The sequence below is a fragment of the Flavivirga algicola genome (assembly GCF_012910715.1).
Lineage (GTDB): Bacteria > Bacteroidota > Bacteroidia > Flavobacteriales > Flavobacteriaceae > Flavivirga > Flavivirga algicola.
The window spans coordinates 1-57,671 of the sequence record NZ_JABBHF010000006.1; the positions used below are offsets into that span (position 1 = coordinate 1).

The window sequence follows — 57,671 nt, forward strand, 5'->3', positions numbered from 1 at the left end:
GACATTCACAAACGTAGTTGGAAGGTTCATTGTGCCACAGATTTATTTACGGGCAAAACTTTTGCCATGCCCCCCAAACCAGAATTATTAAAAGATTATGTGGATAGGCATTATTGGGGTTTAGAGGTATCTACAGCCTACGAAGCAGGCTGCTGTGGCTATTATTCGCATCGTGTTTTTGTGGGTTATGGCTGGCGATCATTAGTAGTCAACCCCGCAGATATCCATAGAAAAGGAAAAGAGAAGTATACTAAAACAGATAAAATAGATGCGCAATTAATAGCAAGGGAATTAAAGGATAACAGACTAGAGAGCATCCATATTCCCGATATAGAACGTGAACAATTACGTAGTTTATTTAGACGCCGCAATGATTTGGTTAAAGACTACCGTCGTATAAAAAGTCATATCAAGATGCAATTACTTTATTTTGGGATATCTATCCCAGAGCGATTTGATAACGATCATTGGAGTCATAAGTTTAGAAATCGGTTGGATGGTATTGTATTTGAATACCCTACAGCAAGAGAAACCTTGTCCAGTAGGCTGCGTTCTTTTAGGTTTATCGACCAAGAGCTACGGGATATCTCTACAAAGATACGTGCCTATTGCAGAAAACATTACAAGAAAGATTATTACTTATTGCGTAGTGTTCCAGGGATAGGCGGTATAGTTGCCTGTGGTATTATAAGTGAGTTAGGAGATCTACGACGTTTTAGATCTATAAAACATTTAGCGGGTTATGTAGGTATAGCACCAGGGATTCATCAAAGTGGGGATAACCAACGGCACACAGGCATAACCATGCGGGCACACCGCTTAATGCGGAGTTATTTTATAGAAGCTTCCTGGCAGGCCATACGGACCGATCCAGTGATGCAGGTCTATTATAGAAAGAACGTGAAAACAATTATAATAGAAGTAGCCAGAAAGCTATTAAGTAGAACATTAGCAGTAATAAAAACAGAAACACCTTATACTATAGGTGTTGTAGAATAATATAAAACAGATAACAAAGCTCAAAAAAGAAGCATAACTTGTATCGCAAAACAACGAGGGTAAACCTTAAATAGAGGTATCACATATTTATAGCAAGTGAACAGGTTTATTATAGCTTAAAATCATAAAGATGCTGGTGACGACCAAGATTTAGAGTTGATCACATATAGGATGCGGAGCAGGTTATATGGTATTGAAATATTGATAGTCCTATCGGAATTATTAACATTACAACACCTCAAAATCAACATAATGAGATAATTAAAAAAATAAATATTAACTTAGGAGAATTGGACTAGTACTTTTCATAGGATACGTTGTTGTAATTAGTTTTTTATTTTAAGTTCAATAACATCATTCATTGAATCCCAGTTTTGATCTTCTCTTCCTCCTAATAAATAGATTTTATCTTTATAACCAAAAGCACCATAATTATAATGTCTTCCAGTTACTAGGTTATTTAAAGATTCTAAATATTCATTAGTTTTTGGATTATATTCATATATCTTTTTTATCGCTTTAGAAACTTTTCCTGAGTTTTCTTGACCAGAAATAAAATATAATTTATTATTCAAAACGAGTCCTTCTTGAGCTCCTTTTACGTATGGTTTAAATTTATCCAAACTAATCCACATATTTTTTTCAGGATTGTATTTATACATTACTCTAGGGTAATTATCCCAAACATAAAATTCATCCTTATATTTTAAGGAATTTGGTGATTGAATACTTCTAGGCATGGTGGCTCCTTCAGTCCATTCTTTAGTTTGTGTATTATATATTTGTACATTATTTAATGACATAATTTTGGGATGTAGCTGAGGACAATAACCTCCCATAACATAAATACTTTGTTTATGAGTTTCGACAGTAGTCCAGTATAACCCAATTGGCAAATTAAATGATTCTTCCCATTCATTCTTAGTTATATTATATACTTGTATTAAATCTCTATTTTTTTCAGACGAACCAATTAGGTATATTTTATCATTAACTAAGACTGAAGTTGTAGTTGGTTGTGATTTAGGTATAACATTTACTTTACTCCAAGAGTTACTTTTAATATCATAAACACATACATCTCCGTGGTTGTTATCTTCATTTCCATATCTGTTTCTATGATTATCTAGAAAAGCATATATTTTTCCGTTATAAAGTTCTGCTCCAAAATCATATTCAGAAAAAGGCATATTTTCTTTTCGAGTCAAGTCAAATGTTAAATTCTTACTTTCAGGAATAAATTTAATCTAAAGAATTCCTCGCAGCTTGCTGCGGGGTAAAGAGGAAAAGTTTGAAAAACGGATGGTTTTTCAAAACACTTTGAAAAAGTGTATATTGGATTTATGAGTGATCATATCTACAAGCGGCATAATAAAAGTTTATTGTTATACCATTTGGTCTGTCCAATAAAATATCGACGATCAATTTTAACAGAAGCTGTAAGTAAAAGTGTTGTAAAAACATGTTCGGAGATAGAATTTAGATATGATATATATTTTGTAGAGATAGGATTAGATGAGAATCATGTACATTTTTTAGTTCAGAGCGTACCTATGTATTCTCCAAAGCAAATAATTCAAACTTTAAAAAGCATTATAGCCCGAGAAGTTTTTCGACTTCATCCAAATGTCAGAGATGAATTATGGGGAGGTCAATTTTGGTCAGATGGCTATTATATTAATACTGTTGGTCAATATGCTAATGAAGAAGTTATAATAGCTTACCTAAAAAATCAGGGGAAACAAAAAGAGTATAAACAGATTCATTCAAATCAATTACGGTTGTTTGAATAATTCTGATGCCTCGTCAGCTTGCTGCGGGGTAGTTCATTACTTCTATTAAATTCAATTTTATTTGAGTTTACTATTCCTTTTTTCGATTTACATGCTGTAATCACGAATAATAGAAAAAGACTTAAAAATAATATTGTTTTGTTTTTCATAATTAATTACAACGTTCGATGTATGATGTGTTGCGTTAAAATCCGCAAGGATTTTCAGATTGAGAAACGAAGATAGCAAACTTGCGAGGATTTTCCGAGAGGAAAATCAGAAGCAATGAATTATAGCCATTGTGTCTATTGCACAAAATCATGCTAAAGATAGATAAAATTCGTATTTTGTTATATGCAAGGCAAGAAAGATTACCAAGAAAAATTGTTTGCTCAATTTCAGTTAAGCGAGCGTATCCCCAAGGCGAATTTTTACAGGCAATTAAAGGCTGTTTTGGATCTAGAATTTCTATATCCATTAACCAAGGTCTATTATGGTTCAAGTGGTCAAAAGAGTATCGACCCCGTTGTGTTCTTTAAACTGTGCTTGGTAGGTTATCTGGAAAATATCATCAGTGATCGGCAACTCATCCAGCATAGTAGTATGCGCTTGGATATCCTGTATTTTCTGGGCTATGATATCGACGAGGAACTTTACCCAACGTTTTTTTAATTGTTTTCTATTAGTTTATATAAATCAGATTCTTTTTCAATATCAGATATTGATTTATTAAAATCCTTTTTTAGATATTCATTAACCAATTTGTTATAGCATTCCTTTTCAGATTGGATTGTACAACCCATTCCGAAAGTTTCAATGTTATATTGTTCTTTTAGTGTTTTCTCTAATCCTACATTATAACCAATTCCGAACTGAAAATATTTGATTTCTCCATTTTTTAAATCAGTCGCAAATCGTTTTTCCATTTCTTCACAAGTTTCTATTTCAGAGTACTCGTAATATATTTTGTTAATCCTTACACTCTCATAAATCCGCGGAAATATGTATAAGTTTAATGCCAAACTTATTCCAAATACTCCAAACATAATTTTGGTCAGTAGATTTTTCAGTTTTTTATTAAAAAAATAAAGTACTAAGCATAAAATTCCAATTCCGAAGAATCTCTTGGCATATTTTAATTCAGTAGAATCAAAACTTGTCTCAGTCAATTCGTTGTTGTGGTTGTAATACAGCAATGCGAAGCCTGAAATTACTAAAATCGAAAGTATGTATTTTGTTTTAGGCTTCAATTTTTTCAAATGTTGGGTAACGGCTACGTATAAGAATAGTTGCGTGGTTTGGTACCTAATTTAGCAAAAGTTGGCGAACCAGAGGAAAATCCGCAGGATTTTCCGAGTTGGAACAGACCGAGCAATTATTTTTATACAATGTTAGCGGTAGTTTTCATTCGTTCATTTTGATTTTATGTTCAGTATATTTCAAAGATTCGATGTCCGAAATATTAAATCCTTGTTCAGAAATATAGTCCACATTTTCTTTCATTGAAACTTGAATTTCTTTTTTAATTGTCAGGTTTCCATATTTTTCATAAGATTCTGGTAAATAGATGGAAAATGACTCTCCGTTTCTAAAAGTTCCGATTTGTGTATCGCCATATTCGTTTTCGGGGTCTAAAAAGAACAAGTAATCTTCTTGTGAATCAGTTTTATTTTTAGAAAATCCGATAGAAAGTTCGGGAATCGCTCTATTTTCCTCATATCCGCTTAACCAACCAACAAGATTGTGATAAACATAAAAGCTAATCGATTTGTCAACTATTATAATTTTCCAATTTCCATATTCAGCAATTCCGAAATTGTATATTTTGTATTCTTCATTTCCTGAAAGCTCACCATATTCTTTAATTCCTTTGAGAATATAACTTTCAGTTGTACTTTTTGTAAGTATAAATCTGTTGTAATCTTCGCTCTTTATTTTCTTTAATGTTCCGAGAGTTGGCTCTTCTTTTTCAGAAGTGTTGTCCTTAGCTTCAAAATTATTTGTATTTTGACTGATTACATTATTTCCCTTTTTTCCTCCAAATTGATTGAAAAGAATAAAAATAATTACAAGTGCGATTACGCCTATTATTATGTACTTCATTCGTTTTTTCAAATTACCGCTAACGATTTGTGTAAGAATAATGCGTTTTGAGAGAGGCTGATTTTTCAAAGGAAAATAGGACGCACTCAAAACAGCACTGTTCATTGATTCTGTAATAAACTTACGCATTATTTTTACACGTTGTTAGCTGTAGTTATTTTTTGTGAATTTCCTCTCCGTTTTCATTGATACAGAATTCTTTGGGATTTTTTTTAGCATATTCTTCAATTTTAAGCATAGTAGATTCATTTAGGTCTAAATACTTAGCGTCAAAAGCTGTTAAAGCACCTAAGGATACAATTTTTTTATATTCTTCAGGAATCTTAACCTCGTTAATAGATGATTTGTCATTTTTCACATAATAATTCTCTGCTTTTTTTAATAGAGACACTAATTCATCATCACCAATATATTCTAATCCGGTAATTATAGTAGGTATATACTTCCCATATCCATTAGAAAAAAATTGTTTAAATCCACCATTCGTAACTTGTCCATCTAAATACCACCAATAATAAATAGCCTTTTGTCCAAAAGACAAATTTTGACCCTTTGTGAGTTCATTTGATGGGTTTTCAATATATAGAGACAAAGGTTCTAAAATATACCATCCAAAATCAGTTCCTGTTTTTTCAAAAAAAGTTTTTTCATTTAATTTAGGTCTAAAGTGTTTACTCTCTTTAAATATCCAATATGGATTTTCCATTTGTTTTATTTCTTTAGATTTTTCTTTTGATTCAATTTTAGACTTCTTATTGTTACAAGAAGTTAGTGAAAAAAAAATAAGAAGAGTTAATAGTATTAATTTTGAATTCATATTATATTGATTTACGTTTTTTGTTTTCTGACTTAAGCTAGGTCGTTTTATTGATATTCAGTTTTTAAAATTTATCCATAATCTCTTTTTTTTCTTATCTTTTGACTTTAATATGTTTGCTAACAGGTTTTAAGAACTATGTGGGGTTACAGCTAACGGTTCGTGTAATAATAGTTGCGTGATTAAGCAACTAACTTAACAAAAATGGAGCGAATCAGAGGAAAATCCGCAGGATTTTCCGAGTAGGCAAGAACCAAGCAATTATTTTTACACTTTGTTAGGTGCAGTTTTTTCTATTTTTTTTCTTTTTAAATTCAGGTTATAGGTGAAATTTAAGAGTCCTTCATTGATTGGTCGAAATTTTTTGTTAGTCAGAATAATATGTGGGTTTATGGTTAGCCTGCCTTTTTCTCCACCAATCCCAATGAAAGGAACAAATCTTAAAGTCCAATTGTCAAAGTCCGTATATGTTACTAATTCAGTTCCAATTGCTATTCCCATTAGATTCATAACTCCACCTATTTTGGGTCCAATAATGAACTTTTCTGTGTTTAGTCCGATTTCAGTTCCTATTCCATATTGAAATCCGCCTCCGTGCAGTCCTCCATAGCTTGCTTTGTTAATTCCGATATCAAGAAGATGAAAGTCTCTTTCATTATGGTCTCCAAAACTATAGTTATATCCAATTCCTAGATTTAGAGATTCATAATATCCATAATCTCTTTCCTTTCGGTTTTGTCCAAATCCGAAATTTATTAAACTGATTAAAAATAAGATGGTTATTCTAGTGTTCAATTTCAAGTTCTGCTTTTCAAATTGCACCTAACGGTTTGTATAAGATGTCGTTGCCATCCCGCAGGGTGGCTATGCATTTTATACCTTGTTGTATGCCGTTTTTATTTTATTCATTTCGTTTTTAGTGTTGGGGAGAAAGCTCTTTGCAACCGCAGGTACGAGGATTGAAATGTGCTTGAACTTGCGTTGGCTTTTATAAATACTTATCCAAAACAGCTTGTTTTCTTTCGGCTATATTTTCAATAACTTTTTGCGCTTTCTCGATTATTTTTTCTTGTTTAATAATTTCTTTTTCCAATTCCGTTTGTGTTTTAATATCTGGCACTTTTATTGAAATTCCCTTTATTCTGTCAGTTGAAGCTCTATGACTTCTTGAAAATCGTTTTTCTTTTCCAGCTTCATTTAATGCCCAAGTCAAATATCTTGGATTTACTTCTTTAGTTTTTATTCTGATTACACCACAATGGTCAGTTGGATAGAATTTATAATTAGCAGGAATGTAGTTAACCATCCAATCTCCATCAATTCCCCAAAGGACAGAAGGTTCTGAAAAGTCCTTTATAAATAGTTTATCAATTAGTCCAAAAGGCTCAAATACATTTGCACTAAATATTGGAATATTCGCTCCAGGTGTATCGACTTCTTTCTTTAAAACTCTTCTACCGATAAAAGCATCAAAATCTGACGAGCTACTTAACTTGAATGTTTTGTCAGCAATTGACGAAGCCCTTTTGAAACTTGATTCAATGGTATCTTTAGCATTTTGAATACTGAGAATTGCTTTATCTTTTTCAGTATCAATTTTTTTGCATTCAGAAACGATTTTACTCTGAATATTACTTGTTGGAATTGGTATTTTCAAACTTTTAACTCTATCTGTGTTTAAGTTTTTTACAACACCACCAATTGCTTTACCAACAAGTATGTTCTGAATTTCATTACTCGTTAGTATTTCGTACAAATAGTCTTTATCTAATTTTGATGAAATTTCTGATAGAATTAACCAACCATCGTGTACGCAACCATCTATTTTTAAAATATATGGACGACCAGCACTCATTGAATTTGAAAGGATAAATGTTCCTTCTTTTATGAATCGAGACTTTAAAGCACCTTCTTTAGTTATTTTTTGTTCTGTTGATGTAACATATTTATCTTCTGGTGAAATATCTCCAATTTTTATCCAGTTAATTCCATCAGCGGATTCAGTCAAATAATCATTGATAGGTCGAGGTGAAGCACCTCTTTGAATGTCCATTAGATTTTCCATCTTAACCAGTTCCCATTTAGAATTGATTTTCAGCTCAACACTTGGATTAAGAGATATTTGCCTTGAAAAATCAGTACGTGTAAAGTTGAGCATATTGACCAAAGGGCTTATGCTTACAAAATTTTCAAGTTCAGATTTAACAGCAACAGGTGCATTGTTAAAAGCATTATTAATGATTGAATTAATTTTGTTTTCACTATTTCTGTCATCTTCGTGATATAAAGGTGTTAAGTGTTTTCCGTTATTATCTTTATATAACTTAATGCCTTCACTACCTTTTGCCGAACTCCATTCGTAACCTAAAAAGTTTTTATTTGCTTTGTTGTCACTTGGTGCTTTAACAATTACTACGTCAGTTGTATTTTGACTTGCAATAACATAGTAGTACAGTTTTTCCTTTTCAATATTAGTTAAGTATTTAAAAAACATTTCATCAAGTTCCTTTTGTTTATCTCCTTTGGATAATTTTTTGAAACTTGATTGTTTCTTTTTGTTTTTTGTTGATGTGAGTTTATTAAAAGCATCAAGGTATTCTACAAACATTTCTACTTTTAATAAATTACTATTTGGTTTACCTTGTAATAACGTTTTGTAGTCTTCAAAATCGATGTCAATATGTTGACAGTAACTTTCTATAAAATGTTGGTCGTCAAACACTTTTTGCTTTTTTGTGTCACCACTAAACCAATCATTTACTCTGTTTTGATAATGAACTGCCTGTTCAGGTTCGTTTCCTTTTCTTCTTAAAAATAGAGTAACTGTATTCGTTCCAGTTTTACCGAAAGTTCCAGAACCAAATTCAGAAATTGAAATAATATCAAAATATTTTAATAGAATACTTCTAGTTTCAATATAAGTACTGTCTCCATTTGATAAAATGGAAGAAGGAACGATTATAGCACCAACACCATTTGGACCTAACATTTGTTTTGCTCTTTCTATAAAAAAGCACTCAATTGAATTATTTGTTGGTATTTGTTTGCTTGAAAGTGTATTTAAAAGTTCATAACTTTCTTTACTATCTTGGTCTAAAGTACCAAGAAAACCTTTTACACTATAAGGTGGATTTGCAACTAATATTTGATAGTCGTTTGCTTTAAACTTGTCTAATTTTGCTAAAGCATCTGCATAAGTAATATCAATGTTGTCTTGACCATACATAAAAGCAGAAACTTTGGCGACTTTAGATAATCGATATTCTTTTTCTATTCCGTGTATTGCTTTGTGATATTCTTCTAAACTAACCTCTTTATTTTTTTCAATAAAAGGTCTCATTTGTGAAGCCAACTCATTTAAAAAGTGTCCTGAACCACAAGCATAATCAATTGCTTTAGGTATTTGTTGACTTTCATTTATCATTTGCTCTAAAGGAAGCGATTGAATAATAAATCTTGTTATTGGCATTGGTGTAAAAAACTGTCCTTCGGATTGTTTTACACCACCATCCAAAAAGTTTTCAAACATATCTCCCAAAAATTGATTTTTAGAAGAACTTGTAATTTTCGTGTCTTGAAAAAGACGCACAATATCAATTAAAACTTCTGCATTTTCATAAAACAATCGTTCATTGTGAACGTCAATAAATGCGAAGTCGTTGTTGGTAAAGAATTTTAATTGTCTGAAATAGCTTTTAATTGTTTCTCTTGTAGCATCTGGGTCATTTTTAAATGCCCAAAATGCCTTGTCTATTTGTTGATTGTCTATATAGGTAACATCTTCTTTAAGGAAGATATTCATTCCAGTTTGATACAATTTTTGTAAACGGTCTTGAAGTTCAAAAGGTGTATCGTAAGCAATTCCTTTCCAGTAAAATTGTAAGTCGTTTGGATTGTTTTTTTCATCAACAATTTTGCATAAAAACAGATTAACTAATTTATCAAAAGCATTTTCTCGACCAGAAACATTGTACTTTCTTAAAATTGTTGCAAAAGCGTGATGTTTACTTTGTTTTGTTGTGCTATCGATTAAACTTAAGTCGTCAATTGTATATTTTTTCTTTCCAATATTATAGGCTTGAATATCTTTTTCAAAAAGTCCTTTTGTCGTATAATCTTTTTGATAAGTATTTTTCCAAACTCTATGTAAATCTTCTCGAACTTTAGCGTCTTTAAAACTTTCTAGTTTTAGGTTGTCTTCTAAATATTGTTCGTTGTCTTGAAGTGTAATTAATCGATAATTTGGCTGTACTTTACCATCAATAAAATCGGAAGCGTAAAGACAAAGAAAAGAAGCATCTCTTTCTTGTTGTGCATATCCAAAAAGTTGACTTCCGTTTTCTAAAGTTTCGTTCCAATGCTTTGCGAATTCAGTTCCTGCATTTTTACATTCGATAATCAGTAAAGATTTTCCTTTGTTATCTTTTACTAAAATATCTGCTTTTCCACCACTTGCTCCGTGTCCAACTTTCCATTTAGGTTCCAATTCCAAATGTGCTGGATTATAGCCTTGTTCAAGTAGTCTGTTTACGCATTCGAGTACTACAAAATTTTCTTTTGAAGAAAAATTACAAGTTGTTTTGTCGTTTATTTTAAATCCTTTTTTTTCAGGGTAATAAATAGCTTTTCTCTTAAAATCTACTTTAAGGAAACAATCATAGGATTCAAATTTTTTAGTGAACAAATCTCCTTTTGATGAAAAACCAAGGTTTTCTAAAACTTCTTTTAAATTCTTTGTTGTTATCATTAGTTTTCCAACTTTAAATCGCTAAATACCTCTTTAAACATTTCTCCAGGATCAATGTCAATTGCTAAGGCAATTAAATACAATTCATCTGCTCGAAGTTTTGTCGATTCATTTGAAGTCAACTGTGAAAGCCGTGCTTGACTGATTCCAGTCCGTCTGGAAACCATAGCTCTATTCACAGATTTTTTTGTTAAGTATAGCCCTAAAGAAGTCATAAATCTTTCGAATTTGTTGAGATAAATTTAACTCTTGAAAAGAAAATTATAGAATTTCTAAAGTTTTATTTTGAATTTTGATAGACTTTAAATAGATTTGTTTAGAAATTCTAAAGAATACTTTTCAATACTTATAGATTATGAGCAAAAGATATACCAAAGCCGATTTAGAGGAGATTGTTTACAAGCAATTAGAAAATCTAAATGCAATGCACGATTTATTAGGAATTATGAAATTCCAAAATGATTTGATTCACAATATAAATCAAACGTTAAGAGAAGAAATTGGTCAATTCAAAAAACAACAGGTGATGTATCCGACTAGAAGAAAGACAAAATCGTAATGGTCAGAAGTGGTGGAAAGATTAAGCTCTTTTGGTTTTCAGCTTTGGATTGTGTGGTGGCAAAAACCAAATGTGCTTAATGTGCGGTTGGCTTTTCCGTAATGGCATACAACAATAATATAAAGGATATATGTCCTTTATATCCCATATATGTTTATTTACAAATCTAGGGGATTTCTGGTTAACTTAAAATTATTTATTTTGGTTCAAGTAAATGTTTTGGTTATTGATTTAGTAAGAAGAATAAACCCTTTTTCTAATTGACTTTAGTAGAAATAATCACCATTTTATTGTTATCAATATTTGTGGTAAAGAACAAATAAAAATCTCCGCCTTCCTTAATATTCAACTTTTTTCGAATTTGTTGGACCGTTTCAGGAAAATTTCTAATCGTAATATTTGCTTTAGAGATCCCAATTTTTTTTAATGCCTTTTTATTATAAGGGATTATATTTTCAATTTTAAAAGACCTGCCAGGGAAGTCGATTAACGCATCGTTGGTATATAAATGAGTGTGTTTGTGAAGCTTGTAAACGTTAAGTTTATTGCTGATGGCATGAAACGCACCCGCTTTTAAAATGGCACTATTAGGTTCGTATAAATAAGTTAGTGGTTGGTGGTATTTTGATTTTAAAGCTTTTTCTTTAGCTAATGTAAAATGAAAATATGTTTTTGTATCCTTTTTAATATTTACTGTTACAATACTGATGTCGCCTTCAAAGCCATTTTGTAAGCTCCAAAGCAATTCTTTTACTTCGTTATTTACAGCGACGACATGAATGGTTTTAACAAACTTCAGTTCATTTATACCGATTGATAAATCGAGTAAGGGCGATGTTTTAATCAGAATATTTTTTGAGTGTTTAAATAGCAAATCAAGATGTTCTGGAACGTTAGGAAGACAATCATTTAAAAAGAAGACTTTTCCTTTGCTATTATGTCTTCTGGAAGGGTCTATATAAATCCAATCATATGTTTTTTGTGAAGCGTTTAAATAATCGATACCGTCTATGTTTTTAACGAGTATATTATCTGTACCTAGTTGTTTGTAATTATGAGCGACAATATTTGATAGGTTATTATTTATTTCACAATGTGTAACAGCTTTAAATACTTTCGAAAAAAAATAGCAGTCTACCCCAAAACCACCAGTTAGATCTATGATGGATGCGCCGTTTATTAAATTGGCTTTGTGTTTGGCTGTTATTTCTGAAGAGGTCTGTTCGATATTTAACTTATTGGGGTAATAAATGTCTTTGGAATGGAACCAGGTGGGCAGTTTTTTTTCACAACGCTTTTTTGCTTCGATTTGTTCAATAATGGTTTTAGCTTCCACAGAAGGAAACAGGATGCCTTTTAACAGCAAAGTGGCCACATCAGAATTTAAATGGGCGTTTATAAACTTTTGTATTTCGGTATTTAAAATAGCGGTATTCAAACAGTGAAGTTATAGATCTTTAGTAAGTTTCTTTACAATCTTGTTTTCAGATAAAAACTCCTTTAAAATAACTTTTATTGCTGTATAGGCTGGAACAGCAATAATTAAGCCGATAACACCAAACAATATACCAGTAATTAAAATCACTAAAAATATTTCTAATGGATGTGATTTAACACTTTTTGAAAATATGATGGGCTGGCTACCAAAATTATCAACCAACTGTCCGATCATAAATACAATAAATACCCAAAATGTTTTGGGTAAAATAACGTCACTAAAACTCTCGCCAAGATTACTTGTCATGGTTAATGTTATCATTAATAACGCTCCAACTAGTGGTCCTACATAGGGAATAAGATTTAATAAAGCACATAGAAATGCAATGACGATGGCATTTTCAACACCTATAATAAGGAGACCGATTGTGTAGATGATGAATAAAATTAATATTTGAAAAATGAGTCCTACAAAATATCTGGAAAGTAGATCTTTAATTTTGTTTGATGATTTTTTCCAACGAGACTCTTTGTTGTCTGGTATGAAGGTTAAAAGACCATTTTCGAATAAGCGACTATCCTTTAAAAAGAAAAAAGAAATAAAAAGTACAGAAAACAAACCAATACTAAAGCTGCCCAAACCACTAACTACCGAATTTAAAAAATTGGGAATCAATGAATAGTCTATTTTTGATAATAGGTCAGATTCTTTAATAGATTGTTCTAAATCTATCTGATGTAGATCAAAATAATTAATAATTTCTGCATACAAATTTTCAATATTGATCTGCAATTCGTCAATATTTAATAAAGACAAATTCTGTCCTTGTTTTATAACCAGTGGAATAAATAAACCTACCAAACCTAAAAACAGCCCTAAAAGAAATACCATTGTGACTATAACGGCAATGGTATTTTTAAACTTTAAACGATGTTCTAAAAAGAGAACAATAGGCCGTCCTATTAACGAAATAACGGCAGCAATAGCCACATAACCAATAACAGATTGTATTTGGTATAAAAAGTAAAGCACTAAAGCTATACCTAAAATAATAGCTATGGCTTTTAAAATACCATTAGAAATTGTGTTGGAATTCATAAAAATAGATTCATTTAGTAAATATAATATTATTTGTCATTGTAAGGAATGAAGTGACATGACAATCTTCTTATTAAATGGTAGTTGGAGGGGTAGTTAATTAATTAAAGAAGCTGCTTCGTTAGTTCATAAAGCGCAATATTGGTTGCCTGAACCACGTTCATGCTACTGTTTTGACCAAACATGTCTATATGAATACTAACGTCAGACAAATCTAAAATAGCCTCAGAAACCCCAAAATTTTCATCGCCAATAACCAAAGCGATTGGTTTTTTATCTGAAAATTTAAAGTTATGAATGGGCTGGCTGGCATCTGTGATTTCTAATGAAATAATTTGATAACCATTTGTTTTAAGGGTTTTAACTGTCTCTGAAGCTGATGATACAATTTCATAATCAACAGATTTTTCGGTTGCTCTCGACGTTTTTGTCATTTTACGACCAAGCGGAATATGTTCCCCACAAAGAACAAGTTTTTCAACTCCAAAAGCATCAGAAACTCTAAACAAACTACCTATATTTGGTGCATTCGTGACATTGTCGCACACTAAAGTAATAGGGAAGGAGCGTTTAGAAAAGTTTGTATTATAGTGGGTGAGTTGCATTTTTAGTATTCAGTATTTGGTGTTTGATTGGCCGTATTCGGTGTCCAATTAAAGTGTTCGTGGGAAATTTTAAATCAGTCTTTGTGTAACGGGATAAAATCAATTTTCAAAAGCATATTTATCAGTATTTGCCTCATTTTGAGAGTCTCTATCTACTCTTGTTAGGATCTATATAAAAAATGAATTCAATAACAACCGATAGAAGGTTCTTCATAGTGTTTTAGCACGAGGTTAATTATTTTACCATAGACCTATTAAATAAGCTTGTTTTTTTATTTTGATCCATCCAGATTCCTATAGGAATAGTTGCGCTTAATGTACTAATAAATCCAAAATCCCATAGTAAGACGGTAACTACAATTGCAATTAAAACACCTCCAATAAGAACAAGCTTGTTAGGTTCAGCATGTAATCTGTTAATATGTCTTTTGGTATGATTTCCACAATGTTTACAACGTTCATTGATTTCATTTTTGCCATATTCCTTCAAAAAGGCATACCTGTCTGAAGCAGATGTTTTTAAGTAATTCTCTTTCTTACAAGAACTGCAATAGTAACTTAATTTCATATTAACTTAGTTTTCAAAAGCATATTTAACAATATTAGCGCCCATTTTAAGTGCCTTTTCTCTAACATCTGCAGGGTCGTTGTGTACTTCGGTGTCTTCCCAGCCATCTCCCAAATCACTTTCGTAAGTGAATAATAATACAAGCCGGTCGTCTTGAAAAATTCCAAAAGCTTGAGGGCGTTTACCATCATGCTCATGAATTTTGGGTAGACCCTTCGGAAACTTGTAAACCGTATTGAATATTTTATGGTTGGCAGCGAGTTCAATTAAATCTTTATCAGGAAATACTTTTTTAAGCTCTTTGGTTATAAAAGGTTTCATGCCATAATTGTCGTCTATATGCAGAAACCCACCAGATATTAAATAGTTTCTTAAATTTTCTGCATCTGCTTCACTAAAAAATACATTGCCATGCCCTGTCATGTGCAATAAGGGAAACTGAAAAATATCAGCACTACCTACCTCTACAGTTTGTGGTTTGGATGTTATTTTGGTATTTATATTTTGATTACAAAAAGCAATTAAATTTGGTAATGCAGTCGGATTACCATACCAATCCCCCCCACCTTTATATTTTAAAATTGCCAGCTCTTGAGCCGTGCCATTTGCAGTTAAAAAAAATACACCAAATACAAGCGCTTTTGTAAGATTTTCGATTTTCATCCAACTAAGTATCATAGATTCAAAAATAAAAAGAATTGCTATGCAAAAGATACTTTTAACTATAATTATATCATCACTTGTATTTAAATCAGAAAAAACAGAACCATTTAAACCTCTCGTTGTTTTAGAATTGTTTACGTCTCAAGGTTGTTCGAGTTGCCCACCAGCTGATGATTTATTAGATGAAGTTAAAAAGAAATATTCTGATAAAGAAGTGATTGCTTTATCGTATCATGTAGATTATTGGAATTATATCGGTTGGAAAGATCCTTTTAGCAAGAAAACATTTAGTAATAAACAGCGCGCTTATGGGCATAAGTTTAATACAGGTTCTATTTACACGCCGCAAATAGTAGTAAACGGCAAAGAACATTTTGTTGGTTCTAGCAAAAACATAATGACTGTAAAACTTAATAGCTATTTAAATAAAACACCCGTAAATAAAGTTAGCCTTAGTCATATAAAGAAAGCGAACGACAGGTTTTCTTTCGATTATAAAGTAGCAGGTACTATTGATAAAAAAACGCTGCGAGTGGCTTTGGTTATTAGTGAGAGAATCACTTCCATTAAACGTGGTGAAAACCGAAACAGAACACTTAAAAACACCAATATTGTTGTTGAAGAAGTGTATCTAAATCTAGATTCTGCGAATGGAAAAACAAGTATTGTTATTCCAGATTTGGTCAAACAAAGTGATAAATTATCTATTGTGGCGTTGGTACAAACTGAAAATTTAGATATTACAGGAGGCAGTCAGATAAAACTATAATTCATTTATAAAAGCTACCGAATGACAAGCAACAATAGCGGCTGTTTCTGTACGTAATCGGGTATCCCCTAAAGTAACGGGGATAAAATTATTTTGAAGGGCCAGTTCGATTTCTTTAGTAGAAAAATCACCTTCGGGTCCTATTAAAATAGTAATATCTTGTTGTGGTTTTAGTGCTTGTTTTAAAGATTTTCTGTCCGTTTCCTCACAATGCGCAATAAATAAGTCGCCATTAAAATCCTGATCCAAGAAAGTTTTAAAGGGAATGGCATCGTTTAATTTAGGCAAATAACAATTTAAAGACTGTTTCATAGCCGATTGTAAAATACGCTCAAAACGTTCAGGTTTAATGACCTTACGTTCACTGTGATCGCAAATAATAGGCGTGATGCAATCGATACCAATCTCGGTAGCTTTTTCCAAAAACCATTCGTAACGATCGTTCATTTTTGTTGGAGCTACAGCTAAATGTACATGATAATCTTTTTTTGGTTGTAGTGATTTAGATACGATAGTAGCCACACACTTATTAACATTTGGGATGGTGATTTCAGCAATAAATAACGAGCCAAGTCCGTTCGTGATATGCAAAGTATCTCCGATATTTTTACGCAATACCTTTACAATATGCTTACTTTCATCTTTAGGAAAAGTAAATTGTACTGTACTTTCTGTTATATCGGGATTGTAAAATAATTGCATATAGCGAAGATAAAAATGATTTCTTATTCTAAAACTGATTACTGAACACTGCAAACTATATCTTTAACCTAGCAGAAGCCGTAATATTCTGTTCAGCAAAATCACCTTCCAAATATTTTAAATACCCCACAATAGCTATCATGGCCGCATTATCGGTAGTAAATTCAAATTTTGGGACGTAAGTCGTCCAACCAAATTTTTGTTCACCGTCTTTTAAGGCTTGTCGTATCCCAGAATTAGCAGAAACACCACCTCCAATGGCAATTTGTTTGATACCTGTTTGTTTGGTTGCTAGTTTTAATTTATCGATTAAAATACCAATAATCGTGTATTGTATAGACGCACAGATATTATTAAGGTTTTCTTCAATAAAGTTAGGATTCGCTTTTACCTCGCGTTGAACAAAATAAAGAATAGCTGTCTTAAGCCCAGAAAAGCTAAAGTTTAAACCAGCTACTTTAGGTTTGGTAAATTGATATGCCTTAGGGTTGCCTTTTTGCGCACGTTTATCAATTTCTGGCCCAGCAGGATATCCTAAACCTAATATTTTTCCACTTTTATCATAAGCTTCCCCCACAGCATCGTCGATGGTTTCACCAATAACGGTCATATCAAAATGACTTTTCACTTCAACAATTTGAGTATGCCCACCAGAAATAGTCATTGCAATAAATGGAAACGATGGTTTATTAAAACCTTCTTCATCTATAAAATGTGCTAAAATATGCGCTTGCATGTGGTTAACATCTATTAAAGGAATGTTTAATCCATAAGCAAAAGATTTAGCAAAGGAAGTCCCTACGAGTAAAGAGCCCATTAAACCAGGACCACGCGTAAATGCCACAGCATGTAATTGCTCCTTGGTTATCCCTGCTTTTTTTAGAGCTTGATGTACAACAGGGACAATGTTTTGCTGGTGCGCCCTAGAAGCTAATTCTGGCACCACACCACCGTATTCTTCATGTATTTTTTGGCTTGCTATAACATTGCTTAAAATTTTGCCGTTGTGTATTACAGAGGCAGCAGTATCATCGCAAGAGGACTCAATTCCCAGAATGTAAATATTTTGTGAAGACATTAGTAAATATTAGGCACAATAATTGTTAATTTTGAAACAGAATAAAAATCTAATCAGTAATTTTTATTCGTAAGTACAAAAATAGGGTATTCTTAATTCAAATTATAATTTAAAATAGTATCAAAAAGATCTTAAAAATAGTATCAAAGGTAGTCGGCATTCTTTTGCTGCTTTTCATCATCTTGGTGCTGGTACTTTCTATACCCTTTGTTCAAACGAGTTTAGGGAATTATGCTACAAAAAAGATAAATGAAGATTTTGGAACTAATATAAATATTGATAAAATTGGTTTGCAGTTTAATGGCGATGTAGAACTTAAAAACATCTACATTGAAGATTATAAAAAAAACGCCCTTATAATCATAGCAGAATTAAATACCTCTATTTTAAATTTTAGAAATTTATCTAATGGTAAATTAGAATTTGGAGATATTGATATTATAGACATGTTTTTTAATATAAAAACATATGAAGGTGCTAAAGATACTAATCTGGATGTTTTTGTTGCTAAGTTGGAAGGGGATAACCCAAAGAAAGGGGATGGTAGCTTTTTATTATCGTCTAGTGATGTGTCTATTTATAATAGCGTTTTTGAATTATCGGATGAAAATAAAGAAAGCGCAAATATCCTTCACTTCAATAATTTAAATATAAATGCCACTAATTTTTTAATTAAGGGAAGTGATGTAAGTGCTAGGATTAATACCTTGTCCTTTGTTGACGATCGAGAACTGGTTATGCAGAACCTTATGACAGATTTTGCATATACACTTACAGATATGACGTTTGCTAATCTTCAAATAGAAACTCCAGGTTCTACTTTAAAAGGGGGTCTTAAATTTTCTTATGATAGAAAAGATTTACAATTCTTTACAGACAAAGTTTTGGTATCTGCAAATTTTAAGGATTCAACTGTACAGTTGGATGAACTCAATACATTTTATAACGAGTTTGGCGCTAATCAGTCTGCGAAATTCAGTGTTAACTTATCGGGCACTTTAAACGATTTACAAACCAAGAACTTAAAATTAAATACGAGTAGAAATACAAGGGTTTACGGCGACATCCATTTTAAAAACTTGTTTAATAAAAAAGCAGACAATTTTTCTATGAATGGGTATTTTAGAAACCTATCGTCAACCTATAAAGATTTAAAAAGCTTACTACCTAATGTTTTGGGAGAGGCTATACCGACCTCATTCGATAGGTTGGGTATGTTCATCATTGTTGGTAATTCACAAGTCACCTCCTCAAAAGTTATTGCAGATATTGAAATAGTTACAGAACTGGGGTTTATCGATTCTAATTTAGAAATAGCAAAAATTAATGATATTGATAATGCTTCATACAAAGGGAACATCATTTTTGAACAATTTGATTTTGGAACATTCCTTAATGACCCAGCAGTTGGTAATGCCTCTTTAAATTTTGATGTAAACGGTAAAGGCTTTGTTGCAGAAAATATTAATACACAGGTAAGGGGAGATGTTTTTGAAGTTGACTATAATGATTATAATTATAAGGGAGTTAAGGTTGCCGGGAATGTTAGAAATAAAATTTTTGATGGTAACCTGACTGTTAATGATAAAAACTTAAAATTGAATTTTGCAGGACTTGTGGATTTTTCTGAAACTGTTAAGAAATACGATTTTGAGGCCAATGTTGATTACGCGAATTTAAAGGTGTTAAACTTCGTGAAGAAAGATAGCCTTTCCATCTTTAGAAGCCGTGTTAAAATGAATATGAACGCTAGTAATTATGATGATGCTTATGGTAAAATTTCTTTTAGGAGGACCTCTTATAAAAATCAAAACGACAGTTATTATTTTAATAAACTAGACGTGCTATCTCGATTTGAAGGCGATACCCGATTTATCGAATTTAATTCTCCTGATATTATTGAAGGTGAGCTACAAGGGCGTTTTGTATTTAAAGATTTAAGGAAGTTATTCGAAAACTCATTGGGACATATCTATACCAATTATGTTCCACATGAGGTAGCGACAAATCAAAGCATAGATTTTAATTTTAAAATTTATAATAAGATTATTGAGGTCGTTTACCCAGAAGTTGAACTTGGTAAAAATACGTTCATCCGAGGGCGTGTAGAAAGTGATGAAAAAAACTTTAAGCTCACATTTAAGTCACCAAAAATTAGATTGTTGGATAATTTTGCCAGTCATATTGATTTGCAAGTAGATAACAGCAATCCGCTTTTCAATACATACATAGAAATAGATAGTTTAAGTACAGAATACTACAATGTTTCTAAATTCAATTTAATTAACGTAACAGTTAATGACACGTTGTTTATGCGTTCTGAGTTTAAAGGAGGAAAGCGTAATAATGACAGCTATAATTTAAGTTTTTACCATACTATAAATGAAGATAATGAATCGGTTATAGGCTTTAAAAAATCTGATGTGACCATTAAAAATAATAAGTGGTTTATTAATGAAGATAAGAATAGGTTTAATAAAGTGTCGTTCAATAAAGACTTCACCAAGTTTGATATCGATAGGTTTAAAATTAATCATAACAATGAAGAAATTAAACTTTCAGGCTTTTTACGGGATTCAACCGAAAAAGATTTAAAACTAAACTTTAAAAATGTTGATTTAGCAAAAATAACACCAGATATAGATAGCTTGGCATTAGCAGGTAACGTAAATGGTAAACTGGATATCCTTCAAAAGAACGGGAATTATTTACCAAACTCTTCAATTATAATCGACGATTTTAAGGTTAATGATTTTTTATTAGGCTCATTTGATGCTGCCATAACTGGAAATAAAACGCTTACCAACTATAAAATGGATGTCATCATTAAAAATGATGTTTCAAAATCGTTTAGCGCCATAGGAGACATTAATGTTAAAGGTGAGCGGGCAACCATAGATGCTAATTTAAACTTTAATGATTTTAATTTAGTGCCTTTAAATCCGTTGTTAGAAGATGTTCTGACGAATATACGTGGACAAGCTTCGGGAGATGTACATGTAGTGGGTAAACTTAATCATCCAGATATCAATGGGGATTTAACTTTAGATCATGCAGGTCTAGGTATTCCATATCTTAATGTTGATTACGATTTTAATAATAAGGCTTCCGTTACTCTAAAAGATCAGCGTTTTATTTTTAACAAAATACAGCTAAAAGATACCAAGTACCGCTCTAAAGGAGAACTCAATGGTTCGTTAAGCCATGTGAATTTTTCAAATTGGAGTCTGGATTTAGACTTAAAAACCCCTCGGTTATTAGTCTTGGATACTAAAGAAACAGAAGATGCTTTATATTATGGTACTGGTTTTATAGGGGGGAGAGCTAGTATTTCTGGACCAACAGAGCAATTAGTTATCGATGTTATAGGAGCTACCAAGCGCGGTACTGTATTTAAAATACCACTTAGTGATGCAGAATCTTTTGGAGATAATACATTTATTCATTTTATAACAAAAGAAGAAAAAGAAGCCAGACGAAAAGGTGAAGAGGTTGTTTTTAATGAAATAAAGGGATTGGAGCTGGATTTCGATTTAGATCTCACAGAAGAGGCCGAAGTTGAAATTATTATAGATAAAAACACAGGACATTCATTAAAAGGACGTGGACGAGGTGGATTATTAGTTGAAATTAATACTAATGGTAAATTTAAGATGTGGGGAGATTTCTCTGTATTTGAAGGTGTCTATAATTTTGCCTATGGTGGTTTAATTCAGAAAGAGTTTATTGTGCAGCCTGGTGGAACCTTGGCTTGGAATGGTGATCCATTAAACGCCATCATGAATATGAATGCTATTTACAAAACGCAGGCTAACCCCTCACCGTTATTAGATAACCCCATAAACAGAAGTATTCCAGTAGAGTTGAATATTAGTTTAAAAGGAGACCTGGAAAAACCCGATCCAGATTTTAGTTTCGAGTTTCCCAATGTGAACTCGACTATTAAGTCTGAGCTTCAATACCGATTAGAGTCTGCAGATGATAGGCAAAACCAAGCACTATACTTAATATCTACAGGTGCTTTTTCTAGAGGGTTAAACGAATTAAATTTTTCTGGAACTATTTCAGAACGACTTAATGGTATTATTAGTGGTATTTTTACAAATGGGGATAGTAAACTTAACTTGGGTGTCAATTATGAAGCGGGCCAAAACAGACCAGACTACCAAACAGACGATCGCGTTGTTGCTACCATACAAACACAAATTAGCGATCGGGTACTTATAAATGGTAAAGTAGGGGTGCCAGTAGGCGGTGCAGGCGCAACAGAAACCGTTATTGCAGGAGATGTAGAAATTGATTTTCTATTGAATGAAGAAGGCACATTAACAGCTAAAGTGTTTAATAGAGAAAATAGTATTAGAAATTTTGGTGAAGCCATAGGGTATACTCAGGGCGTTGGACTTTCATATAATGTCGATTTTGATACTTTTAAAGAACTGCTTCAAAACTTCTTTAAAAAATCTAAAAAAGAAGAAATTGAACCACAGGAAAAAACCGATGCCCAAGATGCAAGTGCCTTGCCAAATTTCATTAAAGTAAAACCTTCTACACAAAAATAAATTATCATTTTTTTGTAATATTTATAGTTGTTTTCTTAATAAAATAAGTTTTTTATTAACTAAAACGTTATAGTTCAACTACTAAAATTAAAATAAGATAAATGCTTATAGATATGTGCGTTTAGTTTACTAATTTTACGTATAAATTATAAAGTTTAATGCCAAAAGCAATAAAAAAAGTAGCCGTTTTAACCTCAGGAGGAGATTCTCCAGGGATGAATGCGGCCATTCGTTCGGTTGTTAGAACATGTGCATATCATAATATTGAATGTGTAGGTGTTTATCGCGGATACGAAGGTTTGATAGAGGGCGATTTCAAGTCTATGGACGCTCGTAGTGTAAAAGGAATCATAAACAAAGGAGGTACTATCTTAAAATCTGCACGCTCTAAAGAATTTAGAACTGTAGAAGGTAGGCAAAAAGCATTCAAACAATTAACTGATGCTAATGTTGATGGATTGGTTGTTGTCGGTGGAGATGGTTCTTTTACAGGAGCACTTATTTTTAATCAGGAATTTGATTTTCCAGTAATGGGAATACCAGGTACTATAGATAATGATATTTATGGAACATCCCATACTTTAGGATTCGATACAGCTTTAAATACAGTTGTAGATGCTATCGACAAGATTCGTGATACTGCAAGTTCTCATAACAGATTGTTCTTTGTAGAAGTAATGGGACGTGATGTAGGTCATATCGCTTTAAATACAGGTATTGCTGGTGGTGCCGAAGAAATACTGATTCCTGAAGAAGACTTAGGACTGGATAGACTGGTAGACTCACTAAATAAAAGTAGAAAATCTGGTAAAACTTCAAGTATTGTTATTGTTGCTGAAGGTGATAAAATAGGAAAGAATATATTCGAACTTAAAGATTATGTAGATGAAAACATGGAAGGTTACGATGTTCGAGTATCTGTTTTAGGTCATATGCAACGTGGTGGTGCACCATCATGTTTCGATCGCGTTTTAGCAAGTAGAATGGGAGTCAAAGCAGTTGAGTCTTTATTAGGAGGAGAAACAAATTATATGGTAGGTTTATTAGATAATAAAGTAGAATTAACACCATTAGAAAAAGCCATTAAAGGAAAGTCAAAAATTAACTTAGAACTATTGCGTGTCTCAGACATCATGAGCACTTAACATTTATAAACAAGATTATGTCAAAATTAAAATTAGGAATTAACGGATTTGGAAGAATAGGAAGAATTGCTTTTAGAGTAGCAGCTTCTAGACCAGATATTGAAGTAGTTGGAATAAACGATTTACTAGATGTAGAGCATTTAGCATATTTATTAAAATACGATTCTGTTCACGGACAGTTTGATGGAACTATAGAAACAAACAATGGTAACTTAGTAGTTAACGGTAATGAAATTAGAATTACTGCCGAGCGTAACCCAGAAGATTTAAAATGGGATGCTGTTGGAGCAGAAGTTGTTTTAGATTGTACAGGTATCTTTACTAATCTAGAAGGTGCTCAAAAGCATATTACTGCTGGAGCTAAAAAAGTAGCTATCTCTGCACCATCTGCAGACGCACCAATGTTTGTAATGGGAGTTAACCATGATGAAATTACTGCAGATCATACAATTGTATCTAATGCATCTTGTACAACGAACTGTTTAGCACCTTTAGCTAAAGTAATTAACGATAAATTTGGTATAGCAGAGGGGTTAATGACTACAGTTCATGCTGCCACTGCAACACAATTTACTGTTGATGGGCCTTCAAGAAAAGATTACAGATTAGGAAGAGCTTCTTTAAATAATATTGTACCTGCATCTACTGGAGCAGCAAAAGCGGTTGGAAAAGTAATTCCAGAATTAAATGGTAAATTAACAGGTATGGCTTTTAGAATTCCTACTGTTGATGTATCTGTTGTAGATTTAACATGTCGTTTAGAAAAAAGCGCTTCTTTTGAAGATGTAAAAGCAGCTTTAAAAGATGCTTCAGAAAATGAATTAAGCGGTATTTTAGGATATACAGAAGAAGGTGTTGTATCTCAGGATTTCGTATCTGAACCAAAAACAAGTACATTTGATGCTAACGCAAGTATGGCATTAAATGATAACTTTATTAAATTAGTGTCTTGGTATGATAATGAGTTTGGTTATTCAACTAAATTAGTTGATTTGGCACAACACATTGGTTCCATATAAATTATTAATTCAGTCCACAGAATTATTTTGTATACAAAGTAATTCTGTGGATTTTTTATATATAAACTTATGATTTTAATTGTTGATAGTGGTTCTACAAAGTCCGATTGGATAGCAGTAGATAATAATGGTAATCAATTACTTGAAAAGATTCGTACAAAAGGACTTAATCCAGCTATTTTATCTGAAAAGAAACTAAAAAAGATAATTAAATCCAATAGTTTATTAAAAGAACATAAAAATAGTGTCACACATATTTTCTTTTATGGAGCTGGTTGCGGAACAGAAAAACCGGTCGCACTTTTAAAAGGAGCACTGGAATCTATATTCGTTAATGCTCATGTTGAAGTAAACGAAGATACCATGGCAGCGGTTTATTCGACGATTAACCATGATAAAGAAGCCGCAGTAGTTTGTATTTTAGGAACCGGATCTAATTGTAGTTACTATAATGGAGAGCAATTGGAGCAACGTGTTGTTTCTTTAGGTTATTCTGTTATGGATGATGCTTCTGGTAATTATTATGGACGTCAACTAATCAGGGACTATTACTTTAACCATATGCCAGAAGATGTTAAAGTTGCTTTTGGGACTAAATTCAATATGGAATCTGATTATATAAAGTATAATTTATATAAGCAACCAAACCCGAATGCATACTTAGCAAATTTTGCCGAGTTTATGTTCTTACACAAAGATTCAGAATACACGATCAACCTTATAAAAAAAGGTATTCGGTTATTTGCTGCCAATATGATTATGCAATATAGAGAGGAATTAAAAACGGTTCCAGTTCATTTTGCAGGATCTATAGCATATTTTTCTCAGGATGAAATCAAATCTGTAGCCCAAGAGATGGGATTCACAGTTGGCAATTTTGAAAGAAGACCTATTGAAGGTCTAGTTTCTTTTCACACTAAGAATTTATAGTATTTTAATAGCTTAATAAAATTATATATAAACTAAACGAAGTCTACACGTTTTTCATGTTTAGTTTCAATCGGTAATTCAGTATATTAGTCTTTTCTATCGTTTAATATATAATTTTAAAGGCTTCTATAAATGCGTAAATTCAAAATTTCGATGATACTCATCGTTGTTTTAGGTGTCACATCATGTGGCTCTAAAAGTTCAAAAAAGGCTAATAATAATGAAATTGACCAATGGGTACGACTCTTTAATGGCGAAAATTTAGATGGTTGGATCCCTAAGTTTTACCATCATGAACTGGGAGATAATTACGCCAATACGTTTCGAGTAAAAGATGGCGTTATTCAAGTTAATTATGATGGTTATAATGAGTTTGGTGATCGGTATGGCCATTTATTCTATAACAAACCATTTTCTTCCTATCACTTAAAATTTGAATATAGGTTTACGGACCAATGGATGAAAGATGCCGCATCATATACCTATAGAAACAGTGGGATTATGTTTCATTCTCAAGCTCCTAAAACCATACTAAAAGAGCAAAATTGGCCCATATCGGTCGAATACCAGATTTTAGCAGAAGAAAAGGAAGGTGTATCAAGACCAACTGGGAATATGTGTTCACCTGGTACCGAAATCTTTGTAAACAACGAAATGGCCACCCGCCATTGTGTATCATCATCTTCTAAAACGTATAAATGGGATGAATGGATTAAAGGCGAACTGCTTGTTCATGCCGACTCACTCATTATACACATGGTAAATGGCAAAGAAGTGCTTAGATATACGAAACCGCAAATAGGGGGCGGGACTACTAAAGGATATAATCCAGCAGTTAAAATTGATGGAAAAAAGTTAACAGAAGGCTATATTGGTTTGCAGGCCGAAGGGCAAGGCATAGAATTTAGAGAAATAAAAATAAAGGAATTATAAAGTTTTGATATAATTTTGAATAAGTTTGTTAAAACGTACTAATAAATGGGCTTTTTCTCGCATGTAACCAGATCTATAAAAAAAAGAAAGGTATTATCTTTCTTTATTTTTATTTCTATAGTTACAATTCTATTGGGAGGCTATTTATTTCTCGAAAAGATAATTGTTTTAGAAACCATAGCATTGTTCTTGTTTTTTCTAACGACAATCCAAGTTTTTGTTCTACAGTACTTTTTTAAAAATCAATTAAAAAATGATACCAGACAGCGAAATTTATATCTGAGAATTGAAGAGTTAAAAGAAAGCCTTGAAGAATCTGATAAAGTCGTTGAGTATAAATCAATTTATTTAACTAATATGAGTTACGAGATTCGTACGTTGCTCAGTACTGTTTTAGGTATGTTAAATATGTTGAAGCAGACGGATCTTAATGATGACCAGAAAGCACAAGTAGAAATTGCAGAATATTCTTCGAGACATCTATTGCAGTTAGTGAATATGGTGACCGATAATGCCGATGTGCAATCGGGAGGTCTCGAATTGGACGTATCAGCAATCGATTTAAAATCAGATCTATCTCACCTTTTTAAAGTTTTTGAATATCAAGCTTGGGAAAAAGGTCTCGAATTTGATTTCAAGTTCTTATATGAAGAGAAGGATACCTTTATGGTTTTAGGTGATTCCGCTAGAATTCAGCAAGTATTAATTAATTTGATTAATAATGCCATAAAGTTTACTAACTCAGGAAAAATATCTATTATAGTTGATCAAACTATAGGTATTGACGACGATCAAATAGTAACATTTTATGTTAAAGATACAGGTATTGGTATACGGCAAGAGGAAATTAAGCGAATTTTCGACAATGCTTCAAGCCCTTACGATGCTTCTATGATGAGAGATTATAGGGGAGGAGGTATTGGACTTTCTATTTCACATCAGTTGGTAAAACTAATGGGAGGTGAATTGAATTTAGAAACCAAAGAAAATGAGGGGTCGACTTTCTATTTTAGCTTACAGTTAAAAAAGACATTAAATATTAAAGCTGAAAATGTCGAAATAAAACCAATCTTTTTGGATAAATTTAATGTCTTGGTTGCAGAGGATAATAGGATGAATCAAAAAGTAATTAAATTTTTACTGGAACGACAAGGTGCCGATTGTATTTTTGTTAAGAATGGTATTGAAGCTGTTGAGCTATATAAAATTTTAGATTTCGATATGGTGTTTATGGATATTTATATGCCAGATATGGATGGTTATCAAGCAACTAAAGCCATAAGGGCAACCGAAAAGTATACAACTAAAAATACGCCAATAATTGCCGTTTCTGCCAGTGCTTTTGAAGAAGATATAGCTAATGCCAAACTGGCTGGAATAGATGAGTTTTTAGCAAAACCAATAGATACAGACCAACTAAAAAACTTATTAATTAAATACTCAAATAGAAAAGATACATAGGCAAAAAAACATTTTCTTTTTTGCTTTTCACTTAATAGCAATCATGCTAATTTCTACATTAACATCTTTTGGTAACCGAGCAACCTGTACCGTTTCTCGAGCTGGCGCTGTATCATCATTAAAATAACGACCATACACCTCATTTATCTGGGTAAAATCATCCATGTTACTAATAAAAATGGAAGTTTTTATAACATGATCAAAAGTCATATTTGCCGCCTCTAGAACCGCTTTAAGATTTTGCATAACTTGTCCTGTCTCTGTTTTTATATCTTTCAAAACAAGGGCTCCTGTTTCTGGATTTAGGGCAATTTGCCCAGAAGTATATAAAGTATTGCCACTTAGTACTGCCTGATTATAGGGGCCAATAGGAGCTGGTGCTTTAAATGTTGTAATTATTTTTTTCATTGTAAATACGTTTCTTTTCAATTACCTAGAGCGTAATATCTGGTTGTCTTCGTTTTTCATATTTTAAATCTTTTAAAATACTTGACTTAATACCAATAAAGAAATTCCATGAACTTCTTGTACTAAAGGGTACCCAACTAAAATTCATACGCCAACTCAATAAATCACGTTCAAAACGTAGTTGTGTATAGGTAAAACCAGCATTCTTTAAATCGTATCCAGATGATGCCCCGATGGACCATTTAGGAGACAATTCTATATCTCCAGAAAACATGAGCGAGTGTGAAGAAATTTCGTTTTGCCGTCTAGAATTAGAATAGTTCACAGCATACGCTAAACGCAGATTCCAAGGTATTTTATAATTATAATGGTCACTAGGAGGCTTTTCTTTGTCATCATCATCGTTATTGATCTGTTGATTGGCAAAATCTTCAGAAACACCAAACAGATCATCTGCTCGACCACCACTACGTAAATTTTCTTCAAGATTTTTATCTTTTTCTTTGCTATCGCCATTTTTACTCGATAAAGACCAACTAGCCGTTGCATTGGCACTTGTTAATCTAAAAAGGCTTCCACCATTATCAATGTTAAACTGATTGATTTTTCTGTTATTATTATCCAGAGCATAAGGGTCTAAAGTAGCTCCAAAATTCAAACTCAGCTTATTGTCGAAAAGTTGGGTACCACCACTTACCCTTACAGGGCTCCAGTTCAGTGAATCACCAGCAATATTATAAGATGTAGAAAAATTTAAATTATTTAATAGGATGACTTTTTTAGGTTCGGTTGCCGTACTATCTTTATCACGGACTTTGGCTTCAAAATTATTTGAAAGCGAGAATCCTACAGAGCTTGAAAAATTATTACTAGGAGAACCGCCAACTGCTAATTCTTGAAAACGTGTATATTCTAAGTCGGTATTACTTAGAATTACATCTCGTTCTCCTTCTGTTAATCCATCAGCATTTATTACCTCGGCATTTTCATAATATCTATCAAAAGCAGGGTTTATGTTATAGCTTATTGAAGGTCTAATGACATGTCTTATGGCTTTTATTTTTGGGTCTTTGCCTTCTTTTTCAAAATTAAACATCCCATAAATAGTCGTACCTAAACTAGAACTAAAATTATAAGTCCTAAAAGAGTCAAATCCATTGATGGTCTCTTTGATGGTTTTACGTTCTGCAATATCATAAGATTCCTTTATAGTTTTAAAAGTCCAAACTTCATTAAAATTAGTACTGGCACTAAGACTAAAATATTTAAATAATTTAAAATTGGTACTTAATGGGATGGTATGTTGAAAACCTGTTTTGGCATCATCAAACATTTCTTTTTTGAAGAAAAGGGAGTCTGTTGTTTGAATTCTATTTTCACCTCTTATATTGTATTGTAAATTTATATTTTGAATAATGCCTTTTTTAGATCCAGTTTTTGAAGCAAATGGGTACATTCTGCCAACACTCCCTTGAAATGTTGGAAGTGTCATGTTTATAACCTCGGTATTGGTATTTTGTGAATGTGTAGCTGTTAGGCTAAAATTTACCTGGGGTTCTCCTTGAAACGATTTAGAGTATGATACAGATGATGATAAAGTATTATTTAAAAAGGCTCCTGTGTTTACCTGATTTACAGAAGAACGGTAATAGGTACTACTACCCAGGTTAACTGAAGCTGAAAATCGCGAATTAGGATTTGCTTTAGCATCTTGACTATGAGACCACCTTAGGTTATAAATAGTACTTCTGGAATAATCTGGAAAACCTCGTTCACTATTAATGATGTTTTCATATCTAAACCCTAAATTACCTCTAAACCTGTAGCGTTTGGCGTACGTACTTTCTAATCGCAGACCATAACTGCCATTGGTATAGTAATCTCCAATAGCTGCTAAATCTATATAATCGCTAATGGCAAAATAATAACCGCCATTTTGTAAAAAGAATCCGCGGTCGTTTTGCTCTCCAAAGGATGGTATGATTAACCCAGAAGTCTGTGTTTCACTTTGAGGAAAAAAGGCAAAAGGGACACCAATAGGGGTTGGTACATCATATATAAATAAATTGGCTAAGCCTGTAACTATTTTTTTACCAGGGACAATTTTTGCTTTTCGAAGTTTAATATAATACTCAGGGTCTTCTAGATCAACCGCAGTGGTATATTTAGCATTTCTCAAGAAATAAACAGAATCATTTTCTTTCTTGGTAATTTGTGCAATGACAGTTCCTTCGCCTTGTTCTGTTTTAGAGTTAAATATAAGCGCCTTTTTGGTTTCAGTATTAAAAATAATGGAATCGGGCTCTACCACATTATTACCCTGAGTAAAAACAGGTTTTTGGGTATAGCCCTCAATAGAGTCCGTTATTCCTTTAGCATATACTGTATTTTTTGTGTAATCAATAACAATGCTACCAGAAGTGATGTTCATATCGCCATAATCTATTTTGGCCTGGTTATACAAGTAAAGCTTTTGTTTTTTCTGGTTAAATTTGGTGTAATCTTCGGCATGATAGATAACAATATTTTCTAAAAGATCTTTTTTAGGAGGAACAGAATCGGTTAATGTGGAATCCTGGCTTTTTTCAGAAATCTCAGGAACAAGAAGACTGTCAGTACTAACAACCACACTGTCTCTAACACTTTGTTTAATAGTTTTTCCCTTTTTTGGAATATCTTGTGCAAAGCTTAACGTGTTAATAAACACTGTAAAACTTAGTGCAAAAAGTATTTTAAAGTTGTTTGTATGCAACGCTTTTAAATGTATTTTTGTAAAAGTATGGCTCGGTTTTTGAAAAGCCAAAATTACATATATTTTTCTGTGATTGATTTAATAATCAGTTAAAAATTTAAAATTAAAATAAACCGAGTTTTTAATCGATAGAACTCTTAATAAACCTCTTTGTTAAAACGGCAAATATATTAAGGTGTTGCATGTTTTCGATTAAAATAAATTTATATACCACATGAAAACGCACAGAGTATTACTTTTCGTATCCTTTATAATAGTATTAACATTTTCATCATTTATAGAAAAAGATGGAAATTCTAATAAAGATAAGTTTGTCGTTGTTTTAGATGCTGGTCATGGTGGTCATGATCCAGGTAATCTAGGCAATGGGTATAAAGAAAAGGATATTGCCCTAAAAATAGTTTTAGAGGTTGGAAAACTACTCAAAAAAGACCCTAATATAGAAGTTATTTACACACGAAAAAAAGATGTGTTTATCGATTTGTTTGTTAGAGGACAAATTGCCAATAAGGCCAATGCAGATTTATTTGTATCTGTACACTGTAATTCTCATAGCTCGCAAGCTCATGGAACAGAGACATTTGTACTAGGGACGCACAAGAATCAAACGAATTTTGAAGTGGCTAAAAAGGAAAACTCGGTGATTTTTCTTGAAGATGATTATGAAAAAAATTATGCAGGCTTCGATCCTAATTCACCAGAATCTGTTATGAGTATATTATTGAGCCAGGAAGAATATCTGGATCAAAGTATTTCACTGGCAAGTTTAATACAAAAAAAGTTTACCAATACATTGAAACGTAAAAACAGAGGGGTTAAACAGGCAGGGTTTATTGTTTTACATCAAACAGTTATGCCAAGTGTTTTGGTTGAAACAGGTTTTTTAACATATAAAAAGGAAGGATCTTATTTAAACTCTAAAAAAGGTCAGCAGCAAATTTCCAGATCTATTGCTAATGCAATCTTGGAGTATAAAAACAGTTTGGATAAAAATATAAATGATTTTTCAAACGATGGTGATATCGTCATAGAACAACCTGATGAACCGACCTTGGAAGGGATTGTTTTTAAAGTTCAAATTGCTGCAGGATCTACACCACTTGAAACCAAGCCTTATAATTTTAAGGGATTGCAAGGTGTGTCTCGTTTAAAAGACGGCCATGTCTATAAATACTTCTATGGCGCTACATCTAATTATGATAAGATAAAAGAACTAGAAGCGGAAGCCTCAGAAAAAGGATATGCTTCAAGTTTTATTGTAGCTTTTAAAGATGGAAAAAAAATGGCATTGATTGATGCTTTAAAAACAACTACGAATTAAGCTGTTTCTTTCAAATTTATTTTAAATTTGTTTTCTAATACATTATAGTTTGAAAATATCAAAAGAAGTTAAAACAGGCATATTAGTAATATTAGGGATTGTCCTATTCATTTTTGGATTTAATTATTTAAAAGGTCAAAACCTGTTCGATTCCACAAATGTTTATTATACCGAGTTTGATTATAATGCCTTGAGCCAATCGTCATTGGTAACGGTTAAAGGAAATCCCGTAGGGAAAATTAAAGATATTGCTTACGATTTTAAAACTGGAAAAACCAGAGTTGCATTTTTTGTAAATGAAGAATTAAAGTTTTCAAAAAATAGTATTGTAAGGCTTTATGAAACCAGCTTAATGGGAGGGAATGCTATAGCTATCATTATGGCAGAAGATGGAGAAACTGCAAAACCAGGGACCGTTTTGAAATCTGAAGTAGAAACAGGCTTGGTATCCAGCCTTTCAAAGAATTTTTCAGGCATTAGCAGTGAGCTTAATTCTACGTTAAGAGCAACAGATACCTTGTTTACAAGTTTAAATACATTTGTTAATGATCATTCTGAGGCAGGCTTAAAAAGCACCATTAGAGAGTTAAATGAAACCCTAAAATCTTTCAAGACAACATCAAATACCGTTAATCGTGTTATATCAAAAAATGATAAAAATATAACAGGTATTCTAGAAAAGTTTAAGGCTACCAGTGATGGTTTGGCAGCATTGACTACGGAATTAAAAAATGCCAATGTAGGTACAACGGTAGAAAACTTGAACAAAACCCTGAACAATTTAAATGGCATATTAACGGCCCTTGAAAAGGGAGAAGGCTCTATGGGGAAACTTCTAAAAGATAAAGCGTTATACAATAATTTAGAAGGTGCCACCAAAGAAATGGAAGCTTTATTGAGAGATATCAAGTTGCACCCAAAACGCTATTTTAGAATTTTATCAAAAAAGGAAATTCCATATAAAGAAGAGGAAACTAAATAAACCTTATGCAATATTTACCTAATATTCTTTTTGCTATAATACTAATTGCTGGTATTGGTTATTTTGTTAAAAATGTAAAAAAGCTTAGTCGAAATATTAAATTGGGCCGTGATATAGATGTTAGTGATAATAAATCACAACGTTGGAAAAACATGGCCATGATTGCCTTAGGGCAAAGTAAAATGGTACGCCGACCTATTGCAGGTTTTTTGCATGCTATCGTATATGTTGGTTTTATAATAATTAATATGGAGGTTTTGGAAATCATCATTGATGGTATTTTCGGAACCCATAGAATAGGCTTAAAAGTCTTACCACAATCTTTTTACGGGTTTTTAATTGGTGCTTTTGAGGTATTAGCAGTTTTGGTATTTGTGTCTGTTATTTTATTTTGGATACGCAGGAATGTCATAAGGCTGCAACGATTCTGGAAAAGTGAAATGACCAGCTGGCCTAAAAATGATGGGAATAACATTTTATATTTCGAAATGGTACTTATGACTTTGTTCTTGGTTATGAATGCCACAGATATTCATTTCCAAACGATGAACTCAGGTAATGTTATCAGTCAGTTTATAGCTCCTTGGTTTAGTGGTTTATCAAATGGTACATTGCATTTTATTGAAAGAAGCGCATGGTGGTTGCATATTATAGGTATACTCATTTTCTTGAATTATCTTTATTTTTCAAAGCACTTACATATTTTATTAGCTTTTCCAAACACATTTTATGGCAAACTACAGCCTAAAGGACAGCTGGATAATTTAGAAGCGGTTACCAAAGAAGTTAAAATGATGATGGATCCTAACATCGATCCGTTTGCAGCACCCGCAGAAGGGACTGAAGGAGATATCCCTGCTAAGTTTGGAGCTAGTGATGTGCAGGATTTAAGCTGGGTGCAATTATTGAATGCTTATACGTGTACGGAATGTGGTCGTTGTACCAGCGAATGCCCTGCTAATCAAACAGGGAAGAAACTATCGCCTCGTAAGATTATGATGGATACCAGAGACCGTTTAGAAGAGGTTGGTAAAAATATAGATACCAATAAAGGCGAGTTTAAAGACGACGGAAAGCAGCTATTGGATCATTATATAACCCGGGAAGAGCTTTGGGCTTGTACTTCATGTAATGCTTGTGTAGAGGCTTGCCCAGTAAGTATAGACCCTCTATCCATTATTTTAGATATGCGTCGTTATTTGGTGATGGAACAATCTGCAGCTCCTACAGAATTAAATAATATGATGACCAATATTGAGAACAATGGGGCGCCATGGCCATATAATCAAATGGATCGATTAAATTGGAAGAACGAATAGTTTATTATATAAATTCAAAAAATCAAAATAAAAAATGAGCGAATTACTAAAAGTGCCAACCATGGCAGAATTTATGGCTCAAGGCAAGCAACCAGAAGTATTATTTTGGGTTGGTTGTGCAGGTAGTTTTGATGATAGAGCAAAAAAAATCACAAAGGCTTTTGTTAAATTATTGAACAAAGCTAATGTCGAGTTTGCCGTATTGGGAACCGAAGAGAGTTGTACAGGAGATCCTGCAAAGCGCTCAGGAAATGAATTTTTGTTTCAAATGCAGGCGGTAACTAATATAGAAGTATTAAATGCTTACGAAGTTAAAAAAATAGTGACAGCTTGCCCACATTGTTTTAATACAATCAAAAATGAGTACCCAGAACTAGGAGGTAATTATGAGGTTATGCACCACACACAGTTTTTAAAAACGTTGTTGGATGAAGGCCGATTAACTGTGGAGGGCGGACAGTTTAAAGGTAAGCGTATTACATTTCATGACCCTTGCTATTTAGGTAGAGCCAATAACGTATATGAAGCTCCAAGAGAACTTATACGAAAGTTAGAAGCAGAATTGGTTGAAATGAAAAATTGCAGACGCAACGGTTTATGCTGTGGAGCAGGAGGCGCACAAATGTTTAAAGAACCAGAAAAAGGTGATAAAGACGTTAATGTTGAAAGAACAGAACAGGCATTAGACGTAAAACCAGAAATTATTGCAGCAGGTTGTCCATTTTGTAATACCATGATAACCGATGGCGTTAAGGCTAAAGAAAAAGAAGCCGATGTTGATGTTATGGATATCGCTGAGCTTATTGCTAATGCTCAGGATTTATAGTTTTTATCATTCCTACCTAAGTAGGATCCACTTTATTTAACTCATTAAAATGTTAGTAGATTTTAACATATTACCAGAAGAATCACGCGTTTGGATTTACCAGGCAAATCGCTCATTTACAGAGCGGGAGATAGAAGAGATACAGTCTAAGTTAAATACCTTTATAGAGAATTGGACAGCTCATGGAAGCGATTTACAAGCAGGGTATTTAATTAAGTACAAACGCTTTATTATTATAGGTTTGAACCAAAGTTTAAATGCAGCTACAGGTTGTTCGATTGATGCTTCGGTCCATTTCATTCAACAATTAGAAAAAGCATACAATATTGACTTAATGGATAAAATGAATGTGTCCTACAAACAAGGTGAATACATTGCCTATAAGCCGCTTATTGACTTTAAGAAAATGGCAAAGGACAAAGCCATTTCTAAAAATACCATTGTATTTAATAATTTAGTGACTAATATTTCAGAATTTAAAGAAAATTGGGAAGTTCCAGCTAGTGAGAGTTGGCATAGTAGGTTTATTAAATAAGCTTATTTATAATTTCGAAATTTCAGCAAAATCATTGCCTGACTAGAAAAAGAAAAGGCGATTAATTCTGGATCATCGTTTCATATTTATTTTCTGCCAAAAAAATATAAGATAGCAAGGTATTTACCCTAAAAAAACTTTTATATATCAAATAGAATAATGATTTTTACAGCTTTCAAAAGCGTAAATATGAAATTATGGCTAACGATATAATTCTACTAAATATTTCTGGGCAAGATAAACCTGGATTAACCTCTAGTTTAACATCTGTTTTATCCCAATATGGAGCCAAAATATTAGATATTGGACAGGCAAATATTCATGATACATTGTCTCTGGGTATGCTATTTGAAATTAAGTCTGGGGCAAAATCGGCGGCTGTACTAAAAGATATACTTTTTAAAGCTTATGAGTTGGGGATTACAGCGAAGTTTACGCCAATTACACTCGAAGATTACGAAAAATGGGTAAACTCGCAAGGAAAAGATAGGTATATAGTCACTATTTTAGGAGAAAAACTAGCAGCTGAGCAAATATCGGAAGTCACTAAAGTCATTTCAGAAAAGAATTTAAATATAGACTCTATTAAAAGGCTAACGGGGCGTTTATCTTTAGTAAGGCCCGAAGAATATCCCAGAGCATCTATCCAGTTATCGATTCGAGGAAAGATTGATAACAAAGCAGAAATGACTGCAAAGTTTATGGAAATTTCAAGAGAATTGGATGTGGATATTGCTTTTCAGGAAGATAATATTTATAGAAGAAACAGACGCTTAGTTTGTTTTGATATGGATTCTACATTAATACAAACCGAGGTTATTGACGAACTGGCTGAATTAGCTGGAGTTGGAGAGGAAGTAAAAGCCATTACAGAATCTGCTATGCAGGGAGAAATTGACTTTACCGAGAGTTTTAAGCGTCGTATGAAATTGCTTAAAGGCTTAAGTGAAGACGTGCTTCATAATGTGGCTATTAATTTACCTATAACCAAAGGCGCTAAAAGACTTATAGATACTTTAAAAAGTTATGGGTTTAAAACAGCTATTCTATCGGGTGGCTTTACTTACTTTGGACACTATTTAAAAGAAGAATTGGGTATGGACTATGTCTATGCTAACCAATTAGAAATTAAAGATGGTGTTTTAACTGGTGGCTACCTTGGGGATATTGTGGACGGTAATAAAAAAGCAGAATACCTTAAAGAAATTGCTAAAAATGAAGAAATAGATATCAGTCAAACCATTGCAGTTGGTGATGGCGCGAATGATCTTCCTATGTTAAATCTGGCAGGGTTAGGGATTGCCTTTCACGCAAAACCAACGGTAAAAGATAATGCACAAAGCTCAATATCGAGTATAGGCTTGGACGGTGTGTTATATCTATTGGGCTATCACGATAGGCATATTGATTTAATTGAATAAAAGGATCCGATTCGTAGAAAACAGTATGGGCTTGCTCAAACCTAAAATTATACAGGCTTCAATAATTTAATTAAAAGTATCCAGAGTTTAAAAGGAATAGATAAATACTTGATAGAGAGCACTAATATTAATACTTTATAAAATAGTAGTTGGTTATTTCTATAAAAATCTACCCTAAAGTCTTTTTATCTTCTCTTTAAAAGTATTAATTTGGCATCATTATTAGTATTAAGTTAATAGCTATTAACGCTTCTAATCCATTCTTTTATGCGCCATATCTTTTTTATAGGAATATCCTTTTTTACAATCTTTTCTGTATTTGGTCAAGTGACTAAAAACCCATTGCTTGCTGATGATGAAAAAGCTCAGAAAAAATGGGTAGATAGTATTTATGAATCTATGACTTTGGCAGAGAAGGTCGGACAATTATACATGGTACAGGTAATGTCTGATCAAGATGCCGATTCAAAAAACAAAATTGTTCAGCTCATTAAAGATTATCATATTGGTGGTTTAATTTATTCAAATGGCGGTCCTGTTAGGCAAGCAAGATTAAATAATGAATTACAGTCATTTTCCAAAACACCATTATTGATTGGAATGGATGCAGAGTGGGGGCTTAGCATGCGTTTAGATTCTACTTATGCCTTTCCATGGAATATGACTTTGGGAGCTATAAAGGACAATGACCTCATAGAAGAAACAGGTAAAAAGATAGGCGAACACTGTAAACGTCTAGGAGTTCATTTTAATTTTGCTCCTGTTGTCGATATTAATACAAACCCTAAAAATCCCATTATTGGAAATCGATCTTTTGGAGAAGATCGTGATAATGTCACCGAAAAAGCTCTGGCTTTTATGAAAGGTATTCAAGAAGCAGGTGTATTAGCCAATGCAAAACATTTTCCTGGTCACGGCGATACAGATCAAGATTCGCATGAAACGTTACCAACTATAAACTTTAATGCAAAACGCATTGATTCTATTGAGTTATATCCCTATAGAAAACTTATTAAGAAAGGGCTTTCCAGTGTTATGGTAGCACATTTAAACGTGCCTAGTTTAGAACCCCGATCTGGCTACCCATCTTCATTATCAAAGCATATTGTTACGGATATTTTAAAAGACTCCCTAGGTTTTCAAGGGCTTATATTTACTGATGCACTAACTATGAAAGGAGCGTCAGATTTTAGTGAAACGGGCGATATAGATTTAGCAGCCTTTAATGCTGGAAATGATGTGATGCTCATGTCTGAAGATGTAGGTATAGGTGTTTCTAAAATTATTGATGCTTGTAATAAAGGAGATATTACAGAAGAGCGTTTAGCACATTCGGTTAAAAAAATATTACTGGCTAAATATAAAGTAGGATTACATAATTACGAACCTATTGGGCTTTATGGTCTAACAAAGGACTTAAATAGGCTCGAAGATGATATTTTGTATGAAGAATTAATAGAAGATGCTATTACTGTTGCAAAAAATGATAGACATTTAATACCCTTAAGGCAACTAGAAACTAAAACAATTGCCTACGTGAGTATGGGAGATGATAGTGGTTTGGCATTTTTTAATGAATTAAAAAAATACACGAAAGTACATCATATTACAGCCAATAATTTAGATGAATTAATTAAAAAGCTTCAAGTATATAATACGGTCATTGTCGGTTTGCATCGTTCAAATGATAGTCCGTGGAAGGACTATCAATTTACTAATAAGGAATTAGTTTGGTTACATGAAATAGCACGAACACATACCGTTATTTTAGATGCCTTTGTAAAACCTTATGCGCTTTCAGAATTAAAAAGTATTGAAAATATAGAAAGTATCGTAGTTAGTTATCAAAACAGTGATATAGCCCAGCGAAAATCGGCACAGCTCATTTTCGGAGCTATTGCAGCCAAAGGACATTTACCGGTATCTGTAGGTGACTTTTTCAAAGCTGGTGATGGACATCACCTCAATGCCATTAAAAGATTGGGCTATACCATTCCAGAACGTGTTGGGATGAATTCCCAGAAATTAAAACGTGTGGATTCTTTAGCATTACATGCTGTAAAACATAAGATGACACCTGGTATTCAATTATTAGTTGCAAGAAAAGGGCAGGTTATTTATAACAAGAGTTTTGGAAAACATACCTACAAAGGAAAGAATGAAGTGGAATTTGATGATATTTATGATGTCGCATCTTTAACCAAAATATTGGCAACATTGCCTTTAATGATGGAGTTAGAAGAACAGGGTATTGTATCATTAAATAGCAAGCTTTCAAAAATATTACCAGAGTATAAAGGCTCTAACAAAGAAAATATAACCATTAAAAGTATGCTGTCCCATTATGCTAGATTAAGACCATGGGAGCCATTTTATTACCATACATTAGACACTGTTACTAAACGCCCCAGTAAAAAATATTATAGAGGAAAAAGAACGGGTAAATTCAATATAGAAGTTACCAGAAATTTGTTTTTACGCTCTGATTATAAGGATTCTATAAATGGTATTATTAAAGATTCAGAACTATTAACAAGGCTGCGATATAGATATAGTGACTTTCCTTATTACATTTTAAAGAAATTTATTGAAACACATTACGACAAAACTCTTGATGAATTAGTACAGGATCATTTTTATCAATCATTAGGAGCCAATAATACATTGTATAACCCATACCATAAAATAAGTAGCAAAAAGATCGTTCCTACCGAAGAAGACGATTATTACAGATACCAAAAGGTACATGGTTATGTACACGATATGGGAGCCGCTATGCAAGATGGTATTGGGGGACATGCAGGTATTTTCAGTAATGCTAATGATGTGGCAAAGATTTTACAGATGTACTTGCAAAAGGGCTTTTATGGAGGTAAGCGTTATTTGAAATCAGAAACTATAGATAAGTTCAATACTTGTTATTATTGTAGTAAAGGAAATAGAAGAGGGGTTGGGTTTGATAAGCCACAATTAGGGGAAGAAGGCCCCACATGTGGTTGTATCTCGATGACAAGCTTCGGACATTCAGGATTTACAGGTACTTATGCCTGGGCAGATCCTGAAGAAGAAATAGTTTATATCTTTTTAGCTAACAGGACCTACCCCAAAGCAGGTAAGAATCTATTGTTGAAAGAGAATATTAGAACCGAGATACAACGCTTAATTTACGAAGCGATAGAAGATTAAATAGAGCGCTGATCAAGAAAAGAAAATTGATATACATAAATGAAAATAGGAATTGTTTGCTATCCAACATTTGGAGGAAGTGGTGTTGTTGCTACAGAACTTGGTTTAGAACTATCTAAACGTGGGCATGAAGTCCATTTTATTACCTACAACCAACCCGTTAGATTGGAGCTGTTAAGTAATAATGTGCATTACCACGAGGTAACTGTTCCAGAATACCCATTGTTTCACTATCAACCCTACGAGCTGGCTTTATCTAGTAAGCTAGTAGATATGGTGAAGCTTCATAAGATAGATATTTTACATGTACATTATGCCATTCCACATGCTTACGCGGCGTATATGGCAAAAAAAATGTTGCAGGAAGAAGGTATTTATGTTCCTATCGTGACAACATTGCATGGTACAGATATTACCCTGGTAGGGAGCCATCCATTTTATAAGCCAGCAGTGACATTTAGTATTAATAAATCTGATGCAGTAACGGCAGTATCCCAAAGTTTAAAAGACGATACATTACGACTGTTTGACATTAAGAACGATATTCATGTTGTGCCAAACTTTATTGATTTAGATAAGTATAAGCACAGTTATACAGATTGCCAGCGTGCCATTATGGCGAACGATAATGAACGTATCATTACGCATATTAGTAATTTGCGCCCTGTAAAACGAGCTCAAGACGTTATTTCTGTGTTTTATAATATCCAAAAAGAAATGCCCGCAAAGCTTATGCTGGTTGGAGAAGGGCCAGAGCGGGAAAGAATAGAGTTGCGTTGTCAGGAGTTAGGGATTCTGGACAAAGTTATTTTCTTTGGAAAGAGTAATGAAATAGATAAGATATTATGTTTTAGCGACTTGTTCTTATTGCCTTCAAAAACAGAGAGTTTTGGTCTAGCTGCATTAGAAGCTATGGCATCTTGCGTACCAGTAATATCAAGTAATACAGGAGGTATTCCTGAGGTCAATGCACATGGAGTATCTGGGTTTTTAAGTCATGTAGGCGACGTAGACGATATGACAAAAAATGCCCTTTATATTTTAAGTGATGAAGAACGTTTACAGACTTTTAAGGATAATGCAAGAAAAGAAGCCTTAAAATTTGATTTGCATGCTATTGTACCACAGTATGAAGCTATTTATGAGGATACTTTGGCCAAATGTTTGATACTGTAGTAACTATAATTCCGAAAGACGCATTCAATGTTCTATGTTCATGCTAAAAAAAATGGTCGGTATTTCTCCGACCATCGATAGCCAATAAAGGCTCTTATATATTTTTCTAGTTTAGAATTGATAACGAATACCTAAAGCAATATCAAAATCTAAATCGTTATTATCATAAATGTCATCACCAAAACCAATTTCTGGTCTGAAATCTAACGATAATAATAATGGAATTTCAAAATTATATTCAATACCAATGTCTCCAGCTGCAAAAACAAATGTATCGGTTACATCGTTTCCACCAGGTACATCAAAGCTAAAAGAACCTATACCACCACCAGCACCAACATACCAATTAAAAGAACCATCTAGTGGAAATATCCATTGGTATAATCCAGCAAGTTTAAAGCCGTCAAAGTTATTCCCATCTCGCCATCCCAAATCCAATTCTAATCTATTGTTATCACCTAAAGCACGTTGATAAGATACTTCAGCACCAAATCCGTCACTGTCACCTAATCGTAATCCAATAGCATTTTCTGAAATACTTTGAGCGCTAGAGACAAAAGTGAACCCTAAAATAGCAACTGATAATAAAAATAATTTCTTCATAAGTTTAAAGTTTTGTTTGATTAATGATATACGATATCTTTCGCAAAAAAGATTATTCTTTTAATATTTGATTGGTTAAACAAAAATAACGCCAAAATTGTATTTATATTTAACATCTTTTTTAGATTTATAAACATATTTATTAAACAATGGGGCTCACTCCACATTTACAAGGATTAAGCAGTCAGCTTTCTGGCGAATTATATTATGACGATTTAATAAAATCTATATATGCGACCGATGCTTCTGTATATAGAATACGACCACTGGCTGTAGCGTATCCTAAAAGTAAACAGGATATAAAGCTGTTAATCGCTTTTGCCAAGGCACATAAAATATCTTTAATTCCAAGAACCGCAGGGACTTCACTTGCAGGACAATGTGTTGGTGAAGGCTTGGTGGTAGATGTATCTAAATATTTTACCAAAATTTTAGATTTTAATGAAAAAGAACAAACCATTACCGTGCAGCCAGGTGTGGTAAGAGATGCATTGAATAACTATTTGAAACCGTTTGGTCTGTTTTTTGGCCCCAATACATCAACCTCTAATAGATGTATGATAGGCGGTATGGTTGGTAACAATTCCTCTGGGACAACGTCGATAAAATATGGCGTAACACGCGATAAAGTGATAGCATTACAGACTGTTTTAAGTGATGGTAGCGATGCTGTTTTTGGTGAAATAACTTCAGATAAATTTGTTGAGAAGACAAAAGAGAACTCTTTAGAAGGACAGATTTACAAAACTATCTATTCGGAACTCATTTCAGAAACCGTTCAAAAAAATATCGTTGATAATTTTCCGAAACCAGAGATACATAGAAGAAACACAGGCTATGCTATTGACGAATTAATTAAATCTGATGTGTTTACAGATACTTCTGAAAAGTTTAATATGTGCAAACTGCTTTCGGGAAGTGAAGGAACTTTGGCCTTTACCACACAAATTACTTTAAAGTTGGACAAACTTCCTCCAAAGGAAGGCGTTATGGTTGCAGCACATTTTGATAGTATAGAAAATTGTTTAAAAGCGGTTGAGCCTGTTATGAAACATAATTTGTATACCTGTGAAATGATGGATAAAACCATTTTAGATTGTACAAAACATAATAAAACACAACAGGAAAATAGGCGCTTTATAGAGGGAGATCCCAAAGCTATTTTAATGTGTGAAGTCCGCGCAAATAATATAGAAGATGTAGAAGGATTGGTAAATAACTTATTGGAAGATATAAAGTCTTCGGGCTTAAGTTATGCGTATCCTATACTTAAAGGCGAAGCGATTAACAAAGCAAACAATTTACGAAGTGCAGGATTAGGGCTTTTAGGTAATATTATAGGCGATAAAAAAGGAGTTGCTTGTATAGAAGATACAGCAGTAGCATTAGCAGATTTATCCAATTATATTGCAGATTTTGCAAAACTTATGACAGGTTATAATCAAGAGGCTGTATATTATGCACATGCTGGTGCTGGGGAAATCCATTTGCGTCCAATTTTAGATTTAAAGAAACAAACAGATGTTGACTTGTTTAGAAAAATAACAACAGATGTGGCGTATTTGGTAAAGGAATACAAAGGCTCTATGAGTGGAGAGCATGGAGACGGTATTGTGCGTTCTGAGTTTATTTCAATGATGATTGGCGATGAAAACTATAACATACTAAAACGAATAAAGAAGGCATTTGATCCTGATGCCATTTTTAATCCAGGTAAGATTGTTGAAGCATGGCCAATGGATGCTTCATTGCGTTATGTTTCTAATAGAACAGAACCAGAAATAGATACCTTACTTGATTTTTCGAAATCTATGGGCATATTACGTGAAGCAGAGAAATGTAATGGCTCTGGGGATTGTAGAAAACTTCCTGAATTTGGTGGTACCATGTGTCCAAGTTATCGGGCCACTCGGAATGAAAAAGATACCACAAGAGCCAGAGCTAATGCGTTGCGTGAGTTTTTAACGAATTCAGATAAAGCCAATAAGTTTGATCATAAAGAATTAAAAACGGTTTTCGACTTATGTTTAAGTTGCAAAGCATGCGCCAGTGAATGTCCAAGTAGTGTCGATGTAGCCAGTTTAAAGGCCGAATTTCAATACCAATACCAGAAAGAAAATGGTGTAACATTACGAACAAAACTGTTTGCTTATAACAATAGGCTAAATAGTATTGGAAGTAAATTTCACAGGCTTACCAATTTTATGTTTAGCAATGGTTTAACGTCATCAATTTTAAAAAAGTCTTTTGGGGTAGCAAAAGAAAGAAGCTTGCCCTTAATTTCAGAGCAAAGTTTGAATGCGTATTATAAAAACTTTGAGATAATAAGAAATAAAGGTAATTATATTAAAAAAGTGTATTTGTTTAATGATGAGTTTACTAATCATTTGGATACACAAATTGGTATTGATGCCCTGGAACTTTTAAAAAGCTTGAATTATTTTGTAGAAGTGATCGATCATGTTGAATCTGGACGGGCATTTTTATCGAAAGGACTTTTAAAACAGGCTAAAGATTTTGCTAATAAAAATGTAGCTTTTTTTAAAGATAAAATTTCAGAAGAAACCCCATTGCTAGGTATTGAGCCATCTGCTATTTTAACTTTTAAGGATGAATATTTAAAATTGGCGGATGATAAAGCTTCCGCAGAAAACATAGCCAAGTCTACTCTTTTAATAGAAGAATTTATTCAACAAGAGATAGCTTTGGGGCATATTACGGAAGAGCAATTCACGCAGCAAGAAAGAACGATTAAGTTTCATGGGCATTGTCACCAAAAAGCTATGAGCAATCAATTATCGAGTTTTGCCGTTTTAAACCTACCCAAAAATTATAGGGTCACAATCATTCCTAGTGGTTGTTGTGGTATGGCTGGAAGCTTTGGTTATGAAAAAGAACACTACGAAGTAAGCATGAAAATAGGGGAGCAAACACTATTTCCTGCCATTAGAAAAGCGCCAGAAGCTGTTATTATTTCTGCCAACGGAACCAGTTGCAGACATCAAATAAAGGATGGTACGCAACGAGAAGCAAAACATCCAATTAGTGTTTTAAAAGAGGCGTTAATAAGTGCCTGACACCCTGTTTTGGTGATAATATTTATTTTATAAGTTCAAAATCCAATATCTCCACTTCTTTGCCATTGATGATTATAGAAATTTGATGTTTGCCAATATGGAACTTACGGGTCGTAATGATTTTGAATGATTGTTTTCTATGTATACTTGTGGTAGATTTTTTTGGATATTCCTTTTCACTTATTTTAAAGACCTTTCTCGATAAAGAACCATTTGCTTTTTGATAGTAAAGACCATATTCTAATCGGATTTTTGAAACTTTATCACTTGTGTTGGTAAGTTTTAATGAAAACTCTACCGATGCGCCAATTTTAACTTTAGGAGTCAATATTTTAAAATCGGTTACTTTAATTTTATCAATAGCCCCAAAGCCAAACAATACCATAACTTCTGTATTCCCTTGTTTTAAAAGGGTTCTACAGGCGTGTTTAACCAACCAATCCGTTTCACTAGTTTTACCATGCCATGCCTTAACAAGTGCAATAACGGTTTCTGGATGATCTTTAGAGATATCGTTTAAATTATTTGCTACACTTCTTCGCACATATTCAGACGGATCGTTTTTTAAATTTTTAAGGATAGGAATAATAGGTTCTGGGTTTTCTTTTAAAGCAGGAAGTGCCATGGCCCAAGGAAGTCTTGGTCTGCAACCTTCTGAGGCCAGCCGTCTAACCGAGAGATGTTTGTGTTTAGACCAAAGGTGCATTTGTTCCATCATACTTTCTTGATATTTTATTATAAAAGGTCTTACGGCAAATTCACAGCTCACAAATTGCGTTATGGTTTCGAAAGCATTTATGGATGTTTCATAATGATCTAAACCAAAAAGCTCTATAAAATCTGGAAAAAAAATATACTCTAAATTATCGGGTTTAACACCTTTTTTTTCTAGTACAGGGATAAGCTTTAGCAGCGTGTCGACATTTGTATTAAAATCATCAAACAAATGGTTTTTCAGCACAAGGGTGATATGGCGCATGCGCTGTTTTAACTCCCTGTTTTCCCATTCAGAGTCGTATATGTCTTTTAGAAAAACGGTTTTATCGAAATCTAAAACGACTTCTTGAACTGATGCAGTAAATCTGTCAAAGAATTTAGTATGGTATATATTTTTGAGTAATTCTGCCATTATTTTTTTTATTGTAGCTAAATTTAATGTTTAATATCTATTAAGAGTACAGTCGAGATGTTATAATATGTAATATCTTTAAAATCTCAACTGTACTCGAACTAATATAGTATAAAGTCTAGTTATGTATTAACGTTCGGTATCTATTTCTACGTTTAAATGTGAGAATTCCATAGAGGTTTCATCTATCATTGCAAAATATTTTTGAGCCAATGGATCTTCTAAGATGTGCTTGGATGCTTTTTCTGCACTTTTCAGGTCAGTCCAGTAAACGATATCTGTCCATTTCCCATCATCCGTTATGGAAAGCTTTCTTGAAATATAACCGTTATATTTTTCTAATATTGGGTTTATGTTTTTCGCCGCATCAACCATTTGATCTTTTGTGAATTCTGGTTTTGTTTTAAAAAGAACTAATTCAACAACTTTAGCATCTCCCTGTTTAGGAGTGGTCATAATTAGTGGTGAGGTGATTAGCATTTTACTTCTTTCAGTATCTGGGATCATAGTTGCAAAAAATGCTTGGCATATTTCGCTTTTCATTTCAATTTCAGATGCATCTTCAAAAGCTTTAACATTGGTATAATAGACAAGATCTACCAATAGATCAGGTTCTTTATTGGAGAATGTCATTTTTCGGCCTAAATAACCTTCAAATTTGTCAACCATGGGATCCACAGCTCTGGAAAGTTCCATAATCTTATTTTTGGAATATTCGGGCTTGGTTTTTTCCATTACAATGACTATTGTGCCAACCTTTTCTTTTTTTTCTGTTTGCATTTTTTCTTTTTTTTGAGCGTTACAGCCAAAAAGAATTAAGAAGGCTGATAACGTGATTAATTGTTTCATTTTTGTATGTTGTTTATGTGTTAAAATCCTGTAACAGTCTAGTTATAGAACACTTTGCCATAGAATTTTGTCGATTAACCAAGTGTCCTCTTTTATAAGAAATAGATAATCACAGCCTTTTCTATTTGGGGCCCAATCCATTTCAAGTTTTACAACAGCAATTTTTTCCTGTAAGTCGAGAATTTGAACTTTTGCTTCAGAATCAGGCATAATACCATTTTTATTGTAATCTGCTACCCAATTTTTGATTTCTGAAATTTCAGTTGTAGAAACATCTGTCCAGTCACCAGATTCATAGTCGTACATAAAACCAGTTTTTGTGGCATTTTTAGAGAAAAAGTCATCAATTAAGCTAATATCCATGTTTTTAAAAGCTAACGGGTACTTTTTCGAAATTTGGATGATTTCATTTTGTTCCATTTATTTATTTTATAGTTAATAATGAAACAAAAGTAAAATGGGGGAGTGACAGCCTTATGTCAACTAGATTCTGTAAATCTGCTAAAATATTTTGAAAGACTAAAATCATGCTGATAATCAAAGGTTTCAAAAGTGGGATTTATCCTTGAAATTCGATCCAGCCTAAATTCTCTTATTTCCTTCCTTAGTCTACAATACGCTATGGCTATCCATGCTTTATCTGTATAATAAACACCTAAAGGTTCAATTTTCCTTAGTGTTTGCTCATCTTTATAAATAGAATGATAAGCGATTTCCAAAACTTTGGTGTTGGTAATAGATTTTTGAATTGTCGATAACCAATTACTTTCAAAGACTTCTTTTTTTAAAGAAGGTGTTATTCTGTTTTCTAATTTGGTAATATTTTCTTTTTCAAAACTCCTTAGAACCGATTTGATTTTTATGAGTACGGAATTAAAATCCTTAATAAGCGAAGCATCTCCTTGGTTGGAAATGAGTTTTTCAGAAACAATCAAAGCGTTGGCTTCTTCTTCTGTAATCATTATGGGAGGGAGGGAATAACCATCAACGATGAAATACCCAATGCCATTTTCCGAGCCAATAGGAACGCCAGCCTCCTGCAGTGTTTTAATATCTCGATAAACGGTTCGTAAACTAATTTCAAACCGATCGGCAATCTCTTTAGCTGTAACTACTTTTTTAGATTGCAATTGGATAAGAATTGATGTTATTCTGGTGAGTCTGTTCATTGAAATCAGATATCTGTAATTGTAGATGAACTGACAAAATTAACGGAATTTTATTAGAAAAATATGATTGAAGCTATAATTTAGAAGGATACTATTTAGATTTTTTATTTCCTTTTTCTTGCTGCTCTACAATAGTAATAGCGGCAATTAAGTCTTTAACTTCCAGGTTCTCTATATCTTCATCGACATAAAAAGGAGCAAATTTATCTTTATTATAATTATATATTTTCCAACGGTTAAATTGATATTCAAGAGCCGTGAAGTTTTCAACCCAATCTCCAGAATTTAAATACATGGTTTTACCATATTTATTTTCTTTGTATTCCATTTTTGGTTGATGAATGTGCCCGCAAACCACATAATCATAACCATTTTCAATAGCTAAATCAGAAATAACTTTTTCATAATCATTAATATATTTGACGGCACTTTTAACCCCGTTTTTAATCTTTTTGGATAATGAATAGCGCTCTTTGCCTTGTTTTTCTAAATACCAATTTACCAAACGGTTTAGGAGTGTTAGCAAATCGTAGCCATAGCCGCCCAGTTTAGCAAGCCATTTAGCATTTTGGATAGAAACATCAAAAACATCACCATGAAAGAACCAAGCCTTTTTGCCATTTAATTCTAAAACAAGTTTATCCACAATAGATATATTGCCAATGGTTGTATTACTAAATTTACGTAACATTTCGTCATGATTTCCTGTAATATAAATGATATCGACACCATCAGAGGACATGTCCATAATCTTTTTAATGACTTTTAAATGCGACTTAGGAAAGTAACGTTTGCTAAATTGCCAGATGTCAACAATATCTCCATTTAAAACCAGTTTTTTAGGTTCGATACTATTTAAATAAGTAAGAAGATGTTTAGCGTGACAGCCATACGTTCCCAGATGCACATCTGAGATTACTGCGATTTCTATTTTTCGTTTAATTTTCAATAAAGGAGGCCTTAGGATTATTTTACAAATTACAGGTTTTTATATTATGTAAATATTATCTTATAATTATTTAAATATCAGTATTGTGTTAAACAATTGTTATCTTAATTAATTATAATAAAATCGGGGTCTTTATGCTATTTCACTTTCGTATCTCTAATAATAGATTTATTTTAGCAGCAAAATTTTATTTATGGCAGGCAATTCCTTTGGAAAACTATTTAATTTAACAACATATGGAGAATCTCATGGACCAGCTTTAGGTGGTGTAATTGATGGTTGTCCTTCTGGAATCGAGTTAGATTTAGAAGCTATTCAAAATGAACTTAACAGAAGAAAACCTGGTCAATCTGCTATCGTTACGCAGCGAAAGGAGCCAGATACCGTTAAATTTCATTCGGGTATTTTTGAAGGTAAAACTACAGGGACCTCTATTGGATTTGTTATTGAAAATACTAACCAAAAATCTCACGATTATACCCATATTAAAGATAGTTACAGACCAAGTCATGCAGATTATGTATACGACAAAAAATATGGTTTTAGAGACTATCGTGGTGGTGGACGAAGTTCTGCAAGAGAAACTGCATGTCGTGTTGTGGCTGGAGCCATTGCTAAACAAATGCTAAAAGGTATCGAAATTACAGCTTATGTCTCTGGTGTTGGTATGATGAAACTTGGCAAACCATATACGGAATTAGATTTAACCAAAATAGAATCGAATATTGTTAGATGTCCAGATCTTGATATGGCAGCAGATATGGAGGCATACATCAAAGAGGTTCGAAGTAAAGGAGATACTGTAGGAGGGATCGTTAGTTGTGTCATTAAAAATGTACCAGTAGGCTTAGGTGAGCCCGTATTTGATAAATTACATGCAGAATTAGGTAAAGCCATGCTTTCTATTAATGCTGTAAAAGGATTTGAATATGGTAGTGGATTTGAAGGCAGTATGATGTACGGCAGTGATCATAATGATGCGTTTAATAACGATGGCTCTACAAAAACGAACTTTTCTGGTGGTATTCAAGGTGGTATAAGTAACGGTATGGATATCTACTTTAATGTGGCTTTCAAACCAGTAGCAACACTTATTCAGAAATACGAGACTATAGATAGGGAAGGTAATACTGTCGAGATGCAGGGTAAAGGCCGTCATGATCCGTGTGTGGTTCCAAGAGCTGTACCTATTGTAGAAGCGATGGCAGCATTGGTTTTAGCCGATTTTTACTTGATTAATAAAGTGTATCGTTAGTAACTATTTACCACTTTTTATCTAAATCTTAAGAAAAACATGAAAAGGTACCTGTTAATCACTATCTGTTTATTAACTCAAACCATATGTTCTGCTCAAAATCCTTTCATTAAACATATGTACACAGCAGACCCATCTGCGCGAGTTTTTAACGATACCCTGTATGTGTATCCTTCTCATGATGAAGACATGGCTACCAATTTTAATATGAAAGATTGGCATGTGTTTTCCACTACAGATATGCAAAACTGGACAGATCACGGTGTCGCATTCTCTTTGAATGATATTAGCTGGGCATCATCGAAAGCTTGGGCACCAGATTGTATAAAACGTAATAATTCATACTATTTTTATTATCCAGTAGAACAAAGTAAAATAGGTGTGGCAGTTAGTGATAAACCCTTTGGGCCATTTACAGATCCGTTAAACAAACCTTTAATTGATATTAATACAGAAGGCGTAGTATGCAATCGGGATTTTATTGATCCAGCTGTGTTTATTGATGATGACGGACAAGCATATCTTTATATGGGGCAATTAGTGGTTAATGCCGTAAAATTGAATAAAGATATGGTATCCTATGATGGAAAAGTACATTTGCTGGAAGGGACTGATGATTTTTTCGAAGCTATTTGGATGCATAAATACAATAACGTTTACTATCTATCTTATGTTGGTAAAAGTGGAGAAATCAAGTATTGTACCAGTGATAACCCATTAGGTCCTTTTAAGTATAAAGGGGTTATATTAGAGAAAATGAATAGTGGGACAAACCATCATTCTATAGTAGCGTATAATGGAGCGTGGTACATATTTTATCATAATTCTGATTTGTATTTTAGGAATCACCCTGAAGAAGAACCAAAATTCGGTTGGGGACATAGAGGTAGCCCACACCCATATCGCAGATCCATTTGTTTTGATAAACTATATTATAATCAAGACGGAACCATACAGAAGGTCGTTACTACAAAATGATAAATGCGCAATTTATAAATTGCCTTATCAAACATATTAAAAATCTTTATCTTGCTTTAAATTTATATTTAGTTAAATAGAAATATCATTATATGAAAAAACTAGCATTGCACTGGAAGATTATTATAGGAATGATTTTGGGTATCATTTTTGGGTTCATTATGAATTCTGTAGGAGGGAAGGATTTTGTGAGCGATTGGATTTCACCGTTTGGAACTATTTTTATAAACCTGCTTAAGCTCATTGCCGTACCATTAATCTTAGCCTCTTTAATAAAAGGGATTTCAGATTTAAAAGATATTTCTAAAATTAAAACTATGGGGTTGCGTACCATAGGTATTTATATTATGACCACTTTAGTGGCTATAATTATTGGTTTAAGCATTGTTAATACAATAAAACCTGGCGAAGGTATGCCACAAAACACCATAGAAAAGATTAAGTTAAAATACGAAAATGATGCAGGTGTTGCCGATAAGTTGACCAAGGCATCTGCTCAAAAAGATGCAGGTCCTTTACAGGCTCTAGTTGATATTTTTCCAAGTAATATATTTAAAGCCTTAGGAGATGCAAAGATGCTTCAGGTTATTTTCTTTGCATTATTTGTCGGTATTTGTTTACTGTTAATCCCTGAGGAAAAGGCAAAGCCATTAGTGAATTTTTTCGATTCGTTAAACGAGGTCGTCATGAAAATGGTAGACTTAATCATGCTTTTTGCGCCCTATGCCGTATTTGCTTTAATGGCAAATGTTATTATTGCTTTTGATGATACCGAAATACTTATAAAATTATTAAACTATGCCTTGTGCGTTGTTGCAGGCCTTATTTTAATGATTGGTTTTTACCTCTTATTAGTAAGCTTTTATACTAAAAAATCACCTTTGTGGTTTTTGAAAGAGATCAGCCCAGCACAACTGTTGGCCTTTTCGACTAGCAGCAGTGCAGCCACTTTACCAGTGACTATGGAGCGCGTAGAAGAGCATATTGGAGTTGACAAAGAAGTTTCGGGGTTTGTTTTGCCTGTTGGTGCTACGGTTAATATGGACGGGACAAGTCTGTATCAGGGTATCGCTGCAGTATTTATTATGCAGGTTATTTGGCCTGAAGGCTTAACATTTACCAATCAATTGGTAATAATTGCGACGGCTTTATTGGCTTCTATAGGTAGTGCTGCGGTACCTAGTGCTGGTATGGTTATGCTGGTTATTGTTTTAGAATCTATTGGATTTCCAGCAGAATTGTTGCCCATAGGTTTAGCACTTATTTTCGCTGTAGATAGACCTTTGGATATGTGTAGAACAGTTGTGAACGTAACTGGTGATGCTACGGTGTCTATGATGGTTGCCAAGTCTTTAGGTAAATTGCATGAACCACAACCTAAAGAATGGGATGATAATTATGAAAAAGTAAAATAATGATCACTGATATTTCAATCGCATCACCTATAGTTTCGGTCGAATGGCTTCACAAAAATTTAGAAGCCAGTAATCTTATTATTCTAGATGGTACCATTAACAAAGTATTTGACATCTCACAAACTCAAATACCAAATGCACGGTTTTTTGATATTAAAAAGAAATTTAGTGATGTCAATACGCCTTTTCCAAGTACATTCCCAGCAAAAGAGCAATTTGAAAATGAAGCAAGGGCTCTGGGTATAAATAAAAATAGTGTTGTCGTGGTTTATGATGACAAAGGGATCTATTCCAGTGCTCGTGTTTGGTGGTTGTTTAAAGCTTTTGGACATGATAATGTTGCTGTTTTAAATGGTGGGTTGCCTTCATGGAAAAAAAGAGGGTATGAAACGGAAAACATGAAAAATTACGCTGGTAAATCGGGTGATTTTGAAGCTAATTACAAGCAAGAATACATGAAGTTTTTCGATGACATAAAAGAGGCTTCAAAAAATAAAACACATTGCATTATTGATGCACGATCTAAAGGGAGGTTTAAAGGTCTGGAACCAGAGCCTAGAGAAGGTTTGAGGGGTGGAAATATTCCAAACTCGATAAACTTACCTTTTAAAGACCTTTTGGTTGATGGTGAATTAAAACCTAATAAGGATATCGAGAAAACTCTAAATAAAATAGTAGATAAAGAAGAACGTATTATTTTTTCCTGTGGTTCTGGTATTACGGCCTGTATATTGGCTTTAGGTGCTAATATATCAGGATATAAAAATATATCGGTTTACGATGGTTCCTGGACCGAGTGGGGGAGTTTGGTTAAAGAGTAAACATTAGGAAGAAACTACACTTATAGAATAGAAGTAGAATGACGGGTAAGTTTAGGAGTTTAAAATAAATTTTTAATTCGAACTATTTCGACAATAAGCATTTATTAATTTAGTTGCTTACATAAAAAATATAGTCACAATGTCCATTATGTTCAATTATTGTGCTTAAATGCCCTGTCCTGAATAAAGGCTAAATGATCTAATAAAAAGTATGAAAATATTATTAATAATACTGACTTGCGTAATTTCCAATTCAATAATGTTAGGCCAAAGTTTGGCTGAAATAAATGAAAGTTGTGGTTTAAGTGACTCATTGACGAACACTGAAGAAATAAGAGTTTACAAAAAGATGTCGTTTAGAGGTACTGACGTTTTTAGAATGTATCTAAATGACTCTGGAATATGGATGACTGATTTTTTCGAGGTTAGAAAAAAACGTCCGAAGTCAAAGAAATACAGAAACAAAAAACGTGAATTAAATGCGAAAATAAAATTGAAGACTATTTGGTGGGAGATTTTAAAAACAAATATTGAAGGTTTGCCCGACATGTCAAAAATTCGCTGGAAATTAAAAAAAAGAACAGAAGTGGTTGTAAATAAAAAAGGAGATAAAATCTTAACCTGGGGTGGCTTTATTGGTGTTAATGATGGAGAAAGTTATGTTGTTCAATTAAATTTTGAAAATACGTCAAAAAAAATAAAATATTATAACCCCTATGTCTATTTACGACATCACTCAGATATAGATGAATTAATTTATTTTACAAAAATGATTGATATAATTAAAAATGAATTTAATATTTGGAAAAGTGACTAAGTCTAAAGATGAAATTAAAAACGTACTATATACAATTGATAGCTAGTTTTAGCCTACTTACGTTTTCTATTTGCCTGCCAGAAGATTGGTTCGTTTTATAATTGTAAGGTACTTACAATCAGTGAGCTATTCTAAATAATTGTTTAACAAAGTTTTTCACTGAAAACAGGTATAGAGAAATAATATACTATGCATATTTTTGTTGTTCATCAGTTATGAGGAATTAATAATTTAAATCAATAATGAATTAATAAAATCTCTAATTTTTGAATCTATAAAAATTGAGTTAAATAAAAATAATCATCCAAAATCGGTGAATCGAAAGAAGAAGATTGGTTCAAGTCTGGTTGATTTATAGGAAATTATGTATTCTATTCTTAGGCCTTGTGGTGAAAGTGATTCAGGGACAATATTGGGCGTAGATGATTCTATTCATGATTTCTATCATTTTCATGAGAGAAAATCTGTTAAAGAAATATTTAAAACACCAGTCGAATTATATTTTGATGACACCTATCCTGATAGAGTAAAAGAATATGATTTTTTAAATAATGCGGTTGGCTTAATTATAGTGTCTTCGGTAGTAAAAGAACTTTGGAAATCTTTGGGCATTTTTGGTGTTGAATACATTGAAACTAATGTGTTCGATCAGAGAAAAAAAACAGTTAAAAATCAATATTTTATAATCAATATATTGGAGGAAAGACCTCTCATTGACTATGCAAATTCAAATATTCGCATGTCGTACATCGATAAAACTCAAATATCTAAAATAAAAAAATTACAAGTAGATTTTTTAGCAATGAGAAACAATAATGCTTTGATATTTAGAGCTAAGGGAGACAATCGATTTTACTATGTTAATAATACGCTTTTAAATATAATGAAGGAGGCGGGTATTACTGGACTCAAAGCCATTGAAGCTGATGGTTGGAATGGCAGATTGCTTACACTAGATTAATTAAGAATTGATACTTTCATAACAAAGCGTTTCAAGTCCCAAAAGCTAATATAGGGATAGAGCTCAAATGAGACCTGTGTATATTTGTAAAGCCCTCCAAGTCGTTAATTTAGTTGTTATAGAAGAAATATAATAATAAAATAAATGATTATTCGGTTATGTAATTATGATTTAAGATTATTCCAAAAATTTACTCCTCAATTCTGGCGTTGGAATCATACAGGCATCCTTTTTACCATACCACTTATAACGGTTTTTTGCTATGTAATCATAAACCCAATTTCGAATAAACGGAGGGATAATAAAGAATATCCCCATTAAACTTTGTGGGAAACCTAAATGACTTGCAATTTTTAAGGCTGCAGTAGATTTAGAGACTAAACTGTTTTCTGGAGTATATAATAATATAGAATCTGTTTTTTCGGTATCTATGTTAAAGCGTTTAATTAAATTTTGACCAATTTCACTTTGTAAAGCAGCAAACATAAACACATTCTTTTTATCATGTTTTATAACATATTGCACACTGCTGTTACAAAGGTTACAAACACCATCAAATAGGATAAGTTTTTTATGCTTTGGTAAATCTATCATTTATATATTTCCAAGAAAGTTACAATTTTAAATTGCAAAATAGCTCTTTTAATCTTAGTTACTACTCATTACTCATTTCTTAGCAGCTTCAACAAGTTCTAACTGATCAATACTTACGTTAGTCGTAAAAATACCATAGTTCACTACAGCCTTATTTTTTTCTATTTTATCAATACTCCCAATCGCACGACCATCTTCCATGCGTACACGGTCTCCAATTTTTAAAACAGGTTTTGGTTTTGGGGCTTCAACCGCCTTTTTTTTGGCTTCTTTTTTCTTTTTGCGTATAACAGTAACTACCTTTTCAGCCTCTTTTTTTACTTGCTGTTCCTTAGCTTTTATGGCCTTTTTCTGCTTAGCAGTAACTTTTTTACGCTTGGAGTTTTCAATTTGAACCAGTTTAAAAAGTTCAGACATCAGCTCGCGTTTTTGCTTGTTTTCTAAGTATTTTTCAGCAATATCGTTCACTTTTTGTCCTAAATAGATAAGGCGTTGGTTGCTATCGTACAATTCCTGATAGTTTTCTAATTTCTTTTGGATTTTAGCATTGATTTCTTCAAGCTTATCAGCTTCTTCTATTTTTTTCTTCTCATTCAACTTTAATGATTGTCCGGTTTTTTCCAAACGTGAACGTTCCTTTTGTAGCTTAGCAATAGTCGCATCAAAACGTACCTTGCTACGCTCAATCTTCTTTTTTGCGCGATTTATTAAACTATAGGGAATCCCGTTCTTTTGAGCTACTTCAAAGGTGAAAGAACTTCCCGCCTGTCCTATAACCAATTTAAAAAGTGGAAGGAGTGTGCGTTCATCAAAAAGCATATTTGCATTAAGCATATAAGGGAGTTCATTTGCTAAAATTTTTAAATTAGAATAATGTGTGGTTATGATACCAAATGCCTCTCTATGATAAAATTCTTCTAAAAAGGTTTCAGCTAAAGCACCACCTAATTCAGGATCACTTCCGGTACCGAACTCATCAATTAAAAAGAGAGTATTCTTATTACATTTCTTTAAAAAATAGTTCATTTGTTTTAAACGATAACTATAGGTACTTAAATGATTCTCGATAGATTGATTATCACCAATATCACTAAGAATCCTGTCAAATAAACAAACTTTACTACGCTCATGAACTGGAATGAGCAAACCACTTTGCAGCA

49 protein-coding genes and 1 pseudogene (1 of these 50 running past the window's edge) are annotated in these 57,671 nt (G+C 32.9%); 26 read left to right on the plus strand and 24 right to left on the minus strand.

Annotated elements, in window-relative coordinates; all coding sequences use genetic code 11:
• Nucleotides 1–999, plus strand: a 999-nt coding sequence (locus tag HHX25_RS11135; RefSeq protein WP_169673153.1) for an IS110 family RNA-guided transposase, incomplete at its 5' end; no start/stop codon positions are given.
• 326 nt (nucleotides 1,000–1,325) lie between these two features.
• Here the strand turns inward: HHX25_RS11135 and HHX25_RS11140 are convergent.
• Nucleotides 1,326–2,207 carry a Kelch repeat-containing protein gene (locus HHX25_RS11140; RefSeq protein ID WP_169673155.1) on the minus strand — a complete coding sequence of 294 codons (882 nt, stop codon included), beginning with the start codon at nucleotides 2,205–2,207 and terminating at the stop codon, nucleotides 1,326–1,328.
• 135 nt (nucleotides 2,208–2,342) lie between these two features.
• On the opposite strand from HHX25_RS11140, the gene tnpA reads away from it, so the two are divergent.
• Both tnpA and HHX25_RS11150 read left to right on the plus strand, forming a co-directional pair.
• Complete coding sequence (tnpA, locus tag HHX25_RS11145; protein ID WP_169673157.1) at nucleotides 2,343–2,792, plus strand: IS200/IS605 family transposase; 450 nt, start codon at nucleotides 2,343–2,345, stop codon at nucleotides 2,790–2,792.
• Nucleotides 2,793–3,125: 333 nt separating this feature from the next.
• Nucleotides 3,126–3,425, plus strand: a pseudogene (locus HHX25_RS11150) (transposase); the annotation flags it as partial.
• Nucleotides 3,426–3,439: 14 nt separating this feature from the next.
• Here HHX25_RS11150 and HHX25_RS11155 read toward each other — a convergent pair.
• The 6 genes from HHX25_RS11155 to HHX25_RS11180 all read right to left on the minus strand — a co-directional run bounded on the left by HHX25_RS11155 (nucleotide 3,440) and on the right by HHX25_RS11180 (nucleotide 10,653).
• Entirely contained in the window at nucleotides 3,440–4,030 is a 591-nt protein-coding gene (locus HHX25_RS11155; protein ID WP_169673159.1) for an FEKKY domain-containing protein, read from the minus strand.
• A 145-nt stretch (nucleotides 4,031–4,175) separates the two neighbouring features.
• Entirely contained in the window at nucleotides 4,176–4,874 is a 699-nt protein-coding gene (locus tag HHX25_RS11160; RefSeq protein ID WP_169673161.1) for a hypothetical protein, read from the minus strand.
• Nucleotides 4,875–5,028: 154 nt separating this feature from the next.
• Complete coding sequence (locus HHX25_RS11165) at nucleotides 5,029–5,691, minus strand: DMP19 family protein (RefSeq protein ID WP_169673163.1); 663 nt, start codon at nucleotides 5,689–5,691, stop codon at nucleotides 5,029–5,031.
• A 267-nt stretch (nucleotides 5,692–5,958) separates the two neighbouring features.
• Nucleotides 5,959–6,486 carry a hypothetical protein gene (locus HHX25_RS11170; protein WP_205958035.1) on the minus strand — a complete coding sequence of 176 codons (528 nt, stop codon included), beginning with the start codon at nucleotides 6,484–6,486 and terminating at the stop codon, nucleotides 5,959–5,961.
• A gap of 193 nt (nucleotides 6,487–6,679) precedes the next feature.
• Nucleotides 6,680–10,438, minus strand: coding sequence for an N-6 DNA methylase (locus HHX25_RS11175; protein ID WP_169673165.1), 3,759 nt, complete (start codon nucleotides 10,436–10,438; stop codon nucleotides 6,680–6,682).
• Nucleotides 10,438–10,653 carry a helix-turn-helix domain-containing protein gene (locus HHX25_RS11180; protein ID WP_169673167.1) on the minus strand — a complete coding sequence of 72 codons (216 nt, stop codon included), beginning with the start codon at nucleotides 10,651–10,653 and terminating at the stop codon, nucleotides 10,438–10,440. Before HHX25_RS11180 ends, HHX25_RS11175 begins: the two co-directional genes overlap by 1 nt.
• A 140-nt stretch (nucleotides 10,654–10,793) precedes the next feature.
• Here HHX25_RS11180 and HHX25_RS11185 point away from each other — a divergent pair, with 140 nt between their 5' ends.
• Nucleotides 10,794–10,997, plus strand: a complete 204-nt coding sequence (locus HHX25_RS11185; RefSeq protein WP_069831116.1) for a hypothetical protein — start codon at nucleotides 10,794–10,796, stop codon at nucleotides 10,995–10,997.
• Nucleotides 10,998–11,253: 256 nt separating this feature from the next.
• Here the strand turns inward: HHX25_RS11185 and HHX25_RS11190 are convergent, their stop codons facing one another.
• From HHX25_RS11190 to HHX25_RS11210, 5 genes are all read right to left on the minus strand, one after another.
• Entirely contained in the window at nucleotides 11,254–12,435 is a 1,182-nt protein-coding gene (locus HHX25_RS11190; protein WP_169673169.1) for a THUMP-like domain-containing protein, read from the minus strand.
• A 9-nt stretch (nucleotides 12,436–12,444) separates the two neighbouring features.
• On the minus strand, nucleotides 12,445–13,533 hold the full coding sequence (locus HHX25_RS11195; protein WP_169673171.1) for an AI-2E family transporter: 1,089 nt from the start codon (nucleotides 13,531–13,533) through the stop codon (nucleotides 12,445–12,447).
• 104 nt (nucleotides 13,534–13,637) lie between these two features.
• Nucleotides 13,638–14,138 (minus strand): TrmH family RNA methyltransferase, encoded by a 501-nt coding sequence (locus HHX25_RS11200; RefSeq protein WP_169673173.1) that lies wholly within the window; start codon nucleotides 14,136–14,138, stop codon nucleotides 13,638–13,640.
• A 235-nt stretch (nucleotides 14,139–14,373) separates the two neighbouring features.
• Nucleotides 14,374–14,706: a hypothetical protein gene (locus HHX25_RS11205; RefSeq protein ID WP_169673175.1), complete on the minus strand. Its 333-nt coding sequence runs from the start codon at nucleotides 14,704–14,706 to the stop codon at nucleotides 14,374–14,376.
• A 6-nt stretch (nucleotides 14,707–14,712) separates the two neighbouring features.
• Nucleotides 14,713–15,369, minus strand: a complete 657-nt coding sequence (locus HHX25_RS11210; RefSeq protein WP_169673177.1) for a DUF4159 domain-containing protein — start codon at nucleotides 15,367–15,369, stop codon at nucleotides 14,713–14,715.
• 40 nt (nucleotides 15,370–15,409) lie between these two features.
• On the opposite strand from HHX25_RS11210, the gene HHX25_RS11215 reads away from it, so the two are divergent.
• Nucleotides 15,410–16,138: a DUF1223 domain-containing protein gene (locus tag HHX25_RS11215; protein ID WP_169673179.1), complete on the plus strand. Its 729-nt coding sequence runs from the start codon at nucleotides 15,410–15,412 to the stop codon at nucleotides 16,136–16,138.
• Here HHX25_RS11215 and HHX25_RS11220 read toward each other — a convergent pair.
• On the minus strand, nucleotides 16,133–16,840 hold the full coding sequence (locus tag HHX25_RS11220; protein ID WP_169673181.1) for a 16S rRNA (uracil(1498)-N(3))-methyltransferase: 708 nt from the start codon (nucleotides 16,838–16,840) through the stop codon (nucleotides 16,133–16,135). The genes HHX25_RS11215 and HHX25_RS11220 overlap by 6 nt on opposite strands.
• A 55-nt stretch (nucleotides 16,841–16,895) precedes the next feature.
• Nucleotides 16,896–17,918: a tRNA (adenosine(37)-N6)-threonylcarbamoyltransferase complex transferase subunit TsaD gene (gene tsaD, locus HHX25_RS11225; RefSeq protein WP_169673183.1), complete on the minus strand. Its 1,023-nt coding sequence runs from the start codon at nucleotides 17,916–17,918 to the stop codon at nucleotides 16,896–16,898.
• Nucleotides 17,919–18,103: 185 nt separating this feature from the next.
• Here tsaD and HHX25_RS11230 point away from each other — a divergent pair, with 185 nt between their 5' ends.
• From HHX25_RS11230 to HHX25_RS11255, 6 genes are all read left to right on the plus strand, one after another.
• Nucleotides 18,104–22,480, plus strand: coding sequence for a translocation/assembly module TamB domain-containing protein (locus HHX25_RS11230; RefSeq protein WP_317169084.1), 4,377 nt, complete (start codon nucleotides 18,104–18,106; stop codon nucleotides 22,478–22,480).
• Nucleotides 22,481–22,638: 158 nt separating this feature from the next.
• Complete coding sequence (pfkA, locus tag HHX25_RS11235; RefSeq protein ID WP_169673185.1) at nucleotides 22,639–23,625, plus strand: 6-phosphofructokinase; 987 nt, start codon at nucleotides 22,639–22,641, stop codon at nucleotides 23,623–23,625.
• 17 nt (nucleotides 23,626–23,642) lie between these two features.
• The gene (gap, locus tag HHX25_RS11240; protein WP_169673187.1) at nucleotides 23,643–24,644 is read left to right on the plus strand and encodes a type I glyceraldehyde-3-phosphate dehydrogenase; all 1,002 of its coding nucleotides are present in this window, start codon (nucleotides 23,643–23,645) and stop codon (nucleotides 24,642–24,644) included.
• A gap of 69 nt (nucleotides 24,645–24,713) precedes the next feature.
• Entirely contained in the window at nucleotides 24,714–25,574 is an 861-nt protein-coding gene (locus HHX25_RS11245) for an N-acetylglucosamine kinase (protein ID WP_169673189.1), read from the plus strand.
• A 132-nt stretch (nucleotides 25,575–25,706) separates the two neighbouring features.
• Nucleotides 25,707–26,507, plus strand: coding sequence for a 3-keto-disaccharide hydrolase (locus HHX25_RS11250; RefSeq protein ID WP_169673190.1), 801 nt, complete (start codon nucleotides 25,707–25,709; stop codon nucleotides 26,505–26,507).
• A 45-nt stretch (nucleotides 26,508–26,552) separates the two neighbouring features.
• Nucleotides 26,553–27,968: an ATP-binding protein gene (locus tag HHX25_RS11255; protein ID WP_169673192.1), complete on the plus strand. Its 1,416-nt coding sequence runs from the start codon at nucleotides 26,553–26,555 to the stop codon at nucleotides 27,966–27,968.
• Nucleotides 27,969–27,995: 27 nt separating this feature from the next.
• On the opposite strand, the gene HHX25_RS11260 is transcribed toward HHX25_RS11255, so the two are convergent.
• Complete coding sequence (locus HHX25_RS11260; RefSeq protein WP_169673194.1) at nucleotides 27,996–28,376, minus strand: RidA family protein; 381 nt, start codon at nucleotides 28,374–28,376, stop codon at nucleotides 27,996–27,998.
• Nucleotides 28,377–28,401: 25 nt separating this feature from the next.
• Entirely contained in the window at nucleotides 28,402–31,179 is a 2,778-nt protein-coding gene (locus HHX25_RS11265) for a putative LPS assembly protein LptD (protein WP_169673196.1), read from the minus strand.
• A gap of 163 nt (nucleotides 31,180–31,342) precedes the next feature.
• On the opposite strand from HHX25_RS11265, the gene HHX25_RS11270 reads away from it, so the two are divergent.
• The 8 genes from HHX25_RS11270 to bshA all read left to right on the plus strand — a co-directional run bounded on the left by HHX25_RS11270 (nucleotide 31,343) and on the right by bshA (nucleotide 41,894).
• On the plus strand, nucleotides 31,343–32,449 hold the full coding sequence (locus HHX25_RS11270; protein ID WP_169673198.1) for an N-acetylmuramoyl-L-alanine amidase family protein: 1,107 nt from the start codon (nucleotides 31,343–31,345) through the stop codon (nucleotides 32,447–32,449).
• Nucleotides 32,450–32,498: 49 nt separating this feature from the next.
• Nucleotides 32,499–33,431, plus strand: coding sequence for an MlaD family protein (locus tag HHX25_RS11275; RefSeq protein WP_169673200.1), 933 nt, complete (start codon nucleotides 32,499–32,501; stop codon nucleotides 33,429–33,431).
• A gap of 5 nt (nucleotides 33,432–33,436) precedes the next feature.
• The gene (locus HHX25_RS11280; protein ID WP_169673202.1) at nucleotides 33,437–34,750 is read left to right on the plus strand and encodes a (Fe-S)-binding protein; all 1,314 of its coding nucleotides are present in this window, start codon (nucleotides 33,437–33,439) and stop codon (nucleotides 34,748–34,750) included.
• 34 nt (nucleotides 34,751–34,784) lie between these two features.
• The gene (locus tag HHX25_RS11285) at nucleotides 34,785–35,576 is read left to right on the plus strand and encodes a (Fe-S)-binding protein (RefSeq protein WP_169673203.1); all 792 of its coding nucleotides are present in this window, start codon (nucleotides 34,785–34,787) and stop codon (nucleotides 35,574–35,576) included.
• 49 nt (nucleotides 35,577–35,625) lie between these two features.
• Nucleotides 35,626–36,111, plus strand: a complete 486-nt coding sequence (locus HHX25_RS11290; RefSeq protein ID WP_169673205.1) for an ABC transporter ATPase — start codon at nucleotides 35,626–35,628, stop codon at nucleotides 36,109–36,111.
• 197 nt (nucleotides 36,112–36,308) lie between these two features.
• Nucleotides 36,309–37,532, plus strand: a complete 1,224-nt coding sequence (serB, locus tag HHX25_RS11295) for a phosphoserine phosphatase SerB (protein ID WP_169673207.1) — start codon at nucleotides 36,309–36,311, stop codon at nucleotides 37,530–37,532.
• Between the two features lie 267 nt (nucleotides 37,533–37,799).
• On the plus strand, nucleotides 37,800–40,718 hold the full coding sequence (locus HHX25_RS11300) for a glycoside hydrolase family 3 N-terminal domain-containing protein (RefSeq protein WP_169673209.1): 2,919 nt from the start codon (nucleotides 37,800–37,802) through the stop codon (nucleotides 40,716–40,718).
• 39 nt (nucleotides 40,719–40,757) lie between these two features.
• Entirely contained in the window at nucleotides 40,758–41,894 is a 1,137-nt protein-coding gene (gene bshA, locus HHX25_RS11305; protein WP_169673212.1) for an N-acetyl-alpha-D-glucosaminyl L-malate synthase BshA, read from the plus strand.
• A gap of 111 nt (nucleotides 41,895–42,005) precedes the next feature.
• On the opposite strand, the gene HHX25_RS11310 is transcribed toward bshA, so the two are convergent.
• Entirely contained in the window at nucleotides 42,006–42,497 is a 492-nt protein-coding gene (locus tag HHX25_RS11310) for a hypothetical protein (protein WP_169673215.1), read from the minus strand.
• A gap of 149 nt (nucleotides 42,498–42,646) precedes the next feature.
• Between HHX25_RS11310 and HHX25_RS11315 the strand changes: the two genes are divergently transcribed.
• Nucleotides 42,647–45,574 (plus strand): FAD-binding and (Fe-S)-binding domain-containing protein, encoded by a 2,928-nt coding sequence (locus HHX25_RS11315; protein WP_169673218.1) that lies wholly within the window; start codon nucleotides 42,647–42,649, stop codon nucleotides 45,572–45,574.
• 22 nt (nucleotides 45,575–45,596) lie between these two features.
• On the opposite strand, the gene HHX25_RS11320 is transcribed toward HHX25_RS11315, so the two are convergent.
• From HHX25_RS11320 to HHX25_RS11340, 5 genes are all read right to left on the minus strand, one after another.
• Nucleotides 45,597–46,703 carry a DNA alkylation repair protein gene (locus HHX25_RS11320; RefSeq protein WP_169673220.1) on the minus strand — a complete coding sequence of 369 codons (1,107 nt, stop codon included), beginning with the start codon at nucleotides 46,701–46,703 and terminating at the stop codon, nucleotides 45,597–45,599.
• A 129-nt stretch (nucleotides 46,704–46,832) separates the two neighbouring features.
• Nucleotides 46,833–47,483, minus strand: a complete 651-nt coding sequence (locus HHX25_RS11325; RefSeq protein ID WP_169673223.1) for a hypothetical protein — start codon at nucleotides 47,481–47,483, stop codon at nucleotides 46,833–46,835.
• Nucleotides 47,484–47,594: 111 nt separating this feature from the next.
• A complete protein-coding gene (locus tag HHX25_RS11330) occupies nucleotides 47,595–47,972 on the minus strand; it encodes a nuclear transport factor 2 family protein (protein WP_169673226.1) in 378 nt (125 codons plus the stop codon).
• A 59-nt stretch (nucleotides 47,973–48,031) separates the two neighbouring features.
• A complete protein-coding gene (locus HHX25_RS11335) occupies nucleotides 48,032–48,721 on the minus strand; it encodes a helix-turn-helix transcriptional regulator (RefSeq protein WP_169673229.1) in 690 nt (229 codons plus the stop codon).
• Nucleotides 48,722–48,812: 91 nt separating this feature from the next.
• On the minus strand, nucleotides 48,813–49,670 hold the full coding sequence (locus tag HHX25_RS11340; RefSeq protein ID WP_169673232.1) for a UDP-2,3-diacylglucosamine diphosphatase: 858 nt from the start codon (nucleotides 49,668–49,670) through the stop codon (nucleotides 48,813–48,815).
• 193 nt (nucleotides 49,671–49,863) lie between these two features.
• Here HHX25_RS11340 and aroC point away from each other — a divergent pair, with 193 nt between their 5' ends.
• From aroC to HHX25_RS11370, 6 genes are all read left to right on the plus strand, one after another.
• Nucleotides 49,864–50,925, plus strand: coding sequence for a chorismate synthase (gene aroC, locus HHX25_RS11345; protein ID WP_169673235.1), 1,062 nt, complete (start codon nucleotides 49,864–49,866; stop codon nucleotides 50,923–50,925).
• A 39-nt stretch (nucleotides 50,926–50,964) separates the two neighbouring features.
• Nucleotides 50,965–51,903 (plus strand): family 43 glycosylhydrolase, encoded by a 939-nt coding sequence (locus tag HHX25_RS11350; protein ID WP_262888887.1) that lies wholly within the window; start codon nucleotides 50,965–50,967, stop codon nucleotides 51,901–51,903.
• Nucleotides 51,904–51,995: 92 nt separating this feature from the next.
• Entirely contained in the window at nucleotides 51,996–53,318 is a 1,323-nt protein-coding gene (locus tag HHX25_RS11355) for a dicarboxylate/amino acid:cation symporter (RefSeq protein ID WP_169673238.1), read from the plus strand.
• On the plus strand, nucleotides 53,318–54,139 hold the full coding sequence (locus tag HHX25_RS11360) for a sulfurtransferase (protein ID WP_169673241.1): 822 nt from the start codon (nucleotides 53,318–53,320) through the stop codon (nucleotides 54,137–54,139). The genes HHX25_RS11355 and HHX25_RS11360 overlap by 1 nt, the downstream gene beginning before the upstream one ends.
• A 211-nt stretch (nucleotides 54,140–54,350) precedes the next feature.
• Complete coding sequence (locus tag HHX25_RS11365) at nucleotides 54,351–54,956, plus strand: hypothetical protein (RefSeq protein ID WP_169673244.1); 606 nt, start codon at nucleotides 54,351–54,353, stop codon at nucleotides 54,954–54,956.
• Between the two features lie 364 nt (nucleotides 54,957–55,320).
• Nucleotides 55,321–55,917, plus strand: a complete 597-nt coding sequence (locus HHX25_RS11370; protein ID WP_169673247.1) for an imm11 family protein — start codon at nucleotides 55,321–55,323, stop codon at nucleotides 55,915–55,917.
• Nucleotides 55,918–56,094: 177 nt separating this feature from the next.
• Here the strand turns inward: HHX25_RS11370 and HHX25_RS11375 are convergent, their stop codons facing one another.
• Both HHX25_RS11375 and HHX25_RS11380 read right to left on the minus strand, forming a co-directional pair.
• A complete protein-coding gene (locus HHX25_RS11375) occupies nucleotides 56,095–56,511 on the minus strand; it encodes a thiol-disulfide oxidoreductase DCC family protein (protein WP_169673250.1) in 417 nt (138 codons plus the stop codon).
• Nucleotides 56,512–56,583: 72 nt separating this feature from the next.
• On the minus strand, nucleotides 56,584–57,671 hold the 3' portion of the coding sequence (locus HHX25_RS11380) for an endonuclease MutS2 (protein WP_169673252.1). Its footprint extends 1,081 nt past the window's final position; the window shows 1,088 of its 2,169 coding nt (coding positions 1,082–2,169); its start codon lies off the right edge, out of view; its stop codon occupies nucleotides 56,584–56,586.

Excerpts from the sequence above, each read along its gene's own strand:
- serB (WP_169673207.1), top strand. The coding sequence starts at position 36,309 with ATGGCTAACGATATAATTCTACTAAATATTTCTGGGCAAGATAAACCT.
- HHX25_RS11315 (WP_169673218.1), top strand. The coding sequence starts at position 42,647 with ATGGGGCTCACTCCACATTTACAAGGATTAAGCAGTCAGCTTTCTGGC.
- HHX25_RS11290 (WP_169673205.1), top strand. The coding sequence starts at position 35,626 with ATGTTAGTAGATTTTAACATATTACCAGAAGAATCACGCGTTTGGATT.
- HHX25_RS11335 (WP_169673229.1), bottom strand. The coding sequence starts at position 48,721 with ATGAACAGACTCACCAGAATAACATCAATTCTTATCCAATTGCAATCT.
- HHX25_RS11185 (WP_069831116.1), top strand. The coding sequence starts at position 10,794 with ATGAGCAAAAGATATACCAAAGCCGATTTAGAGGAGATTGTTTACAAG.
- HHX25_RS11280 (WP_169673202.1), top strand. The coding sequence starts at position 33,437 with ATGCAATATTTACCTAATATTCTTTTTGCTATAATACTAATTGCTGGT.
- gap (WP_169673187.1), top strand. The coding sequence starts at position 23,643 with ATGTCAAAATTAAAATTAGGAATTAACGGATTTGGAAGAATAGGAAGA.
- HHX25_RS11250 (WP_169673190.1), top strand. The coding sequence starts at position 25,707 with ATGCGTAAATTCAAAATTTCGATGATACTCATCGTTGTTTTAGGTGTC.
- HHX25_RS11260 (WP_169673194.1), bottom strand. The coding sequence starts at position 28,376 with ATGAAAAAAATAATTACAACATTTAAAGCACCAGCTCCTATTGGCCCC.
- HHX25_RS11215 (WP_169673179.1), top strand. The coding sequence starts at position 15,410 with ATGCAAAAGATACTTTTAACTATAATTATATCATCACTTGTATTTAAA.
- HHX25_RS11245 (WP_169673189.1), top strand. The coding sequence starts at position 24,714 with ATGATTTTAATTGTTGATAGTGGTTCTACAAAGTCCGATTGGATAGCA.
- pfkA (WP_169673185.1), top strand. The coding sequence starts at position 22,639 with ATGCCAAAAGCAATAAAAAAAGTAGCCGTTTTAACCTCAGGAGGAGAT.
- HHX25_RS11285 (WP_169673203.1), top strand. The coding sequence starts at position 34,785 with ATGAGCGAATTACTAAAAGTGCCAACCATGGCAGAATTTATGGCTCAA.
- HHX25_RS11220 (WP_169673181.1), bottom strand. The coding sequence starts at position 16,840 with ATGCAATTATTTTACAATCCCGATATAACAGAAAGTACAGTACAATTT.
- HHX25_RS11370 (WP_169673247.1), top strand. The coding sequence starts at position 55,321 with ATGTATTCTATTCTTAGGCCTTGTGGTGAAAGTGATTCAGGGACAATA.
- HHX25_RS11375 (WP_169673250.1), bottom strand. The coding sequence starts at position 56,511 with ATGATAGATTTACCAAAGCATAAAAAACTTATCCTATTTGATGGTGTT.
- tnpA (WP_169673157.1), top strand. The coding sequence starts at position 2,343 with ATGAGTGATCATATCTACAAGCGGCATAATAAAAGTTTATTGTTATAC.
- HHX25_RS11270 (WP_169673198.1), top strand. The coding sequence starts at position 31,343 with ATGAAAACGCACAGAGTATTACTTTTCGTATCCTTTATAATAGTATTA.
- aroC (WP_169673235.1), top strand. The coding sequence starts at position 49,864 with ATGGCAGGCAATTCCTTTGGAAAACTATTTAATTTAACAACATATGGA.
- HHX25_RS11255 (WP_169673192.1), top strand. The coding sequence starts at position 26,553 with ATGGGCTTTTTCTCGCATGTAACCAGATCTATAAAAAAAAGAAAGGTA.
- HHX25_RS11310 (WP_169673215.1), bottom strand. The coding sequence starts at position 42,497 with ATGAAGAAATTATTTTTATTATCAGTTGCTATTTTAGGGTTCACTTTT.
- HHX25_RS11320 (WP_169673220.1), bottom strand. The coding sequence starts at position 46,703 with ATGGCAGAATTACTCAAAAATATATACCATACTAAATTCTTTGACAGA.
- HHX25_RS11180 (WP_169673167.1), bottom strand. The coding sequence starts at position 10,653 with ATGACTTCTTTAGGGCTATACTTAACAAAAAAATCTGTGAATAGAGCT.
- HHX25_RS11300 (WP_169673209.1), top strand. The coding sequence starts at position 37,800 with ATGCGCCATATCTTTTTTATAGGAATATCCTTTTTTACAATCTTTTCT.
- HHX25_RS11210 (WP_169673177.1), bottom strand. The coding sequence starts at position 15,369 with ATGAAAATCGAAAATCTTACAAAAGCGCTTGTATTTGGTGTATTTTTT.
- HHX25_RS11360 (WP_169673241.1), top strand. The coding sequence starts at position 53,318 with ATGATCACTGATATTTCAATCGCATCACCTATAGTTTCGGTCGAATGG.
- HHX25_RS11330 (WP_169673226.1), bottom strand. The coding sequence starts at position 47,972 with ATGGAACAAAATGAAATCATCCAAATTTCGAAAAAGTACCCGTTAGCT.
- HHX25_RS11365 (WP_169673244.1), top strand. The coding sequence starts at position 54,351 with ATGAAAATATTATTAATAATACTGACTTGCGTAATTTCCAATTCAATA.
- HHX25_RS11165 (WP_169673163.1), bottom strand. The coding sequence starts at position 5,691 with ATGAATTCAAAATTAATACTATTAACTCTTCTTATTTTTTTTTCACTA.
- tsaD (WP_169673183.1), bottom strand. The coding sequence starts at position 17,918 with ATGTCTTCACAAAATATTTACATTCTGGGAATTGAGTCCTCTTGCGAT.
- HHX25_RS11350 (WP_262888887.1), top strand. The coding sequence starts at position 50,965 with ATGAAAAGGTACCTGTTAATCACTATCTGTTTATTAACTCAAACCATA.
- bshA (WP_169673212.1), top strand. The coding sequence starts at position 40,758 with ATGAAAATAGGAATTGTTTGCTATCCAACATTTGGAGGAAGTGGTGTT.
- HHX25_RS11205 (WP_169673175.1), bottom strand. The coding sequence starts at position 14,706 with ATGAAATTAAGTTACTATTGCAGTTCTTGTAAGAAAGAGAATTACTTA.
- HHX25_RS11195 (WP_169673171.1), bottom strand. The coding sequence starts at position 13,533 with ATGAATTCCAACACAATTTCTAATGGTATTTTAAAAGCCATAGCTATT.
- HHX25_RS11175 (WP_169673165.1), bottom strand. The coding sequence starts at position 10,438 with ATGATAACAACAAAGAATTTAAAAGAAGTTTTAGAAAACCTTGGTTTT.
- HHX25_RS11355 (WP_169673238.1), top strand. The coding sequence starts at position 51,996 with ATGAAAAAACTAGCATTGCACTGGAAGATTATTATAGGAATGATTTTG.
- HHX25_RS11325 (WP_169673223.1), bottom strand. The coding sequence starts at position 47,483 with ATGCAAACAGAAAAAAAAGAAAAGGTTGGCACAATAGTCATTGTAATG.
- HHX25_RS11200 (WP_169673173.1), bottom strand. The coding sequence starts at position 14,138 with ATGCAACTCACCCACTATAATACAAACTTTTCTAAACGCTCCTTCCCT.
- HHX25_RS11160 (WP_169673161.1), bottom strand. The coding sequence starts at position 4,874 with ATGAAGTACATAATAATAGGCGTAATCGCACTTGTAATTATTTTTATT.